The sequence below is a fragment of the Marinimicrobium sp. UBA4509 genome (assembly GCF_002388575.1).
In the GTDB taxonomy this organism is placed as follows: domain Bacteria; phylum Pseudomonadota; class Gammaproteobacteria; order Pseudomonadales; family Cellvibrionaceae; genus Marinimicrobium; species Marinimicrobium koreense.
Map to the genome: position 1 here is coordinate 46,892 of NZ_DGMV01000050.1, position 49,170 is coordinate 96,061.

The following is a 49,170-nucleotide window of genomic DNA, read 5'->3' on the forward strand; positions in this document are numbered from 1 at the left end:
ATGGCCCAGGAAAAGCAGATTGAGCTGCAGTTGCTCGAAACAGATGGCGAAGCCTGGATTATGGGCAACCCCACGCTGATCAACACCATGATTCGCTCATTACTGGCCAATGCCATACAGTACGGGCCTGAGAGCAGTGAAGTAACACTCACATTGAGCCCGACTCGCGGTGGGTACCAGCTTACAATCTGCGACCATGGCCCGGGCATACCGGAAGAGGATCGAAACAAGGCGCTCAACCGCTTCGTCCGCCTCGACCAGCGCCAGGGCTCCGGAGCCGGCCTCGGCCTGGCAATCGCCCAGAGAATCACCGAGCGCCACGGCGGCATATTGACACTGGAGGAGCGCTCCGACCGTCGAACGGGGTTATGTGCAGCAGTCTGGCTCCCATCGTCTCCAACATAGGGGCATCACTTCCTGGCTTTAGTCAATTGCTAACAGAGCACCGTTACCCAATGATTGAGACCCAGAGGGAGGTGTAGTCAACGATCCCTACATGGCTCTGTATCGAACTCCAGCTCAACCGTTGTATGTGCCAACTCATACTCGGAAAGGGCGTGAGAAATGGCATGTTTCAACTGTTTCTGGTCTTCAACGCTGTTCAGCTCCCCGGTTCTCAGATGCACGGACAACACATGACGCTCCCCATCTAACGACCAAAGATGCAAATGGTGCAGGTCCTCGACGCCCGGCAACGAACGCAGGGTTTGTTCTACGGACTGCTTCAGCTCAGGACTTGGGGACGCCTGCAGGAACAGTCTGACTGTCTGCCAGAAATTGCGACCCACATTGAACAGAATGAACAACGTAAAGCCGATAGAAAGCAATGGGTCAAGAATCGGCCAATCGACGAACATCAGAATGATCGCTACCACCAGAACGGCGACCCAGCCCAATACGTCTTCCATCAGGTGCCAGTTCAGGACGCGTTCATTCAGCGTCTTGCCCTTGCTGAGCTTGTAGGCGGCAAAACCATTGACGAGTACACCAAAGACCGCCATGCCCAGCATGCCCCCTGCCATCGGCATGGGCGGATCATCGAGTCGGGGAATCGCTTCACTGAGCACCCACACCGAGCCGACAATGAGTACCAACGCGTTTATGAAAGAGCCCAATAAGGAGAAACGACGATACCCGTAGGTGAAACTGGCCGTAGCCTGCTTACTGCTCAACCGGGCCAGCAACCAGGCAAATCCGATAGACAAGGAGTCGCCCAGATCGTGCACTGCATCGGCCATGATGGCAGTACTGTTAGTCAGTACACCACCGACAAACTCAATAATGGTAAAGCCAACGTTCAAGAAAAACGCCCAGCCGATGCGCACACCTTCGCCTCCATGACTGTGACCATGATCGTGCATCTTTACCCTCCCCGCCTCCAAAAATAAGAAATTGCCGGTCGCCCAGGCGACCGGCTCAGGCCTGGATCAAACCACCGAGTCGCCTTCTACTCCATCCTGTATGCGGACGGCACGACGCACGTCGGTCACAAAAATGCGACCATCGCCTCTAAGCCCGGTATGAGCCTCGGTTTTGAGCAGTTCCACCACGTCATCCACCAAGTGATCCTGGCACACAATTTCCAGTTTCACGTGTTCGGAAAATTCCGACGCACCCGCAATCGGGTGCGTTGCACTGCTGTGCGCCTTACTGCGTCCGAACCCTCGAACGTCCGACACGCTCATCCCGGTGATGCCGTCCAGGCGGTGTAGGGCCAACGTCACTGACTCCAGCCTACGTGTCTTTATATAAGCTTTAATCTCTTGCATGGTGTCACCTCAAGATGTTGCCTGGTCGTCGCCATTCACACGATCGGCGAACCAGGGATACAGCGCTGGCAGAATAACCAGCGTGAGAATGGTGGCGGTCACCAAGCCACCGATCACTACCGCCGCCAACGGTCGCTGTACTTCGCTGCCCGTGCCTGTAGCAAACAGCAGGGGCGCCAGGCCCAGTCCGGTGGTGACCGCCGTCATTATGACCGGGCGCAAGCGCGCCATCGCGCCCTGAACGCAGGCTTTCGCCATTGGCACACCATCGCGCACCAACTCATTCAGGTAGCTGACCAATACCAAGCCGTTCTCAAGCGCGATACCGAACAGGGCAATGAAGCCCACGGACGCCGGCACCGATAGGCTCAGCCCCGCCAGCCACAGCGATACAATACCGCCAACCAAGGCCAGAGGAATATTGAGCATGATCAACAGCGCATTGCGCAGAGAACCGAAGTTGGCGTACAGCATGAAAAATACCAGCGTCAGGGTGATCGGCACCACCACCATCAAGCGCTTGTTGGCCTGCTGCTGAAGTTCGAACTGGCCGCCCCACTTCAGGAAATAGCCCGGCGGAAGCTCCACCTGCTCGGCAATCATTCGATCCGCCTCGGCCACATAGGAGCCAATATCCCGGTCCCGGACGTTGGCCTGAATGGTGATAAAGCGCTGGTTGTTTTCCCGGGTAACCTGTCGTGGACCAACCACCTCTTCCACTCTGGCGAGCTCGCTGAGAGGAATCTGCTGGCCCTGTTCGTTGCGAACTTTCAGATCCCGAATCACTTCCGTTCGGTCTCTTGAGGACTCTTTCAGGCGCACATAGATATCAAACCGACGGATACCCTCGAACACCTGACCGGCGCTGTCCCCGCCAATGGCGATACTGATGGTTTCCTGTACATCCAATACATTCAGGTTATAGCGGGCAATGGCTTCCCGGTCCAGTTCGATGCGAACCTGGGGTGTGCCTCCCACCTGGTCCTTCTGCACGTCTTCCCCACCAGAGACCTGACGCATCACCTCGGCAATTTCCGTGGCTTTCTGATCCAGAACACTCAGATCATCCCCAAAGAGCTTGGCGGCCAGCTCGGCTTTTGTCCCGGTAAGTAACTCATCCACCGCTGCGGCAATGGGCTGGGTAAAATTGAACTTGGTGCCGGGGAAGTCTTCAAACTCGGCGCTCATTGCGGAGTATAGGCCATCGAGTGTTTCCGCCGTCTGCCACTGCTCCTTGGGTTTGAGTCCGACAAAGATCTCCGCGCTGTTTACCGGGTCGGCATGCGCACCGACTTCACCGCGGCCGATCCGGGTCACGACCTGAGTCACTTCCGGGAAACGCTCCAGCAACTGACGTTCAAACAGCGTCATGGACTGTTTGGCCTTATCCAGCGAGATGGAGGGCGCCATAGTGGCCCGAATCAGCAGATCCCCCTCGTTGAATCGAGGCACAAACTCGGAGCCAAGACGAGGCCCAACAGCTACACCGACGGCAAGTACCAGTCCCGCGATGGTCACCCCAATCCAGCGGCGTCGGATAACGCCCTGCAATAGCGGTCGGTAACCACGGGCGACAAAGCCAATCAAACCACTGGGCTCGTCTGAAGCCTGTTCTGACTTCGGGCGGCGCATGATCAAAGAGGCCACCACCGGAGCCACCACCAGAGCAAAAATCAGCGAGCCCACCATGGCCAGAGAGACCGTGTACGCCAGCGGCCGGAAGGTGGCCCCTTCCACCCCCTGCAAGCTGAACAGGGGCAGGAACACCACAATAATGATGCTGATGGCAAAGAGTATGGGCCGCGCTACCGCCTGACTGGCCCGCGCCACTATGTGCAGGCGCGACTCATCCGCGGAGGACTCGCGCAACAGTCGGTCGATGTTCTCGACCACCACTACGGCGCCGTCCACCATCATGCCGATGGCGATGGCCAGACCACCCAGGGACATCAGGTTTGCGGAGATACCAAACCATTTCATGGCAATCAACGCCAGGCACACCGAGAACGGAATGGACAGCGCCACTACCAGGCTAGGTCGCCAGCCCCCCATAAAGGCGAGCAACACGATCGCGACCAAAGCAATACCCTGAAGCAACGCATTGGTGACGGTGGAAACGGCGGCCTTGACCAGTTGCGCCTGGTCGTAATAGGGGCTGACTTCAACCCCTTCCGGCAAGTTAGCGTTGATGGTCGCCAACTCCTCTTTCACTGCACCGATCACATTGGAGGTGTTGGCACCAATCAGCTTTAACACCATCCCCACCACGGCTTCGCCTTCGCCATCCTTGGTGGTCAACCCGCGACGGATTTCACCACCAATGGCCAGTTCGCCCAGCTGATGCAGATAGACGGGTATACCATCAACGCTTTTGACCACGATGTTGCGAAGGTCATCAAGATCTTTTGCCAGACCGACAGAGCGAACAATGAATTGCTCGTCATTCTGGATAATAAACTGGGCACCGGCATTGGCATTGTTTGCTTCGATCCGGCGTTTGATCTGCGGCAAGGAAATGTCGTACTGCAACAGCGCCTGCGGATCGATACGCACCTGAAACTGCTTGACGTTACCGCCAATGGACAGCACTTCAGTCACGCCCTTGACCGTCTGCAGGGTGAACTTGACAATCCAGTCCTGAATTTCACGCATTTCGGTGCGGCTGTACTCACCACTGGTATCTTCCAGCACATAGAACAGAATCTGTCCCAGACCGGTGGTAATCGGCCCCATGACCGGTTCACCAAACCCGTTCGGAATGGCCTCTCTGGCCTGTTGCAGCCGTTCGCTGACCAGTTGTCGGGCGAAATAGATGTCCGTGCCGTCCTCGAAATAGATGTTCACCACCGACAGGCCAAAGTTCGACACTGACCGAACATGGTCCAGTTTGGGCAAGCCGTTCATGGCGCTTTCCAGGGGGTAGGTCACATACTTTTCCACCTCTTCCGGCGCGAGCCCTTCGGTCTCTACAAACACCTGTACCAACGAAGGTGAAATGTCCGGGTAGGCATCCACCGGCAGACTCCGATAGGCGGCATAGCCACCAATCACCGTGGCCAGGGCCATCACCACCACCAGCAGCCGGTTTTGCAACGCCGCTCGAATAATCGCTTGCATAAAAACCTCCGCGTGCTAGTGGTTGTGGCCCGATTCGAATTCACTCTTGAGCAAATCCGCTTTCAGCGTGAAACCGCCTTTTGCGACGTATTGTTCACCGGAAGCGAGACCGGACCGGATGACCACCTGGTCCCGATCTTTTGCACCCAGAGTGACGGGCCGGGGGTGCCAACGCTCACCCTCCCGTACAAAAACCACCTCGCGGCCCTGATATTCGATGACCGCCGTATGAGGCACCACCACCTCGGCCTGTGTCTCGGCCAGCGTCACCTCAGCCTCAATAAACATGCCGGGACGCCATTGGCCGGACGTGTTATCAAGATATACCCGGGCCAGGCCGGTGCGTAGCTGTTCGCTGACCATGGGATCGAGATAATCGATTCGGGCGTTGACCGGTTCGGGACCGAACGCCGTGCTAAGGCGCACCGGCTGACCTGTCTCCACACGCCCAATCTGCCGTGGGTAGAGCGCAATATCGACCCAGAGCGTGGAAAGGTCCGCCACAACGAACGCGGCGTCGGTGGGTTGAATCTGTTCGCCCAGTGTTGCGGAGCGATCAATGACCGTGCCGCGAATCAGGGACTTGAGCGGAAAGCGCTGCAGGGTCTGGGAGCTCTCGCCAACCGCGAGGGTATCGCCGGCCGAAACGGAATCACCAATCCGGGCACTGACATCAACAATCTGGGCCGGGTAACGAGGGCTAACCTGAGCCACCGCTTCTTTGTTCAGGCGAACTTCTCCTGGCAGAGACACGGTCTGACTTACTTTTCCGGGGCCTGCAACTTTCACTTCTCCACCCAACGCCCGGAGCGTTTCGGGATCAACCGAGGCTCCTTGCTCTTCGTGGCCTTCATGCCCGCCATGCTCCTCGTGGGCTCCTCCGCCCGCTTCATTATGGGCTTCTTCCCCTTCTCCATGGGCTTGGTGATCAGATTCCCGCTCACCGTGGTTTTCCTCCTCACCGTGGCCCTCGTGCTCGCCGTGCTTTTCTTCGTTATGGGTTTCTCCTTCCTGCGCTTGTTCGTGCTCGTGATCGTTGTGTTCGGTTTGCTGAGCCTGTGCATTGATGCTGACCCCGGACAAGGGCAGCGCGATACTGATCATAAAAATCCAGACGGATGCTAACGGCTTCATGATTCACCTGCTTGTTCTTTAGTAAAACGGGTTTCGGGTTCGTAGGGTTCACTGACCCCTTCTATTGAGTCGGGAGTCAGACTCCATTGCCCGGTCAACCCCGTGCCAGTCAGTTGTTCGAGAGTCACCAGCGTCTGGTGGAAGTTGATGGCCGCCTTGAGCGCATCGCGCTCTACCGCCAGGCGCTCTTGCCGGGCATCCACCAACTCCAGGTAGGTATAGAGCCCTTCCTGATAGCCACGGCGAATGCTCTCAAGGGCGGCGCGCGCGGAAGGCAATGCCTCCCCTCGCAGGCGAAGCGCCGTGTTACGGAACACTTCCAGCTCCTGGTACAACCGCTGGATTCGGGCCATCAATTGCACCCGAGTTGCTTTCTCTTCCAGTGCCAGTTGCTCGTACTCGGCCTGACGGGCCCGGACTTCGCCCTGGTTTCGATCGCTGACGCCGAGCGGCATGGACAGGCTCAGGGTAAAGGCGTGGTCGTCGGTTTCCCGCACCTGCCTGACGCCGACCCCAACTCGAAGGTCCTGCCGGCCACGGGCCCGGGCCAACTGCAATTCCGCTTCGCGCAGTCGCCGTTCGGTGATATAGCGGGACAGCTGTGGAGAATCTTCCAGGTGACGGCGTACTCGGCTGAATTCCGGCAACGCCACCAGGTCGTAAAGTGCGGCGCTAACCCGCTCGAAATCCGGTTCGGTCTCGCCCCACTGCGCGGCGAGCTCGACTCGGGCCGACGCCAACTGCTGCTGGGCCGACTCAAGGGCCAGCTCCGCCCGAGTGACCGCAATGGCCGAACGCTGAAGAGACGCATCGCTGGTGGTTCCTGCCTGGACACGCCGCTGGATGGTTTCCCGGCTTTCCCGCGCCAACGCCAAAGAGAGCTCGGCCAGTTGGATGTCTTCCTGGGCTTCCGCGACACTCAGATAGCGACGTACCGTTTCCGCCAGGACCTGCCAGCGAACCTGACGGTACTCACTATCAACCAGGTCAGTGCGATAGCGTGCAACGTCTTCCCGCTGGCCGCGTTTACCTCCCAGCTCGATCAGTTGACTCAGCACCAGCGAGGTTTCGGCCGAACCGGTACCGCTAAAACGGCCACTGCCGCCAATATTTTCCACCTCCACGGCCAGCTCCGGGTTGGGCCTCAAGCCCGCCTGAAGTTCACGGGCTTCTGCCGCTCGGCGACGATAAGGAAACTGCGCCAACTCGGGGTGTCGCTCCAGGGTATAAGCCAAGGCCTCATTCAAGGACAGAGGCTTTGGCGCCGCTCCCGCGGGCACAGCGGTCGAGGCCCACAGGAGCGCAATAAGCCCAAATAGCCCCCTCCGCCTTGACGGAAGGGTGAATAGAGAGAGAAACATGTGTTACCTGCCTGATGGTTCAGAAATAGACACGGGCCGACTCATGCCGGGCCAATCGTCGGGCCGACAAGTCATCGCTTGATCACTAAGGTGTCAAATCAGGCTATGGGAGGTGGCACATCGGGTGCCATAAAGAACTGCGGAGGTAGGGGCAAGTGCTCCGCCTGCCAGCGGTGGCCGATCGGTCGGAGGGAGCCAAAATCACCATTGGCGACAAAGAACAGATGAGCGTGGGCGTGACAGCTGTGGGCGTGAACGCAGCTTCCACCCGGAGGATGAGAATGCTCGGAGTGAGAGTGTTCTGAGTGATCGGCATCGACGGCGCTATCCGCATCCGCGATCTGCTCCAATGCCGTTGCATCTCCCATCACCAACTCATGCCAGTCCGCAGCGAACACCAGGTTCGCGACAGCCACCAACATCAGAAACAGGATCAGGGAGCTTCTCTTCATGGCATGGAGTCTACCTGCTAACGACCAAGGACGACAAGCACTCCACACGGTCAATAGCTCATTGCACGCCACTCAATGACGGGCAAAGTGCCGATCAGACATGGTTGAACAGCGCCTGCACGTTCTGTGCGCTCTGTTCGTACAGCCGAACCAGGGTTCGGTTGACGGTAGACAGGTCTTGTTTCATCGCCAGGCGGCGCTCCAGCCGCTCTATGACATCGACCACCTTTCCAAGACCGCCTTCTCGGGTCAACGCGGCGGCTTTCACATCACTGGAAATATCCAGCGCATCCAGAAACGTCGGCAGATCAACGCCCAGCATCACATCCGCCCCGGACAGCAGCCCGGCCAGGAACGCCCGACCGGAATCCAGCGGTTTACCCCGGTAGTATTCAGACAGCGCGGCGCAGGCCTGGGCACGCACCAGAATCAACCGCACCTTTTCCGGCGAGCCACCCTGCAGGGAAGAAATCAGCAATACCCAACGACGGATCGCCAGGATGCCCATGCGCATGACCACCTCTTTGAGCGAGCTGACTTCCTGGCGGGTTTTGTAAAGGGGGCTGTTGACGATCCGGATCAGACTCACCGACAGCATCGGATCTTCGGACAATACCTGGGTGATACGATCAATATCGGGTTCAAGTGCGTACAGAAGTCCGATCAGGCGGGCGACATTCAATGCGGCGGGGCTGAGTTTCTTTCCGTGAATGATTTTCGGGCGGGCAAAGAAGTAGCCCTGAAACAGATCGAAACCAGCGGCATAGAAACGTTGATGATCTTCGGGTGTTTCAATTCGCTCGGCCAGCCAGCGCACCGGGTAGTGGGATAACTGTTTGCGGTAGGTGAGGGCCTGATGAAAGGGGGTTTTCTCCACATCCACTTTGATGATGGAAGACATGCGCAACAGGGGTTCCCACTCGGGTTTGAACTCAAAATCGTCCAGCGCAAAACTGAAGCCGCGCTGGTGCCAACGCCGAACCGCTTCGATCACTTCCGCGTCCGGGTCGATCCTCTCTACCAGCTCCACCACGACCCGACCCGGGTCGATGGGCAGAAACGCACCGGAACACAAAAAGCTGCGGGACACGTTAATAAAAGCCGGGGCCTGATAGCGCTTGATCTGATCGCTGACGCCCGTACAGAAGTTGAACAACAGTTCGTTGGTCGCGTTGCGCTCACCGACATCAAAGGCGGTCTGGCCCTCGTCGTTTCGATACAGCAGCTCCACACCGGCCACTGCATTCTCTCGGTCGTATATGGGCTGTGCTGCCAGAAGAACATTCAGTTCACTGTCGGAATCGTCTGCCGGCAAGTCGGGGCCATTCGCCATTGGGAAACTCTAATGTAATTGTTGTCTTGACGATGTGAGTATACGTGCCAGACAGACCCCTGTCGCCCCGGTGTCGGTAAGTTTAACAGGGGCACCCTCGAGGTGCCCCGGACCACCCAACGCGACTAAATCGTCAAGGTGATCTTGCCAAAGTGTTGGCCCGACTGTTCATACTGAAAGGCGTCAGCGATATCTTCCAGAGCAAATGATCGGTCAATCACCGGCTTGAAGCTGAGCACTTCCAGTGCGCGCACCATCGCTTGCTGATCCGCACGACTGCCGACAATCAGCCCCTGAATTCGAGCCTGCTTTGCCATTAGGCGAGCGGTCGGAATATCGCCCGCCACGCCGGTCAACACCCCGATCAATGCGATGTGTCCGCCAATTGCCACCGCGTTGATCGATTGCGGCAAGGTGCCGGGGCCGCCCACTTCGATGATGTGGTCGGCGCCGTAACCATCGGTGAGCTTGCGCACCGTTTTGCCCCACTCGGGATCGTTCTGGTAGTTGATCACATGATCGGCACCGAGGGCTTTGAGCTTTTCCAGCTTGGCATCGGAGGACGACGTGGCAATCACCTGCGCCCCCATGGCCTTGGCCATCTGCACCGCAAAGATCGATACCCCACCGGTGCCCAGGGTGAGCACCGTCGCGCCCGCTTTCAGGCCACCATCGACGACCAGAGCCCGCCAGGCGGTGAGGCCGGCGGTGGTCAGGGTCGCCGCTTCTTCGTGGCTATAGCCTTTCGGGGACAGGGTGAAATAGTGTACCGGGCGCACGACCGACTCCCGGGCATAGCCATCAATGCCGTCACCGGGGGTAGTGGAGAAATCACCGATACGGGGTGGGCCCGACAACCATTGGGGGAAGAAGGTGGACACCACATGATCGCCCGGTTGGAACTCGGTGACCTCCGGCCCCACGGCATCCACCACCCCCGCGCCGTCGGACATGGGGATACGGTTGTCCTCGGTGGGGATGATGCCGGTGACCACGCTCAGGTCATGAAAGTTGAGGGAGCTGGCGTGCAGACGCACGCGGATTTCCCCCGGACCGGGTTCACCCGGCTCCGGGCGGTTTTGAAGCTCCAGAGATTCGAGGGTGGCGGGGTTGCGTACCGCAATGGTTTTCATGGGGCACTCCTTCGAGGTGAAACGAATGATCCCAGTGTAGCTTATGGGGAGGTGGGTGTGGTTGGGGGATGGTGCAGGCGTTGGGTGACGGCGGATGCGGCCTTTGGCCTTATCCGCCCTACGCCTGGCTCCGAGGTACCCGTAGGGCGGATAAGTGCGAAGCACGCATCCGCCGTTACCGTAAGTGAACCTACGCCGTAGCCACTTCGGCTTTCGCCGTTGCCGCCGCATCATCTTCCTCTTCCACCGAACTGCGAATCAGATGATCAAAGGCACTCAACGCCGCCGTCGCACCGGCACCCATGGAAATCACGATCTGCTTGTACGGCACGGTGGTGGCATCCCCCGCGGCAAACACGCCGGGCATGGAAGTCGCACCGCGGGCGTCGATCTCGATTTCACCAAAGCGGTTCAACGCCAGGTCGCTGCCCTTGAGCCATTCAGTATTGGGCACCAGGCCAATCTGGACAAACACCCCGGCCAACTCAATGGTCTGGCTCGCGCCGGTCAGGCGATCGGTGTAAGTGATGCCGTTGACCTTGTTGCCATCGCCGTTGATCTCGGTGGTCTGGGCGCTGGTAATGATGGTGACATTCGGCATGGATCGCGCCTTGCGTTGCAACACGTCATCCGCTTTGAGCGTGTCGGCATATTCGAACACGGTCACATGCTCGACAATGCCTGCGAGATCAATCGCCGCCTCGACACCAGAGTTACCGCCGCCAATCACCCCGACATGCTTGCCTTTAAAGAAGGGGCCATCACAGTGCGGGCAGTAAGCGACGCCCTTGTTGCGGTACTTGGCTTCGCCGGGCACGCCCAGCTCGCGCCAACGGGCACCGGTGGCCAGCACCACGGATTTGCTCGACAGAGTCGCGCCGCTTTCCAGTTCCAGGTCAATCATCTTGTGCCGGGCGATGCTCGCCGCACGCTGTTCGGTGATGATGTCCACGCCGTATTCCTTGACGTGCTGCTCCAACCCGGCGGACAGTTTCGGACCCTCGGTATAGGGCACCGAGATAAAGTTTTCAATGCCCATGGTATCCATCACTTGGCCACCAAAACGCTCGGCCAACAGGGCGGTGCGCACGCCCTTGCGCGCGGCGTATACGGCCGCGGCGGCACCGGCGGGGCCACCACCGACAATCAATACATCATAGGGATCTCGCTCACTCAGCGCGGCGGCCTTCCGGTCGGCCGCACCGGTGTCCAGCTTATTGACGATCTCTTCCAGGGTCATGCGGCCCTGACCAAAGTGTTCGCCGTTCAGATAAACGGCGGGCACCGCCATCACTTGGCGCTCTTCCACTTCCTGTTGAAACAGACCACCGTCGATCATCTCGTGGGTGATATTCGGATTCAGGGTCGCCATCAGGTTCAGGGCCTGAACCACATCCGGGCAGTTCTGGCAGGACAGGGAAATGTAGGTTTCAAAATGGAATTCGCCTTCCAACTGACGCACCTGCTCCAACACCTCCGGGTCGGCCTTGGACGGATGACCGCCCGCCTGAAGCAGCGCCAGTACCAGCGAACTGAATTCGTGCCCCATGGGAATACCCGCGAAGCTGACGCGGGGTTCTTCACCGGCGGGGGCAATCGCCATGGCCGGACGGCGCTTGCCGTTACCGGGTTTCTGTTCAATTTTGGCGGACAACTCGGCGATTTCACTCGCCAGACTCTCCAGCTCGGAAGACTTGGGGGTTTCATTACCGGACACACGAATCTCGATCGGATTGACGATCTTCTGCAAATAGGTGTCCAGTTGCTGTTTCAGCGTTGCATCCAACATCGGTGTGTCCTTAAAAATTCGGTCTAACGGATTCGTTAAAAAAGGGCCCATCCGAAGATGGGCCTAAGGCGTGATTAAGCAATGAACGGGTCGGGATTAAATCTTGCCGACCAGGTCCAGTGACGGAGCCAGTGTCTCCTCACCTTCTTTCCACTTGGCGGGGCAGACTTCGCCCGGGTGAGCGGCGATGTACTGGGCGGCTTTGATCTTGCGCAGCAGCTCGGACGCATCGCGGCCGATACCACCCGCCGTGATCTCCACGATCTGGATCTTGCCCTGAGGGTCGACCACAAAGGTACCGCGATCGGCGATGCCTTCCTCTTCAATCAGCACGTTGAAGTTGCGGCTGATCTGACCGGTCGGGTCCGCAATCATCGGAAACTGGAGCTTACCGATGGTTTCGGAGGAGTCGTGCCACGCCTTGTGGGTGAAGTGGGTATCGGTGGACACCGAGTAGATCTCGACACCCAGCTTCTGGAATTCAGCGTAGTTGTCCGCCAGGTCGCCCAGCTCGGTGGGGCATACAAAAGTGAAGTCGGCGGGGTAAAAGAAGAATACGGCCCACTTACCCTTCGCATCTTCGTCAGTGACTTTTACGAACTCACCGTTGTGGTAAGCATGGGCACTGAAGGGTTTCAGGTCGGATTCAATATAGCGAGACATGCAAAGTTCCTCGTTGAGTGGATTTAAGGGAAAACCTAATACGAGGCTTATGCTATTAAAAAATATCTTTTAATAGAAGTTCTATATATCAATGAGTGTGATAGCTATTGGCAATATGGGTTTAATAGTTAATAAATATGGCTTTGTGTCGCCCTGGTTACGGCGGATGCGCTGCGCTTATCCGCCCTACGCGACCTGCCGTGCTACCCGCATTCTGCGCGGCCATGTAACCTGCCGAAGTTGGCGTAGGGCGGATAAGGGCGAAGCCCGCATCCGCCGTAACCACACGTTGGGCAACCACGAACAAGCCTTCAACTCCGAAAAACATCCGACCACCCTACCCCCATCGGCTGACTCCCCTTCAAACCACGGAGCCGCTACACTGTGGCAATAGCCACAGTCACGGAGTCGTTCATGGTTCGCAGTCCCGTTCTGGTGATCAATTCAGGCAGTTCATCGCTCAAATTCTCGGTGTTTGATATGCACACGGGCCGCGAAGTCCTCGCCGGTCTGGCCGAGCGGTTGGGGACAGCGGAGGCGCTGATGAGCTGGCAAGGCGAGGGCGCCAAACAGCACCGGGCGATTCCGGACCAGGGCCATGACGGTGCCTTGCGCGAGGTGCATTCGCTGCTGGATGACGTCGGCACCCCGGCCGCCATCGGTCACCGGGTGGTGCACGGCGGCGAAGTGTTTTCCGGCTCGGTGGTCATTGATGAGGCGGTCATTGAGGGTATCGAGGGTTGCGCCAGCCTGGCGCCGCTGCACAACCCGGCCAACCTGCTGGGTATCCGGGCCATGCAGCGTCTCTACCCGGCGGTTCCCCAGGTGGCGGTGTTCGATACCGCCTTTCACCAGAGCCTTGCGCCCGAAGCCTATCTCTACGCCATCCCCATTCGCCTGTACCGGGAGCAGCGCGTGCGCCGCTACGGCTTTCACGGCACCAGCCATCAATACGTAGCGGGCGAAGCGGTTCACCGCCTGGAACTCGACCCGCAGGATCACGGCCTGATTACCGCCCACCTGGGCAATGGCTGCAGCGCCGCCGCCATCCACAATGGTCGGTCGGTAGACACCACCATGGGCATGACCCCGCTCGAAGGGCTGGTGATGGGCACCCGTAGCGGGGATGTGGACCCGGGCCTGCACGAATTTCTGGCCGAGAAGCTGGGGCTGACGCTGGCGGAGATCACCGCCATGCTCAACCGGGAAAGCGGGCTGCTGGGCCTGTCGGCCCTGTCCAACGATATGCGCACTCTCACAGAAGCGGCCCAGTCCGGCAACGGCGATGCCCAGCGGGCCATTGAGGTGTTCTGTTTCCGGTTGGCGCGGCAGATCGGTGCGCTCGCCGCGAGCCTGCCAAGATTGGATGCGCTGGTCTTTACCGGGGGTATTGGCGAGAACGCCGCCCCGGTGCGCGAGCAGGTACTGAAACGCCTGCCCCTGTTCGGCTTTGAATGTGATACTGCCCTTAACAGGCAGCACGGCGACGACCGGGGCCGCATCAACGCCCCAGGCACCACCACCGCGGTGGTCATTCCCACCCGCGAAGAGTGGATGATCGCCAACGATGCTTTTCAACTCACTCATCTGTCATCAGGCGTGGGGTAACCGCTGTGCAACACACCTTTTTCATTACCGCCACTGGCGTCGGTACCGGCCTGACCTCCGTCTCCCTGGGTCTGGTTCGGGCACTGGATCAGCTCGGCGTCAAAGTCGCGTTCTGCAAGCCCATTGCCCAGCGCTCCGGTAACGATCGCGGGCCCGAGCGCTCCACCCATATGGCCCAGGCCACACTGGGCCTCAAGCCAGCCGAGCCGCTGCGCCTGAGCGATGCCCAACAGAAGCTCGCCCAGGGCGATGCCGATGCGTTTATGGAAGACGTCATTCAGGTGTACCAGCAATCCGCGGGCGATGCCGAAGTGGTGATTGTGGAGGGGCTGGTGCCGCTGGCGGACAACAACTACATCGATCGACTGAACCAGGACATGGCCAAGGCGCTGGATGCCGATATCATCCTGGTGGCCGCCAAAAACGCCGACAGCACGGCACAGCTGAACGAGCGCATCAAAATGGCGGCCAGCCTGTTCGGCGGCTTCAACAATCCCCGGTTACTCGGCTGCGTCCTGAACAAGGTGGGTGCGCCGGACCTGGAGTACCAACAGGTGGTGGCCACCGAGGAGCCTACCAGCGAAGAGCCGGAGAACATCGGACTGGAGCGCATCATCGCCTCGCTTCCGGTGTTCTCCCAGCAGCACTTCCGCTGCCTGGGCGCGATTCGCTGGCAACCCCACCTGGTGGCACCCCGCACCCGGGATGTGTGTGATTACCTCAATGCCGAAATCATCAACGAAGGGCAACTGCTCGAGCGCCGGGTGCAGAACATCACCGTCTGCGCGCGCACCATGAAAAACATGCTGCAGACCCTCAAGGCCGGCACCCTGGTGGTGATTCCGGGGGACCGGGAAGACATTCTGGTGGCCAGCTGCATGGCCGCCCTGAACGGGGTGCCACTGGCGGGCATTCTGCTTACCGGCAGCCTGCATCCCGACCCGAACGTCATGGCGCTGTGTCAGGCCGCCCTGAAATCCGGCCTGCCAGTACTGCTGGTGGGCGGCAACACCTTCAAGGTGGCGCAACAACTGAACAGCATGAACACCGAAGTACCGCCGGACGATATCGAACGCATAAACAATGTGATGGACAGCACCGCCGCCGACCTGGATGCCCGCTGGCTGATTGAGCGGACCCATGTCCGGCTGGAAAAGCGACTGTCCCCTCCGGCCTTCCGCTATCAACTGGTGCAGCGTGCCCGCGCCAACCCCAAGCGCATTGTGCTCCCGGAGGGCGACGAGCCGCGCACGGTTCAGGCCGCCGCCCTCTGTCATCAGAAAGGCATCGCCCGCTGCGTACTGCTCGGCAAAACGGATGATGTGCACCGCGTGGCGGCCAGCTACAACGTGGTGCTGCCCGAGGATATCGAGATCATCGACCCCGAAACCGTGTACCGCCATTACGTGGCACCCATGGTGACCCTGCGCAAACACAAGGGGCTGACCGAGCCCATGGCCGAGGCCATGCTGGAAGATACCGTGGTGCTGGCCACCATGATGCTCGCCCAGGGCGATGTCGACGGCCTGGTCTCCGGTGCGGTGCACACCACGGCGAACACCATCCGCCCCGCGTTGCAGTTGATCAAAACCAAACCCGACGCGGCGCTGGTGTCCTCCATCTTTTTCATGCTGTTGCCGGATCAGCCGGTCATTTACGGCGACTGCGCCGTCAACCCGGACCCCAACGCCGAAGAGCTGGCCGATATCGCCATCCAGTCCGGTGATTCAGCCATCGCCTTCGGTATTGAGCCGCGCATCGCCATGATCAGTTATTCCACCGGCAAATCCGGCTCCGGCAGCGACGTGGAAAAAGTGCGCGAGGCCACCCGCCTCGCTCAGGAAAAACGCCCGGACCTGGTGATCGACGGCCCTCTGCAGTACGACGCCGCCAGCGTCCCCTCGGTGGCCAAAAGCAAAGCCCCGGACAGCCCGGTGGCGGGCAAGGCCAACGTGTTCATTTTTCCCGACCTCAACACCGGCAACACCACCTACAAGGCGGTACAACGCAGCGCCAACCTGGTGAGTATCGGCCCCATGCTCCAGGGCCTGCGCAAACCGGTGAACGACCTGTCCCGGGGCGCCTCGGTGGACGACATTGTGTACACCATCGCCCTGACCGCCATTCAGGCCAGCGCCTGATTCCGCCAGCCTGGCGTCCCGCCCCGGCAAATCCGCTTGGGCTGGGCGCCCGTATCCGGTAGACTGCGCTCCTTTTGCGCCCTCCCCTACCGCGCTTGCGGCGCCCACACCTCCCAGTTGGACCCCTTTGTGATCTCTACCGCCAATATTACGATGCAGTTCGGGGCCAAGCCCCTGTTCGAGAACGTCTCGGTCAAATTCAACAACGGCAACCGCTACGGCCTGATCGGCGCCAACGGCTGCGGCAAATCCACCTTCATGAAAATTCTGGGCCGCGACCTGGAGCCCTCCGGCGGCCAGGTGATGCTCGAGCCCAATGTGCGCATGGGCATGCTGCGCCAGGACCAGTTCGCCTTTGAGGAATACACGGTGCTGGATACCGTGATCATGGGCCACACCGAACTGTGGAAGGTAAAGGCCGAGCGCGATCGCATTTACAGCCTGCCGGAAATGAGCGAAGACGACGGCATGAAGGTGGCGGAACTGGAAGTACAGTTCGCCGAGCTGGACGGCTACACCGCCGAAGCCCGCGCCGGCGAGCTGCTGCTGGGCCTGGAGATTCCGGAAGAACAACACACCGGCCCCATGAGCGCCATTGCTCCCGGCTGGAAGCTGCGGGTGCTGCTCGCCCAGGCACTGTTCTCCGATCCCGACGTGTTGCTGCTGGATGAACCTACCAACAACCTGGACATCAACACCATCCGCTGGCTGGAAGGCATTCTGACCCAACGCAACAGCACCATCATCATCATTTCGCACGACCGGCATTTCCTGAACAGTGTCTGCACCCATATGGCGGACCTGGATTTCGGCGAGCTGCGCATTTATCCGGGCAACTACGACGACTACATGATCGCCTCCACTGCCGCCCGCGAACGGCTACACAACGAAAACGCCAAGAAGAAAACCCAGATCGCCGATCTGCAGTCCTTTGTCAGCCGGTTTTCTGCCAACGCCTCGAAAGCCAAGCAGGCCACCTCGCGGGCCAAACAGCTGGAGAAGATCAAGCTGGAAGACATTCCGCCCTCGAGCCGGGTCAGCCCGTTTATCCGCTTTTCCCAGGACAAGAAGCTGCACCGTCTGGCGGTGGTCATGGAAAAAGCCAACAAGGCGTTTGACAAGACACTGTTCGAAGATCTGAGCCTGAGCATTGAAGCGGGTGAAAAAGTCGCGATCATCGGCCCCAACGGCGCGGGTAAAACCACCTTGCTGCGCTGCCTGTACGGAGACGTATCCGCCGACTCGGGCACCATCAAGTGGGCCGAGCAGGCCGACGTCGGCTATGTGGCACAGGACCACTCCGATGATTTTGCCTACGAGGCAACACTGTTTGAATGGATGCAGCAGTGGACCACCGGTGATGAACAGGTGGTACGCGGCGCACTGGGGCGCATGCTGTTTTCCAACGACGACGTGAAAAAATCGGTAAAGGTGATTTCCGGTGGTGAACAGGGTCGGATGCTGTTCGGCAAACTGACCCTGCTCAACCCCAACGTCATGCTGATGGACGAACCCACCAACCACCTTGATATGGAATCCATCGAGGCCCTGAACCTGGCGTTGGAGAATTATCCCGGAACGCTGATTTTTGTCAGCCATGATCGGGAGTTTGTGTCTTCACTGGCTACCCGGATTATCGATATGAAGCCGGATGGACTGGTGGACTTCCACGGCTCCTATGAAGAGTATCTGCGCAGTCAGGGGTTATAGTTTGGCGGGCACCCATGCGGTGCCACCACATCCATCAAAAAGAGCACTCCAGAATATTATCCTCGCGCCTTATAGCGATACAGTATAAACAGGACGTAACTCGCCGTCTGAAGCATGATATAACGTTGCCCAAGACGGCAGTCTTCCGGTTGAATACAGACACACCCTACCTGAGGGCATCAGGCAATAAAAAACGGGTGAAAGTGCATTTTCATTCACTCTCAATAATGAATATACACCACAAAAGGATCTGGCCATGCTGATCAAGCTACCCTGCATCAAACTACTTTGCGTAAGCCTGTTTCTTCTAGCAAGCCACACCAGCTTTGCCGACACTGACAATATCACCCAAGCTTTGCAACATGAGGTTCGTACGGAAGAGAACAAAGCACGAGATTCAGCGCGCAAGCCCGAACAGGTACTGACGTTCTTTGAAGTTACGCCGCAAAGTACCGTCGTTGAAGTGTGGCCGGGCTCTGGCTGGTATACCGAGATCCTGGCGCCATTATTGGCAAAAGAAGGAAAACTTTACGCTGCCCACTTCTCTGACAAGTTCAGTCTTCTGGACGCCGAATATATGCAGAAAGCCCGGAGTGAATACCAGGAAAAACTTGAATCGCACCCGGTTTACGACAATGTGATACTCACCGAGTTTGCCCCACTGGCCGATATCGCTATTGCGCCGCCAGCGAGCGCTGATGTGGTGCTCTCTGTTCGCAACCAGCTTTATGTATTTGAAGGCGAGAAATCAATGAATCACGCCTTGGCCAACTTTTATCAGGCGCTCAAACCCGGCGGAGTATTGGGAGTTGTGGCGCCACGCCTACCGGATGACTTGCAGGATGCGGATTGGGGGAAATCAGGTTATGTCCCCGAACAACTATGGTTAACGTTGGCTGAAGAAGCCGGATTCAGCTTTGAAGGCAAAAACGACCTGCTGCTAAACCCGAAGGATACTGCCGATCATCCGCAAGGAATCTGGTCCTTACCTCCCTCCTTGATGGGAGATGCAAAAGACAAAGGAAAGTATCTGTCCATCGGCGAAGCCAACCGGATGGTGCTGAAGTTCAAAAAGCCAAGCAATTAAAAGGTCGGAGCTTGTAACCCCGCAGGGCACCCATAGGGTTCCGCCACCCGGCTTTATGCCTACGCCCCAAGCCGGGAAAACGGGCTGCGCACCGCATTGTCTTCTGAACCGCTGTCTCATCAATATCCTTGACGCGCAGGCGAATCGCTACGCGGCCTGTCGGCCGCCGGATGCTCGCAAGCTTGCACCGGTCTACGCGGCGCTATGCAAAAATTTGGAGTCTGAGATTATGGAAATAGTTATAACTGTAGTGGCTGTCCTGGCAGCCACAACTATTCTATATAAGGTGCTGCCTCACCGGAATCTTGGACAAAAAAAACCGATACTTGCACTTTTCCCAAAATACAAGAACGAAGTGCCAAAGCCTAAATCCGTTTATCGTGTGGAAGAGGTAATGTCGTCCTTGGGATTTGAGAAGAAAAAAGATCAAGGCGGCTCAATAAAGTATTCGAGAGGCTCTATAGCTGGCGACATATCTGTTAAGCTTATGAAGATAAACGTTACGTTTTCGCCAATAAGCAATGGTAATCTTCCTTACACTGTTGAAGCCGCCTGGGTTGTTGCTTTCGACACAGGAGATCATTGGGACTTTACAAAGCAACTGGGCGATAAGATCGAAAGTGCATAACGAAGCACAGCACCACACAGTCTCCGGCTGCCGAGCACTTGCAGGCTCCCACCGCTATGCGATGAAAATATGCCAAGTATTCGTAGGTCTTCTAGCGATTGTAGCTACAGGGTGTGCAGGAATCGAAGCTAATTCTCCTGTGTCGTTGCGTGGCGAAGAAAACTCCTACAAGTATGACCAAGTCGTTCTGGAGAAAGCGCTAAAGAAGGCTCAGACGTGGTCAAATATAATATACGGAAAAGATTGCGTTGTTTGTGCTGAACTCCTACCAGATCCTTCGAAGTCACGTTTTGAGCTCCATATTACTAGCCCTGGTGACTTACTGTTCAACACCTCTGCCACTATGGAGTTCAGAAAATCCGATGGAAAAGTCATTGATAAATCGATATATCATTCTTGCAAAGTACACTACAAATCAGAAAATGATGCATAAAAAACGTTTCCATTTGACGCCGCAATGCGGCGCAAATGAAGCCGGGCGCCAAGAGGAAAAGTATGGTAGAACTGGATCACGATGAATGGAAAGAGATTAGAGGCAGAGTAGACTCTCTAGCGAATGCGGTGTTCTTGATTGCAGGTGGTGCACTAACATTGTCGGTATCATCACTGCTTAGGTTTTCCCAGGAGATCGGACCTGAATTAAAGACTTGTATAAGTCTTTCATGGCAAATACTATTCGGCTCTATAGTTGGTTTCATACTATTGAAGGTAAGCCTGATTGCACAATCGTATATGCGGTGCACCCTTCGCCCAGAGCAGTACAATCGCATAAACGGAATTACCAACTCCTTCGGCTGGACGGTAGGGCTTTTAGCATTACTATTGTTTATTGTAGGAATGTACATGATGTTTGGCGTTGCTTTGGTCGTAATTTTCCCAACTTAACAATCCAAGACAGCGGGGCATATTGATATTGGCTGCCCAGGTAAGGAGGTCTGAAACATGGAAAATGCAGATCGGGTATAAGGTAATATCAGGCTGCTAGTCTTTATAGTTACTTTGCCCTTTTGGGCAATACTAGCCATTGAGGTGTACAGCATTTGGCTGGGCGACCCTTATACTTTCGATATCACGCACGCTCTGGCTGCAGCGGCAATATATGCGTTCTTTCGAATAGTAGTACAGGGTAAGAATCCAATCGGAACAGCTGATAATGCAAAGCAATAAAAATGCTTACCATTACACCACCGCAAGTGGTTCAGCTCCAACACTTCAAATGTGGCCTTCATGCAAGGCGTTATGCGACTATAGGAAACATTATGAAATACCGTCTAGTATTCACTTTGGTTTTAGCGTTCCTGCAGTCTTGTGCCACGGTCGATAGTCCGGCTGAGTCTTTCTCCTTTTCCCGTGAAATGAAGTATGGCTTCTACTCCTACAGTTTCAAACGCCTCGAGGCCTACAAACCTGAATCGGAATTAGCGCTGATTTTCCCGTCGATTCCTGGAGCAATCTTTGGAAACCCCACAGATGATATATTGTATGTTGCTGAAGTCAGAAATAGCCATACCTTTGAACTCGTCCTTCCCAGCGATATTGATGCGAAGTCGGCGACTATTAGGCAGTCGGGTTTAAATGTTGTTCCAGCCGATACAAAGCTATTGAGGCTAGGCACTTTTCACGCATTTTCGCCGTACCGCGATCACATAGGTGGCGGTGGATTTATTAGTACAATAGACAACGAACCGCTAATTCTCGTTTATTTTTCCAACCCGGCGAATATTCGAGGAGTGCTAACGTTAGGAAAACAAAAGTTCGACCACCAAATCACCATTTCCAATGCGGGTTGGAATTGGATAAAAGTAGTTGAGCTATCCGATAATAGCTACCGACTATCTGAGTTTGACGGTGATAAAGGGGATATCGAGTTTAGTGTGGTCGTCAATACTGCTGCCAGCATATAAGTATATGCTTAACAACGCGCAGAGCTGCACTGTCCCAGGCCGCGGTGGGACGCTCGTAAAATCGCTCCCGTGTGCGCAAAGTTATGTAGGTAAGGCGTTAGGAAAACGACAAAGTGTGGCCAATAACATGTGTTGATTACTGGTCTTCTTTTGGTGATTTATTCGTCATACTTTTTCTTATTTTTCCGTAAGCATATCAGAATTAAAGAAGAATCCGTCCGCGCTGCTTTCTCAGTCTAGTGGTTCAGCAATCGTCGCCCTGAACCATAGACAGCCGGTGGCATACCTGATCCCTGCGGAGACCTACGAAGCTATGACGAGTATGACTGAGGATTATGAGCTAGCTAAGCTTCTCGATGAGCGACCAAGAGATAAGAATCAAGCAGTATCAGTGTCTTTGGACGACCTATAAGCTCAAGTTTCTACCAGTTGCGCTAAAATAGTAGGAGAAGTTTGGAGCTCCAGTCAAAAGCCAGTTTAAGAAAAAGCTGGCGACCAGGCTGGAAAATCCAAGAGTGCCAGCGGATAAACTAAGCGGTTACGAGTCGGCTTATAAGATCAAGCTTCGTTCGGCTGGGTATCGGCTGGCTTACGAAGTGGTTGACGATGAATTGCTTGTGTACGTTCTGGCTGTAGGAAAACGGGATAAAGGTAAAGTTTATTCCGTGCTCAAAGTACGAAAGTAAGTTGTACCAATAAAACCGCCTAACAAGGTGTGGCTTTAATCCGCCGCGAGTTGCGGCAACCGCACTACCGCATCCCCCACCGTCATCCGGCCGCCTTGAATAATCCGGGCACAGAGTCCCCCATAGCCAAACATCGCTGCAGCGCCCCCTGCGCCCAGGGCTTCGTCCATTCGGGAACAGGGGTGACAGAGGGCGGTGGTTTCCAGTACGGCTTCGCCAATCTGTAGGCGCTGGTGGCGCAGCAGGTTCATGTTCATTCCGGAGATCACCAGGTTGCGCCGTAATAGCGCCGGGTCGATCTCGGAGTGGCCGGTATGACGAGCGATGGCCTCGATAAATTCGCGGCTTATCAGGGTCACCTGGCGAGAGGAGCCCGGGGTTTTGCTCATGCGGTGATCGCCTTCCAGGCCCAGCCCCTCTACCGCCCGGGCGCTGTCCACCACGTGGATGTCGCCTCGCCGCTTACTGCGCAGGCCGATCCATTCGAGCCGCCCCTCTGGCAGGCTTTGGCACAACTTGTCGAGTAAGCGGGTTTGGGCTGTCATATTGTCACCGGGATGCGTTACGGGTTCAGGCCACTAAAGAAGTTTTTGGCGTTGGTCGCCAGGGACTCCAGGTGGTAGCCGCCTTCCTGTATCACCAGGGTGGGCAGGTTCATGGCGTTGATGCCTTCGCCCATGTGCCGGAAGCCTTCGCTGCTGACCGAGACTTTGGCCTGCGGGTCTTCGTGGTACACATCGAAGCCCAGAGCGACGATCAGTACGTCCGGCTCGTACAGGCGGATGGCGTCGGCGGCGTCGGCCAGTTTTTCGAAGAAGGTGGACTCGGGGGAGCCGTGGGGCATCGGCATGTTGATGTTGTAGCCATAGCCGGGGCCCGCGCCCCGCTCGTCTTCATAGCCGCTCACCACCGGGTAGAAGTTGGTGGGGTCGCCATGGATGGAGATGTAGAGCACGTCGTCCCGATCGTAGAAGATTTCCTGAATACCCTGGCCGTGGTGCATGTCCGGGTCGAGAATGGCGACTTTGTCGTAATGGTCCAGCAGGGCTTCGGCGGCGATGGCGGCGTTGTTCAGATAACAGAAGCCACCGGCGGCGTCGCGCCGGGCGTGGTGGCCGGGCGGGCGGCACAGGGCGTAGGCCCGCTGCTGTCCGGTGAGAAGCTCATCGGCGGCGGATAGGGCGCTCTGGGCGGACCAGTAGGCGGCCTCCCAGGTGTGGGGGCCGATGGGGCAGCTACCGTCGGCCTGATAGCGGGCGCATTCCGCCAGAATACCGCGCATGGGGTTCGGTGAACGGACAAAGATGTTGGACATGACTTCCCCGCCCCAGTCCTCGGGCCAACGCCGGTGGGCTGACTCAAGAAAGCGCAGGTAGCCCAGGTCGTGCACCCGATTGATCACATCCATGCCGTGATCGGTGGCCTGTTCCGGCCGGACGCCCAGGGCCTCCAGGCCCTTGACCAGCTCCGGGGTGCGCTCCGGCAGCTCTTGAGGGGGGCGCATCTGGCCGCGGGTCAGGTAGGATTGCGGGGCGTGTTTATCCTGGGACGGATGAAAAAACGCTTTCATGGTCTCTCCTGTCTCCGGTGATCGTGGGTGTTATTGCCTCTGTTGAGACTAGCACATACCGGGCCGGGTTCACCCTGGCTTTGCCCACGGACCCAGGTGCGCTAGACTAACGGCATGAATCGCCACTCCTTCCGTCATTGGTTGTTTGCGCTACTGCTGTTTCTGGCAGGGCCGCTGGGTGCCTCGCATCCGCCGATGATGACCGATACGGCGCCCGAACCCTGCCATGACACCATGGAGATGGCTATGGCCGATGGTGGTGCCATCCACAGTCATTCAGAGCATGACTCTACGCACCTCGCAGCCACCCCGGATCACGACTGCGACAGCCAGTGCGCCTGTTGCCCGGCTCCTGCTCCGGTTTTGTGGCCCTGACGGTGCAAGCGGTCCCGCCAATCTCAACCCCGAATCACTTCCTCTCTTCAGCCACCGACGCTGCACCCACGCGCGCGCCGCTGGAACTGCTCCGCCCGCCCAAATTCTCCTGACCACAGGATAGGTGCGCCTGACGATCGCACCCCCTTGGCCCTCCGCGGCCGTTTTTCTGTTGTGGTATTACCTTGTGGACAGGTGTTATGAACAAACCTCTATTTTTCGTGGCGCTGCTGGGCGCCTTTGCGCCGGGTGTGGGCAGTCATTTGCTTTGGCCCGAGCCTTCGGACAACGCCGAACCATCCAAGACTAGCGACGAGAAGGAGCCCCTTTACTGGGTGGCTCCCATGGATGACAGCTATCGCCGGGATGGGCCCGGCAAGTCCCCCATGGGCATGGATCTGGTGCCGGTGTATGCGGAGGACCAGAAACGCGAGCCCGGCGATGTCCGGATTAACCCGGCGGTTGCCCAGAACCTCGGGCTGACGCTGGCGGAAGCGACCCACGCGCCGGTGGGCCAGACCATTGAAACGGTCGGACTGGTGGAGGTGAACCAGCAACAGGTGCAGCACTTTCACGTGCGCGCCTCAGGCTGGATTACCGAGCTGGCTGTGGCCACCGAGGGCGACCCGGTCAAAGCCGGTGAAAAACTGTTTGAGTTTTACTCGCCGGAAATCATCAACCTGCAACGGGAATACCTGCAAAGCCTGAGAGACCAGCTTCCGGGACGGGCGGAGGGCTCCCTGTCTCAGATGCGCGCCAAAGGGGTGAGCGAGCGGGAAATCGAGCGACTGAAACGCGAACGCAGCGTACGGGAGAAACTGCGCTACTACGCGAGCCGGGACGGCTATGTGGTGCAGCTCGGTGTGCGCGAGGGCAACTTTGTGGACCTGCCGCAGAACCTGATGTCCATTGGCAGTCTTGAAGACATCTGGGTCAATGTCGAGCTGTTTGAGGCCGATGCGGGTCGTATCACCACCGGCCAGCCGGTCACCCTGACCACCGCAAGCTATCCCGGTGAAACCTGGGAGGGCACCGTCTCCTACCTCTACCCCACGCTCAACAGCAACACCCGAACGCTGCGCACCCGCCTGGAATTTGCCAACGACGAGGGTCGGCTTAAACCGGGCATGTTTGTCCGCGCCCGGATCGAGCCCGAGGATGAACAGGCCGTGCTATCCATTCCCCGCAGCGCCCTGATTCGCACCGGCGCCGGAACCCGCGTAGTGCGGGAAGTGGAACCGGAGGTGTATCGCTCGGTACCGGTCAAGGTCGGACAGGTCGGCCGCGAGCGCGCCGAAATTCTGGAGGGCTTGCGCCACGGGGATCGCGTGGTTGAAGACGGCCTGTTCCTGATCGATTCCGAGTCCAGCCGCGCGGCGGATTTGGGCCGAATCGAAACCCGAACACCAGAAGAGGACGAGGCGGATCACGATGCCATGGATCATGACGCAATGGATCACGGAGACATGGATCATGAGGGAATGGACCACGGAGGAAGCGCACCATGATTGCCGCGATCATTCGCTGGTCCATTCACAATCGCCTGCTGGTGGTACTGGCCACCTTGATGCTGTTGGGCTGGGGGCTCTACTCGGTGCGCAACACACCGGTAGATGCCATCCCAGACCTGTCCGATGTGCAAGTGATTGTCAAAACCTCCTACCCCGGGCAGGCGCCCCAGGTGGTGCAGGACCAGGTGACCTACCCGCTCACCACCGCGCTTCTGTCCGTCCCCAAAACCCAGACCGTGCGGGGCTTTTCCTTCTACGGTGACTCTTACGTTTATGTGATTTTTGAGGAAGGTACGGACCTCTACTGGGCCCGCTCCCGGGTGTTGGAGTATCTGAATCAGGCCGCTCAGGATTTACCCGAAGGCGCTCGCCCCGAACTCGGCCCGGATGCCACCGGGGTGGGCTGGGTATTCAACTATGCGCTGGTCGACCGCACCGGCCAGCACAACCTGGCGGAACTCACGACGCTGCAGAACTGGTTTCTGAAGTACGAGTTGCAGGCGCTCGATGGTGTGTCCGAGATCGCCACCATTGGCGGCATGAACCGGCAATATCAGGTGGAGGTCGACCCGCAGAAGCTGCGCGCCTATAACCTACCACTGCAACAGGTGCACGCCGCCATCGTCAACGGCAATGCCGAAACCGGCGCGTCGGTCATCGAAATGGCCGAGGCGGAGTATATGGTGCGCGCCACCGGTTATGTGCAGAGCATAGAAGACCTGGCGCAGATTCCGCTGGGCACCAACGAGCGGGGAACCCCGCTGCAGTTGAAAGACGTCGCCACCATCCAACTCGGCCCGGAAATGCGTCGGGGCATTGCCGAGCTGAACGGCGAAGGCGAGGTGGTGGGTGGCATCGTGGTGATGCGCTCGGGCGAAAACGCGGCGGAGGTGATTGACCGGGTGAAGGCCCGGCTGGATGAACTGAAGCCCAGTCTGCCCGACGGCGTGGAGGTGGTCACCACCTACGACCGCTCGCAACTGATTCGCAATGCGGTGAGCAACCTGTACGAAAAGCTCGGTCAGGAACTACTGGTAGTGGTCCTGATCTGCGCCCTGTTTCTGTTTCACCTGCGCTCATCCCTGGTGGTGGTGTTCAGCCTGCCGCTTGGCATTCTCATCGCGATGATCGTAATGCAGATCCAGGGCATCAACGCCAACATCATGTCCCTCGGCGGCATTGCCATCGCCATTGGTGCCATGGTCGATGGCGCGGTGGTGATGATCGAAAATTTTCACAAGCACCTGGAGCGCCACAAAGGCGAGCTGAGCAACGAACAACGCTGGCAACTGGCGGCCCGCTCGGCATCGGAAGTGGGCCCGGCCCTGTTTTTCTCGTTGCTGATCATTACCCTGAGTTTTCTGCCGGTATTCGCCCTGGAGGCCCAGGAAGGGCGGATGTTCTCCCCGCTGGCCTTTACCAAAACCTACGCCATGGCGGCCGCCGCCGGGTTGGCCATTACCCTGGTGCCAGTGTTGCTCGGTTACTGTGTGCGCGGGCGCATCCTGCCCGAGCGGAAAAACCCGATCAACCGGGTTCTGATCGCAGGCTATCAACCGCTGCTGCGCGGCGTGTTGCGCTTTCCCAAAACGACACTGCTGATCGCCCTGGCGATCATGGTCATCGGACTCTGGCCCGCACAGAAACTCGGTACGGAATTTATGCCCACGCTGGATGAAGGCGACCTGATGTATATGCCCACCACCTACGCGGGCGTATCCATTGGCGAGGCGCGGCAAATTGTGCAGCAGACCGACAAGCTGATCAAAACCCTGCCGGAAGTGGAGACGGTGTTCGGCAAAATCGGTCGGGCCGATACCGCCACGGATCCGGCCCCGCTGACCATGATCGAGACGGTGATTCAGTTCAAACCCAGAGACCAGTGGCGACCCGGTGTCACCCCGGAATCCCTGCGCGCCGAGCTGGATCAATTGATCGACTTTCCGGGCCTGACCAACGCCTGGGTGATGCCGATCAAAACCCGGATCGATATGCTCGCCACCGGCATCAAAACTCCGGTGGGAGTAAAAATTGCGGGGCCGGACCTGTCGGTGATTGAACAGCTCGGGCGGGAGCTGGAAACCGTGATTGGTGAGGTACCCGGTGCGAGCTCCGTGTACGCGGAACGCGTGGCCGGGGGGCGCTATCTGACCGTGGATATCGACCGCGCCAGCGCCGCCCGTTACGGGCTGAATATCGCCGATGTGCAGTCGGTAATCCGCACTGCCGTGGGCGGTGCCAATATCACCGAAACCGTCGAAGGACTGGAGCGCTACCCGGTCAACCTGCGCTATCCCCAAGCCTATCGTGACTCGCCGGAGGCGCTGGCCAATTTACCCATTGTCACCCCCAATGGAACCCACATTCCTTTGAGCGAGGTCGCCCGTGTGACCATCGACGATGGACCGCCCGCTATCAAGAGCGAGAATGCCCGGCTGAACGGTTGGGTGTTTGTCGACATCACCGAGCGGGATCTGGGCTCCTTTGTGGCCGACGCGCAAGCGGCGGTGAACGAGCACATTGAGTTGCCCTCCGGCTACTCGCTGCGCTGGGCCGGTCAGTACGAATACATGGCGCGCGCTCAGGAAAAGCTGGCGCTGGTGATGCCGATTACCCTGGGCGTGATTGTGTTGCTCCTGTACCTGAACTTCCGCCGCTTCAGCGAAGTGGCGATGATCCTCATGACATTACCGTTCGGGTTGTTGGGCGGCGTCTGGTTGCTGCTGGCGTTGGGCTATGACCTGTCGGTCGCGGTGGCCATGGGTTTTATCGCCCTGGCGGGGGTGGCGGTGGAAATTGGCGTATTGATGCTGGTGTATCTTAACCTGGAGTATCAGGCCGCCGAGGTGCGCTGCACCGAGGCCGGTCGGGCCTTCACCCGCGCGGACCTACAGCAGGCGGTGATGGAAGGGGCCGGGCTGCGGCTGCGGCCGATTGTGATGACCGCCGCCACGCTGTTCGCGGGCCTGCTGCCCATCATGCTCGGCGGCGGCACCGGTTCGGAGGTGATGCAGCGCATCGCCGCGCCGATGGTGGGCGGCACCTTCACGACACTGATCCTGACCTTGTTGGTGCTACCGGTGATCTATTACCTGTGGCGCTCGGTGGGTAAGCCGGCGACTTGATCGCCGGCTTAGCTGCGCAGGATGCTCTGGATCGTCGTAAACAAAAACGCCGTGAAGAGCAGAAAGCTGTAAGCAGTGGCAGTGAGTAAAAATTTAAGAACCGATTTCCACCATCCCTGACGATAAAACGTTTTGTGGCTCAGTAGCAGGTAGAGAGGCACCGACCAGAACAGCAGGCTACTGAGCACACTCAATGCCTCGGGCACCACAGGCCAGGCCGCGATGGCATCCTCAAGCATGGCCAAGCCCACCACCACCACAGCCAATTGCAACCCGAAGCTGTGGGTGTGGAGGGCAAGTATCAGGTGCTCCATATAATAGTGATGTCGCCGCCAGTAAATCAATTTCAGAACCAGGGCAAACAGCGGTAATAGCAAGAACATTACCTGGGGAGCAAGGGAAAAAAACTGATTGATGCCGATCTGAGGGTTCTCGGCAATACGACCAAAATTATATTCGAGTCGGCGATTGATTTCGTCGCTGACCAAGGGCAGCTCAAAGTGCACATCCCGGCCCGGTATGGGTGGCGCAACCAGACCGCTCCTCGATTCTGACCCCTCACCCGAGGCTCTCTCGGTCGTCTCCTCCGGTGGATTCAAGTTGATCGAATCCACCGGTATCGCCTGAGCGAACACCAGAAAAGCCACAATGGAGGTAAAGATGTACAGGCGCAGCGGCGGAACATATGGGGCTCGGTGCCCCTGAACGTAACGCAGACTCAGAAACCCCGGGCGGACCCACAGTGGCCACAAGGTCCGCCAGAGACGATTGTCCCAGTTGGTGAACTCCCCCAGGAACTCGGTGATGAGTCCGAAGGCGCTGCGTACATAATTCTTGTTGTCCTGCCCACAGCGATGGCAATAATCGCCCTGAAGCGGCGTATCGCAATTGGCGCAGAGCGAAGGCTGAGTCATGTCATCCCTGTCGGCCATTGCGCTAAGCCACCACCCGGTCGCGCCCTTCAAGCTTGGCTTGATACAGTTTTCGATCCGCGCTCTCAATAAATTCCGCCAGCTCACACTCGTGATCGGGAATAATACTGGCGACGCCGACGCTGATGGAAACCAACTGACTGGCATCGGAAGCGGCGTGGGGAATCTGCAACTTCAAAATGGCCTGGCGGCATCGGTCGGCCACCGCATGAGCGGCCTTTCCATCCGTTTCCGGGAGCACCAGCATGAATTCCTCGCCACCGAACCGGGCCAGGAAATCCCTGGGGCGGGAAGCCACGGTATCCAGGGTCTGGGCAATCGACCTCAAGCAGTCATCGCCCTGCAGGTGTCCGTACCGATCGTTGTACTGTTTGAAATAATCGATGTCGATCAGCAATACCGACAGCGGCTGGCAGTTGCGCCGGGCATTCAACCACTCCACATCGAGAATGGAGTCGAGCATGCGCCGGTTGGCCACGCCGGTCAGGCCGTCCTGGTAGGACAGCGTCTCAAGTTCTTTCTGCAGTTTGATCAGTTCCTGCTCGGTTTTCTTGCGCTCACTGATATCGAACATGAAGCCGATCAGCGCTTCCACTTCACCTTGCTCATTGCGGGCGACATGGACCACGTCCCGAATCCAGACGTAGTCGCCGTCTTTGGTCAGTGCCCGGTAGTCTGCCTCATGGTCCACACCGGACTGGGACTGGCTCACACAGAAGTTCACCACCCAGTCCCGATCTTCCGGGTGCATCCGGGTCGCCCAGTCCTCTACGCTGACCCAGCTTTCCGGCGTCCAGCCCAGGAGCGCTTCAATCTGGGGGCCGATGTAGGCGAATTTCATGGTCGCCCAGTCGATTTTCCAGGGGATGGCCTTGGTGGATTCAAGCAGGGTTTTATAGACCGCGCTATCAGTTGCGTCGGAAATGGGGGAGCTCATGAATAGGTGGCCCGGTGCTGGTTGGTCAAAGCCGCTCCTCTGCCGGGAGCGATCACGCTGCCTCAATATACTCCGAACCGCCGGGGCGGCCAACACCCGCCCACCTGACTACACCTCGAAATGGGCCACTTTGCGCGACAACTGCTGAGCCAGCTCGGACAGCTCCCGACTGGACCCCGCTACCTGATCGGCGCCAGCGGAGGACGCCAGGGTCGCTTCGCTGATCCGGTTGATGTTCTGATTGACGCCCTCGGCCACCTGACTCTGCTCCTCGGCGGCGCTGGCAATCTGGTGGTTCATATCGGTGATGGATACCACCTCCTGACGAATGGTGGACAGGGCGCTCTCGGCCTCCCGGGTTTTTATCACGGTTTTCTGGGCCAATTGATGGCTGGTTTCCATCACCTCCACCGCGTCTCCGGCCCCGGTCTGCAGGGTGCCGATCATCTCCCGAATCTCCCGGGTCGAGGCCTGGGTGCGGGTCGCCAGCGAGCGGACCTCATCGGCAACCACCGCAAAACCCCGGCCGTGCTCGCCGGCGCGGGCCGCTTCGATGGCCGCATTCAGGGCCAGCAGATTGGTCTGCTCGGCGATACCGTTGATTACATCGATGATTTTTTCAATATCGCCACTCTGGGTCGATACCGTCTGCACTTTGCTCACCGCGTCCTCAAGGGTCTGCGCCAACTGTTCAATGGCGGAAGCGGTTTCCTGCACCGTCTGATTGCCGGTGTTCACTTCCCGGTCAGCGCTCTGGGTGGCGTTTGAGGCATTGGCCGCGCTTCGGGAGATCTCCACCACCGAGGCACTGAGCTGATTGATGGCGGCGGCCATCTGCTCGGTTTCCGAGGACTGCAGGCGCACCTGTTCGCTGTTGTCATCCGAAGTCCGGGTCAGCTCTTCCGACGAGCGGGCCAGGGTTTCCGCCGCCATGCGTACATCGGTGATCACACCGGCGAGCCGGCGCAGGGTTTTGTTGATATTGGCCATGACGCTGTTTGGGTAGCGAGAGCTCTCCGTCACGGTCAGTTGCCCGGATGCGAAAGCTTCGATCGCCTCTGACAAGGCTTCCGGCTCAGCCCCGAGAGTCGCTTTGATGTTTTTGATGATCACCACGGCCACCACCGCTCCCGCGATCAACGCCAACAAAAGAAACGCCACCATGACTTTGGCAAAATCGCTTGCTACCGCCTGCACATGATCCACGTCCCGCCGGATATCCGCTTCCTGATAGTCAATAAACGCATTCACCCGAGCCAGCCATTCGGTGTAGGCCACCGAGACATCGGATAACAGAAACTCGCGGGCCGCCTCGATGTTGCCGGCCTGGCGAAGGGCGATCAACTCAGAGGTCAGGCCCAGGGTTTCCTGCTCAATCGTCTGAATCCGGTCCAGCAGGCGCTGCTCTTGATCAGTCACGTTCTGGGTGTCGAAGAGCGCGTCCATCTGCCGGGCCGAGTCCTGATAAAACGCATCCAGGTCACGCACGTCCTGCAAGTGAGCCTGCAGGGCGCGGTCGTTCTCGACCAGCACGGCATCGCGAATGGCGATGGCCCGGTCGTGGACGCTGCCCCGGAAATTGATGGCATAGCGTTGCTTCTGGGAGGCCCCCTCGTTGACAGCGGACAGGGTCCGGTCCATGACGGTCACCCGCTGGATCCCCAGCACGGTCACCATGGTAAACAGTAGAAGAATCAATCCGAAACCCGCGCCAAGGCGCTGGGCGATGGTGAGCGATCTAGCCATGATAAGTACTCTGTATACGGGGACTCGCCCCTAGAATGTCCTTGGCTCTGCGGCCAAGTGTTAATTTTCCCGACAGAGTACGTGTCAGTGTGTCGCATAGATCAACATTGCGACCATTGGGCTGAGAATCGTTGGATTACGCGCGTTGCGCTAATCCAACCTACTCAAGTTGTGACGCTATGGATTCCATTGACTGCTGTAGTGCGTTAGCGAAGGCCTGGGGCTGCTCGAACTGGGGGAAGTGATGGGTGCCCGGCAGGATGGTCTCCTGAACGTAGGGCGCGCAGCGCTTTTGCGCCGCCTCGGAAATGTGCTCACCGTTCAGCGCCACAATGGGCCCTTTGATAGCGGCAAAAGCCGCGTCCGGGGACCAGCGCAACAGGTTGTGCCAGATGGGCAGCAGGCGCTCTGGATCGCCCGACGACATCCGGGCTTTGATCCACTCACGGATTTCAGGGTCCAGCTCCGACACCGTGGTGTTGTCCACCAGCCCGGCCATGGCCTCGCGAAAATCCGCCTTGAAAGGTTCTTCAATGGAGGCAATGGTCTCGGCATCCATATCCCCATAGGGCAGCCCGAAACTGTCCACCAAAACCACGCCCACCGGTCCGGACCAGCGCCGGGCCGCTTCCAGGGCCACGCAACCGCCCATGGAGTGGCCCACCAGTATCAGTCGGTGGGCGCCCTTCTGATCAGCCACCTCGGTTACGGCTTTGGCCAGGCCCTCGATCGTCCAGTCATCCCAGAGTCTATCCCGCGCCTCGCCGTGGCCGGGCAGATCCAGAGCCAGGCAGTGGAGGTCCTGGGGCATGGCAGCCAGTGTTTGCACCCAATCGGTGCGCTGGCAGCTCCAGCCGTGAATCAGAATGACCAGAGGTTCGCCCTGGCCCTGCTCGGTCACACAATCGTCATAGTGGTCGGACATGGTTGGCTTCTCGTTGGAATGAGTCGTGCTTGAATTAGTCATTGCAGATTGGCGTATTTCAACGCAGACTTATTTAAAATAAGCGAAAATCGCGCCAGAGTCGATGATTTGATCTCCGGCTGCCCGCCACATCCACTGGCGGCGGCCTTACGGAACCACGGTGCCATGCCAGACGATACACTGCGGAAACGCTTTGCTGAGCATAACGAACAACTCCTGGGAACCCTTTACGGCAGTGCGCTGAGCAACGGCCAGTGGGGGCCGTTTCTCAAGCGGATGATCGATTTGACCGGGTCCCGCTCGGCCCGCTTACTGTTGTTGAATCAGGGCGCGAATACCGTTCAGCGCAGCATCAAGGTCAACATCGACGATAGTGCGCACCAGCGCTACGTGGAACACTTCGTCAATTTGTGCCCCTGGCGCACCGAGCTGGGAGAGAAGCCAACCGGGCAGTTGTATTCCACCTACCTCGATTTCAGTTGCCGACAGCCGACGTTTTACCAGACCGAATTCTTCAACGACTGGGCCAGAGGCCTGGATATTCATCACGGCGTGTGCGGCACGGTCTACAGCACCGAGCAGCACAAGGTGCAACTGTTGATTCAGCGCACCGGCGGGCAGGGGTATTACTCCCGGGAAGAGACCAACCTGATCAACAGCGTACTGCCCCATATGCGCCAGGCACTGCGACTCAGTGCCCAGATGGCCGACCGGGAGGCGCGGTTGACGTCGGCCCTGAATGCCGCCCAGAGTCACCCGTTGCCATTTGTTCTGTTCAATGCGAATGGCCAGATCCGTTACCTCTCGCCTCAATTGGAGCAGGCCGCCCCGATGGGCCTGCGCTTCACCTCGGACGGCGTTGAATTCACCGACCCGAATCTGAATCCCCCCTTCAAAGCGGCTCTGCAGCGTCTGACGGGCCAAGCGGCCCACTGCCAAAGCCTGGAGTGGCGCTTTGAGGTGCCCCGCCCCCACTGCCCGCCCCTGTATTGCCTGTTGACGCCGGTGTTTCCGGGCGCCGAACCCAATCTGCCGTTCTGGCAGACCGATATCCACGCCGCGCTCTATATCCGGGACCCATTGGCTCAGATCGGCCGACGTCACCAGCAGTTGGTCACCGCCTACGGACTGACCGACACTGAGGCCAGGCTGGCCCTGGATATCGCTCTGGGTCTGGAACTGAAAGCGGTAGCCACCCGGGACCACCGCTCGATCCACACCCTGAGAAGCCAGTTGAAGTCCGTATTCAATAAAACCGGCTGTTCTCGACAGAGCCAATTGGCGGCCCTGGTCAACCAACTGCCGGCCCGATAGTCCCTCAACGGCACTGGTGCCACTTTTGCTCAACCCTGTGATATATTCATTCCCGATCCGGCATTTGGCCCCACACCCAGTGTCGGGTTTGCCAAGCAACGGCAATCGCACACAGAGCCATAACAACAGAGGCCAGTAACAGGCCCGGGACTTTCGGTGTATGAAAGACGACAAGCCCACCTCGTTCGATATTGCCTATCGGGCCGGGGTTTCCCAATCCACAGTGTCACGTGCCCTGCGCGACAGCCCGTTGGTCAACGAGGCCACCCGTAAGCGAGTCCAGGCAATTGCCCGGGAGCTGAACTACAAAGTCGACAAAAACGCCCGCAACCTGCGCTCCAAGCAGACCCGGACCATCGCCCTGCTGCTGTGTGAAGATCAGGGTATTGGCGACTCCATGATCAACCCCTTCTTTCTGTCCATGCTGGGCAGCATTACCCGCGCCTGTGCCAACCGCCAGTACGACCTGCTGGTGTCCTTTCAGCAGATGAGCGATGACTGGCACGCGGATTTTGAGGACGCCCACCGGGCCGACGGAATCATTTTCCTGGGGTATGGCGACTATGTGACCTACGTGGAAAAGCTGATCCACCTGAACGAGGCGGGCGCTCACTACATTACCTGGGGTCCGGTGTTGCCGGGCCAGCCGGGCGTGTCCATTGGCTGCGACAACTACAACGGTGCCTACAAGGCCACAAAACATCTGTTACAGCTCGGCCGGAAACGGATCGCGTTTATTGGGGACGCCAGCGAGCACTCCCCCGAGTTCCGGCGCCGCTATGAGGGGCACGCCCGGGCACTGAAGGAATTCGGGATTGAGCTGGATCCGGCCCTTCAGGTCGCGGCGGAAACCTCGGAAACCGACGGCAAGGCGGGCATTGAAACCCTGCGAGCGCGGGGCGTGGAATTCGATGCGGTATTTGGTGCGAGCGACCTGATCGCCATCGGGGCGATTCAGGGAATTGAGGCCGCCGGTCTGATCGTACCGGATGATATTGCGGTGGTGGGCTTTGATGACATTCCCACCGCCTCCTACACCCATCCGCCCTTGACCACGGTGCAACAGAACACCCGACTGGCGGGTGAGCTGCTGGTAGACAACCTGCTGAAGATGATCGACGGTGAGAAACCGGAATCTTTCCTGCTGCCCACCGACCTGATGGTGCGTGGCTCTTGTGGGCACAAGGCATAGCGTTCTAGCTTATGCGGTAATCTAACCTTCTCTAATAACGAATGACAACGGCACGTACGAATTGACTACCACTTAGCACATGAACCAAACCTAAATGTTTTCAATAACTAAACGGACCAAGTGGGCGTCGGGGTCAATATCACGGGTTCTAATCTACATCCCTGTTTAGACCCATCTCTTTATTCTGCCCGGTGTCGGTTGGCAAAGTAACGCGCTCGCCACTGGCAGCGCTTTGGCGCGCCGCATCTAGGATCTGCATTACAATCATGTTGTTTTCCAGTGAAGATAACGCATAGGGTTCGGGTTCGATGGTTTGCTCAATCACCGCCTTAAAATAACTGAAGGGATCATCATACGGATACGGCCGCTCTTCCAGTTTTTTGCGGGTTTCATCAAAGTCATCGTAGCCGCGGGCGAGGCGTTTACGATACTGATGGCGATTATCGGCATAGAGCACGCCAGTGGTGCCATACACCTCCATATCTTTGCGACCGATTGGCCAGTTCCACGACCCTTGTACAACAGCTTGGGCGTGAGGGTAGGTTAAAATGAGAGTCGCCTCATCGTCTACCTCAGGGTTATTTTCCGGCTGTAACTGCTGGGTCACTGCTGTGACGGTCTTGGGCACTTGACCGTCGGTCAGCCAGGTCAGTAAATTCGCTCCATAACAGGCAAAATCCATAATGGCACCGCCGCCATTTTGTACCGGGTCTAACAGCCAGTCTAAAAACTCCTGGTTGATCCCCAGTTTACTCGGACCTTTGTGACCGTCTTGAACCAGCACCTTGCGCATCTCGCCAATGTCGCCCGACTGTAGCGCCGCTTTGACTGCATGGTTAGTGGGATACCAGGTCGTTTCATAGTTTGTCAGTAGATGGATTTTGTGCTGTTTCGCCAGATCATACATTTTTTGGGCATGGGTCATATTGACCGCCAACGGTTTTTCAACCATGACATGAATGCCGCGCGGGGCAGCCACTTCCACCACTTCAAGATGCTCAAAAATACTGCCAAAGGCTGTAATGGCTTCTGGCTGGGTAGCGTCTATCATCGCTTCCAGTGTGGGGTAGACCTTATCCATACTGTAATCATGCTGGCTGGCATATCGCCGGGCCAGGGATTTATCCGGCTCGACAATGCCCACAATCTCAAAATCGCCGCGCTCTTCACTATTAAAAACCCAGTGCACGTGGGTATGGGTTAACCCCGCCACTCCAATCTTTAATTTATTATCCGCCATAGCCGGTCCGGAACTCGCGAGCAATAGCCAAAAAAACATCAGCCACTTCATTATTTTCTCCTGTTATCCGCTAAATTGATAATCAAATATTCGCATTCTATAAGGCAGAACAAATCCCGAACGTTGCTACAATCACATTTTCTTAAGTTGAACCAACCTAGCCGCCAAGCCGTCATTATTAACAGGACCATCGTAGATAAGAACCCGTACGCCATCGCCCGGTACCCCCAGGGTAATCTGACCGTCCACATCAAATCGCTCACCGGTATCGGCATCGCGCCACTCGCCCTGACTCAACCAGCGATCAACACTGATACTGGTTGCCTCGTCACCTTTGTTCAAGAGCACCAGTGCGGTTTGCGCCTGATGATCGTCCTGATATACCCGCAGAAACGACGCCGTATCGCCCGAGAAATCCAGATTGGCCTGCAGACCTTTTTGCAGGGCAACTGACTCCTGCCGAATATGGGCAATCCGACTCAGGTTGTCGGTAATGGCATGGCTGCGAGCCTGTTCAATCCGTTCCTGGCCGAAGTAATTCCGATTGCCTTCGTGCTCTTTGGTGCCGGGCATAAACCCGATTTCCGAACCATAGTAAATGGATGGAATACCACGGGAGGTGAACAGCCAGTTGTTGGCATTAATGTACGCCTTGGTATCGCCATCCATCCGACGAATGTCGTGATTCTCGTAAAAAGAGACCAGCTCGTAGGGATTATGATAAGGGCTGTTTTCCAGGTGCAGGTAACTCAGAATTTCCGAGTAATCACTCTCCGGATTTTCAAACACCGAGGTCAGGGTTTCCTGTGCGGGAAAGTCCAGGAGGCTCAAACCGCCATTTTCCGGCTGAGTGTGCTCCCCGAGAAACTCCGCGTCGAACACAAAGCTCTCACCAAACATGAAGAAATCCGGATGCTCTGCGCGAATGCGATCAGTAAACTCTTTCCAGAATTCATGGGGCTTGTGCCGCAAGGTATCAATGCGAAAGGCCGCCGCGCCCTGATCAATCCACTGAAGGTAAGCGTCCACTACATACTCCATCACCGCGGGATTATCGGCATCAAACTTACCCAGCTGCGCCAGGTCTTTTTCCCGCTCGTAGAAAGCATGCAGGGGGTTGTTCGGATTCAACTGCTCCGGCTCCAGGTTTTCGTGATCGGCAATCAGCTCGCCATTGCGCCCATAAACCTCACCGTACATCGGCTGGTCTTCCTCCATCGAATAGGCGGGTGAGCTGTGATTGGCCACAATATCCAGAACGATTTTCAGGTCGTGCTCTTCACGCAACCTCCGGGTCAGGTCCGAAAAGGTCAATCCTTCGGACTCCCAGTGTTCATCAACTTTGAAAAAATTGGTGCCCCAATAACCGTGGAAACCGGTTTTGCCGCCGTCTCCCGGCTGAGCAAAGCCGACCGGATCACCGCCATTAAAAGCCTGGTTGGGATTATCCACGATCGGAGAAATCCACAGCGCCGTGACCCCCAGTGATTTCAGGTACTCGGCATTATTCAGGATGCCTTTGAAATCCCCACCCAGGTAACCAACGTTGGCCTCTTTTCCATCAGGACCCGGCATGGGAACATCAAAGCTGGGAAACTCGCCGCCCTGATCTTCGTGGTTGTTGGAGGGGTCGCCATCCACAAAACGATCGGTCAGCAGGAAATAAATCGCCTCTTCGGCAAAGGCTTCCTGAGTGCCGTAGTAATGGGGTCGATCAGTGGTGGAGGTGCTCGTAGAGCCAGGAGTCGACGTGGAGGCACAGGCCGCCAGAGCCAGGGTGCTGGCGAGAATACTCAACCGGGTCGTCAGTGCGTGCTTCATGCGTCGACTCCTTCGTCAGTCACAATAAGGGTAGCGGCAGCGGCCACCAGGAAAGATACGCCGCCCGCCACGAGCACCCAAATAGCCTCACCGGCGAACAGATTATTCAGAATCAAACCCAACAGACTGCCGGCAATGATCTGTGGAATCACAATAAAGAAATTGAAGATCCCCATGTACACGCCCATTTTGTGGGAGGGCAGCGAGCAGGACAGGATCGCGTAAGGCATCGACAGAATGGACGCCCAGGCAAAGCCGACCCCCACCATGGACACCAGTAACCAGACGGGATCGCGAATGATCACAAACGAAATCAGTCCCGCCGCGCCCAGGCACAGGTTTACAATGTGTGCGCCCTTGCGCCCCAGCTTACGGGCCAGCAGGGGAATCACTATCGCCGCCAACGCGGCAAAACCGTTGTAGGCGCCAAACAGTACGCCCACCCAGTCAGCACCGTCGTTATAGAGTTTTGACGATGTATCCAGGGTCTGATAGTGATGGCTGGTAACCGCGCTGGTGGCGTAAATCCACATGGAAAACAGCGCAAACCAGGAGAAGAACTGAACCACGGCCAGTTGCGCCATGGTTTTGGGCATATGGAACAGGTCATGCGCCACCTGATAGATGCCATTGCCGGTTTTGCCCTGGCGGAGCATATAGCCCGCTACCAGCTGCAATATACCTACACCTCCCAGAAGTCCAGCCAGCACATAGACTTCCTTCTCAAGACTGAGACCATACACCAGAGCGGCCACCAGAATACCCGCCACCGCAAACACCGTACCCCAACCGCTGTAGGAAGACGCGGAGCGGGTTTCCACATCCGCTGATGCCGCCCGCTTCTGTTGTACCTTGAATTGTTCAAAAGCGGCGAGCTCTTCCGGGCTGTATTCGCGGGTTTTGAGTACCGTCCAGAGGACCGCCAGCAATAGAATTGCACCGCCAATCCAGAATGAATAGATCACTGAATCTGGCACTACGCCTGGTGCGGCGGTATTGCTGACATTCAGCCAGTTGGTCATGATCCAGGGCAAAAACGAGGCGACCACTGCGCCAATACCGATGAAAAAGCTCTGCATGGCAAAGCCTTTGGTCCGCTGTTTGTCCGGGAGCATATCACCCACAAAGGCGCGGAATGGCTCCATGGAAACATTGATGGACGCATCCAATATCCAGAGCATACCGGCGGCCACCCACAAAGTGGGTGAATGGGGCATATACAACAAGGCAAGACTGGCGAAAATGGCGCCGAACAGAAAGTAAGGACGACGGCGTCCCAATCGGTTCCAGGTTTTATCGCTCATATAGCCGATGATTGGCTGAATCAGAAGACCGGTCACCGGCGCCGCCAGCCAGAGAAACGCCAGGTCATCAATGGGCGCTCCAAGGGTCTGGAAAATACGGCTGACATTGGCATTCTGCAGGGCAAAACCGAACTGGATGCCCAAAAATCCGAAACTCATGTTCCAGATCTGCCAAAAACTGAGTTGAGGTTTTTGTTTCATGTTAACCACTTGTTATCTGTTATCGGGTGCTTTCAGCTTAGCATCTTCACACCCTTTAAATGAGAGCCTGACGCGCCAGCCGCTCAAATTAAGCAAGCCGGCGCGCCGCGGCAATAGCCTGCATACGTATTCATTCAAATATGGCTCTTTTTTGATCGATTTCCCGCCCTCGATATCAATGCATACGTATGTAGTCTGTTGCCGCCGATTCCAGCGCTAACGTATATTGGTTTCAGTTCAAATAAGGCCGGGTAACAACCAAATCCGCGCTAAAACAACGAAGACAATAACGCTTCAAGGCTCTTTGCGATGAATTCCTCTATGGCTCTTTTTGACCGGCGACCAGACCGGATTCAGTCAGTAATTTCTGCGGAGGTACACCATGCAAACTAATCCCTGGTGGCGCGGTGCCGTCATTTACCAGGTATACCCCCGCAGCCTCATGGACAGCAATTCCGACGGTATTGGCGATATTCCAGGGATCATTTCGAAGCTGGACTACATCGCCAGTCTCGGAGTTGACGCCATTTGGGTATCCCCGTTCTTCAAGTCGCCCATGAAAGACTTCGGGTATGACATCAGCGATTACCGGGACATTGACCCCATCTTCGGCACTCTGGACGACTTCGACCGATTGATCGAGCAAGCACACGCCAAAGGCATCAAGATCATTATCGATCAGGTCCTGAGCCACACGTCAGACCAGCACGCGTGGTTCGAGGAAAGCCGCCAGTGTCGTAACAACCCCAAGGCGGACTGGTACGTCTGGGCCGACCCCAAAGAGGACGGCACACCGCCGAACAACTGGCTGTCCATTTTTGGAGGTTGCGCCTGGGAGTGGGAGCCGCGGCGCGAGCAGTATTACCTGCACAACTTCCTCAAAAGCCAACCGGACCTGAACTTCCATAACCCGGAAGTCCGCGCCGAAATTCTGGACGAAGTGGAATTCTGGCTGAAACGGGGAGTAGACGGCCTACGTCTGGATGCGATTACTTTCTGCTTTCACGACCAGAAGCTGCGGGACAACCCGGCCAAACCCAAGGAAGAGCGCAAAGGCCGTGGCTTTACCGAAGACAATCCCTACGCCTTTCAGTACCACTGGTACAACAACGATCGCCCGGAGAATGTGCAGTTTCTCGAATCCCTGCGCAAAGTCATGGACCGTTACCCAGGCTCGGTCACACTGGGAGAAATCTCATCAGAGGACTCCCTGGCCACCATGGCCGAGTACACCAAAGGCAACGATCGGTTGCACACCACCTACAGTTTTGAGTTGTTGGTGGAGAACTTCAGCACCCGCTATATCCGTGAAACCGTGGAGACACTGGAGGCGAGCCTCGCTGAGGGTTGGCCTTGCTGGTCCATTGGTAACCACGATGTACGTCGGGTGATGACGCGCTGGGGCGGAGCCGATAAATCCGATGCCCTGGCCAAGCTGTTCAATGCCATGATGCTATCCCTGCGCGGAAGCGTGTGCAGCTATCAGGGTGAAGAGCTTGGCCTGACCGAGGCGGCGCTACAAAAGCACGAACTCCAGGACCCCTACGGGATCACCTTCTGGCCGCGCTTCAAAGGCCGGGACGGCTGTCGAACTCCCATGCCCTGGCAGAAGGATGTCCACACTGCCGGATTTTCTGAAGCAGAGACCACTTGGCTGCCCATTCCCCAAGAGCACCGAATCAAAGCGGTCGACGTTCAGGATAAAAACCCGGACTCCGTTCTGAATGCCTATCGTATTTTCGTTCACTGGCGCACCGATCAGCCAGCGTTGCGCCTGGGAGATATCGAATTCCAGGACACACCAGAGGGACAGATGCTGTTTACCCGTCGTCATGATGACCAGGCACTTCTGGTCGCCATGAACTTTTCAAACAAAGAAGTCGCGCTGGATGTGGAACATTTGAACGCAGGCCCGGCACTCGAAGGACACGGATTCAGCGGCGCAAGAATCGAAGGTCGACAGCTGATTTTGCCTGCCTATGGCGCCGGCTACTTCAGCCTGGATGGCTGATTGCTCCCACAGATTCACTCTGCATACGTATTCAATGGGTTGGCAACGGGAAACAGGCGTTGAATACGTATGCAATGAATTGCCCACCCATACACGATGGGATAGCCTGAATTTCAGCAGGAATTTGGCGAAACGTCGCTGAATCTGAAATCGCCTGGACTGATTTGCATCAGTGACTGGCGGCGACATTTTAACAACTGCTCAATGCTCAACCATAATAACCTATGAAAGGGGATCGTTAGATGATGAACACCAAGAAGCTTATTCTGCCTTCCATGATCGGCTGCCTTGCCGCCGGAATGACCATTGCTCCCGCATACGCCCAGGACCAAGAAGCTGGCATGCTCGAGGAAGTGGTGGTTACCGGTATCCGCCGCAGCCTTATGAACGCTATCGCCATTAAAGAAAACTCTTCCTCTATCGTGGAAGTGGTTTCCGCTGAAGACATCGGTAAACTGCCCGATACCAGCATCGCCGAATCACTGGCTCGCCTGCCCGGTCTGGCCGGTGAGCGGGTCAACGGTCGCACCAGCGGCATTTCCGTCCGCGGTTTCAACGAAGACTACGTCGCCACCACCATGAACGGCCGCGAATTGCTGGGCATTGGCGACAACCGTGGGGTCGAGTATGACCTCTACCCCTCTGAAATCATTTCCGACGCAGTCGTCTACAAGACCATGCAAGCCGATCTTGTGAATCAGGGCCTCGGTGGTGTGGTCGATCTGCGTACCCTGCGTCCGCTGGAAAATGATCGCATTATCAGCATTAACGGCAATTACGAAGTCAATGGCATGGAGTCCGCTAACCCGGACTACGATGACACCGGTCATCGCCTGGCATTCACTTATTCCGATACCTTTGCCAATGACACCATGGGCTTCGCCGTAACACTGGCTTCCATGGAATCGCCCAGTCAGGAGGAGCAGGCCGGCATCTGGGGTTACCCTGAGATCGACGAGGGCTTCATCTTCGGTGGTCACAAATCCTTTGTTCGCTCAGCCACCATGGAACGCGACACCATCTCCAGCGTATTTCAGTGGGAACCCACCGAAGACCTGAGCATCACCGTTGACGCCCTGTATATCGACTTCCTTGAGTCCAAAGTCTTCCGCGGTTTTGAAGATGGCGGGCCAGTCTGGGGCGGCGCGAACTACACTGTAGGCGACGTTGAAAACGGACTGGTCATGAATGGCGAATTTGATGGCTTCCACACCGTAATCCGTAACGATGGTGAAACCAAAGAAGGCGACCTGTCCACGTTCGGTTTCAACGCCAAGTATCGGCTCAATGAGACCTGGTCAGCTGAACTGGACGTTGCTACCAGCGAATCCGCCAAGGACCTGATCAATATGGAAAGCTTTTCCGGTACCGGTCGTGCTGGCACCACTCAGCAGGGCGATCCGGGTGCTCGATCATGGCAGCAAGTATCTCCCGAAGGTGTGAGGTTCGGTGATCACTCGAGCATTGCATTGCCCGACTATACTGACCCTGCTGCTATCCGCTTAGCGGGCCCACAAGCCTGGGGTGGCGCTATTGCCCAACGCGTTGGAGGGAAAAACAACGCGCAGGACGGCTTCGTTAACTATCCGAGCTTTGACGAAGAGCTGGACACTCTGCGTCTCTCTGCAATCGCTGAACTCAACGGCGATTTTTTCCAGAGTGTCGAGTTGGGTTTGAACTATTCCGACCGAACTAAAGGCAAGGTTAACTACGGTGCCTTCCTAGTGGCCCCCGGTTTTGATGCGGACCTGCCCCTCGAGGACCAGACCGCCCTGCCCTTGAACGACCCGGCCTTGGCTTCCTACTACGTTGGTACCTCCAGCTTAGACTACCTTGGTACTGGCACCAGTGTAGTTGCGTATGACGGCGTAGGGATGTATAGAGATGGCATTTACACCGAGATCGACGCTACCGAGTTTGAAACTGACCGCTTAGGCGACACGTATGTTGTGAACGAAGAAGTTCTCACCGCCTATACCAAAGCGGACTTCGAAACCGGCATTCTCTCCGGTAACGTGGGTGTGCAGATAATCGACACCAATCAACGTTCAGATGGCTTTGTCAGCGTATCTCGTGAAGACGAAGACACCGGCCTGGTCAGCGTTGTCGCGACTCCAGTCAGTGGCGGCGCTGATTACATCAAGGTCCTTCCAAGCCTGAACATGAACTTCCAGATGACGGAGAGCCAGGTTGTTCGTTTCGCAGCGGCGAAGACCCTTTCCCGGGCCCGTATGGATGAAATGCGCCCAAACAACACTGTCAACTTCCGATTTGACGACGCCCGTCGCGAAAGCGCCGATCCGGAATTCAGCGCCTGGAGTGGCTCCGGCGGTAACCCGAACCTGCGTCCACTCGAAGCCGTACAAACCGACCTGTCGTACGAGTACTACTTCACCAACGACGGCTATGTGGCAGCCTCATGGTTCTACAAGGATTTGCTCAACTGGCACATCAGCCAGGACGTGATCACAAACTTCGAGCCTTACTTCATCGAAGGCTATCATGATGCAGGTACGGACAACTTCCAGTCCTACCAGGGTCCGACCAGTTCCATTGCCGAACTGGGCAAGGGTAAAGTGGAAGGTATCGAGCTTCACGGTAGCTTGCCGTTCTATACCTTCAGCGAAACGCTGGACGGTTTTGGTTTGGTCGCTGCGGCAACCTTCCTCGACGGCGCTATCGAGTATGATGGCGAACAGCAGGAAATCCCCGGCTTGTCCGAAGAGTCTTACCAGCTGACGGTCTACTACGAGAAGAACGGCTTTGAGTTCCGTGTCAGTGGCCGCAAGCGCGATGCGTTCCTTACAGAAACCCGCGGCCTCAGCTTGGCGCTGACTCCGACAACGGACCAGGGCTCTGAGCTGTGGGATGCGCAGATCGGTTATGACTTCGGCGCGGGTGGTTTCGACTCGCTTGACGGCCTGAGCGTTACCCTGCAGGCCCAGAACCTGACCGACGAAGAAACCGTCGGAGCTGCAGAAGACGATCCCCGTCGGATCACGTCTTACCAGACCTTCGGTGCTAACTATCTGCTCGGTGTGAACTACCAGTTCTAAACAGGGCATGAAGGAAAGCCCCTGCTATAGTGAAGAGCTGTAGCAGGGGCTTTTTTTTGGCTGGAGATAAAGACGTGAATCATTCCATAAAAAATGTGTTGGTTGTCGGCGGCGGCTCCTCCGGATGGATGGCGGCAGCCGTATTGTCCCGATTTTTCAGCAAGCAGATCCGTATTCAACTGGTGGAATCCAGCGAGATAGGCACCATCGGTGTCGGTGAAGCAACCATCCCCCCCATCAAGAACTTCAATGATGTACTTGGCATCAAGGAAGCCGACTTTCTGAAACAGACACGGGGTACCATCAAACTCGGTATTCAGTTTGAGAATTGGAATCGCCCCGGCGACTGTTATATGCACGCCTTCGGTGAAATCGGGCGCAACCTCGGCATTGCCGGTTTCCATCACTATTGGCTGAAAGCCCGACAGGCCGGTGTGGCCGAAGACTTCTGGCGTTACTCGCTCAACGAGCAGGCCGCTCGGCATAACCGCTTTGCTCCCATGGAAACCATTCCCGGCACTCAGTTTCCGGGGCTTACCCACGCGTATCACCTTGATGCCGGCCTGTACGCACAGATGTTGCGCGCCTACAGCGAAAAGCTCGGCGTCAAGCGCATTGACGGCAAAATTCAGACGGTCGACAAGGATTCCGAGTCCGGCGATATCGCCGCCGTTGAGCTCGAATCCGGTGAACGCCTAGCAGCGGATCTGTTTATCGACTGCTCGGGTTTTCGCGCACTGCTCATCGGTGAAGCGCTGGACGTCGACTTCGAGGACTGGAGCCACTGGTTGCCCTGTGATCGCGCTCTTGCGGTTCCCAGCGAGGCAGCAGAAACCATCACGCCGTATACCCGGGCCATCGCCCACGAGGGCGGCTGGCAATGGCGAATCCCGCTTCAGCATCGCACGGGTAACGGCCTGGTCTACAGCCACCGCCACCTGAGTGACGACGAGGCGACGCATACCCTGTTGTCCAACCTGGACACCCCCGCCCTGGCGGACCCTCGTCCGATCCGTTTCAAAACCGGACGCCGGGTCCAGCAGTGGTGCCAGAACGTTGTGTCCCTGGGCCTGTCCAGCGGCTTTCTCGAGCCCCTGGAGTCCACCAGCCTGCATCTGGTTCAACAGGGGCTGACCCGCCTGATCAAGCTGTTTCCTCGCAACGGCATACAACCGAGCGATATTGAAGAGTACAACCGGCAGTCACAGTTCGAGTTCGAAAAAATCCGTGACTTCATCATTCTGCACTATCACCTGAACCGTAAAACCGACAGCCCGTTCTGGCGCATGTGCCGTGAAGCACCCAAGCCGGAATCACTGCTTCGGCGCATTGACCTGTTTGTCGGCTCAGGGCGGGTTTTTTGCGAGCAGGAAGAACTGTTTCGCGAAACTGCCTGGGAACAGGTCATGATCGGCCAGGGCATTACGCCACAGGACTATCACCCGCTGGTGGACAACATTGAAGATCATCAACTGCGCGAGTTTATGAATTTCTGGCAACGGATTGTCGACAAAACCGTCGCCCAGATGCCCTCTCACAACGACTTTATTGCCTCGATCAAGTAGTGGATACCTCATCATGATACGCCTGACATTATTCCTCACCCTGCTCCTTGGAATACCCGCCGCGCTTGCCGATCCCATTGACCGCATCGATCCGCCGTTCTGGTGGGCGGGCATGCGCAATCCCAACGTACAGCTGATGATTCACGGCGACCGGATTGCCCAGTGGTCTGTAAGCCTGGAGCATCCTCAGGTTGCGGTGACCGATGTGCACCGTGTCGAGAGTGAAAATTATCTGTTTGTCGATCTTGACGTTCGCAGCACCTTTCAGGGCGGGACTGTCACCCTGCAGTTTGCCCATGAAAACGGCGACAATTTCCAGCATGACTATGCGTTCCACACCCGCCGGAAAAACTCCGCCGACCGCAACGGCTTCAACACCACCGATGCCATTTATCTGATCACCCCGGATCGTTTTGCCAACGGCGACTCGAGCAATGACACACTTCCCGAGCTCAAAGAAGCCGCGAACCGGGACAGCAGCGTCGGCCGTCACGGCGGCGACCTGGCCGGGCTGATCCAGCACCTGGATTACATCGCGGACATGGGCTTTACCGCCATCTGGCCAACCCCCATGCTGGAAAATGATCAACCCGAGTATTCCTACCACGGTTACTCCATTACCGACTTCTATCGGGTAGATCCGCGCTTTGGTGACAATGAGGACTATCGACAGCTCAGCCTGCAAGGCAAAGCCAAAGGCGTCGGCCTGATTCAGGATATGATTCTCAACCACATCGGATCCGGCCACTGGTGGATGGACGATCTGCCCACCGACGACTGGTTGAACTTTCAGGACGAATTCGTCCCCACCACCCATTACCGGACCAGCGTTCAGGATCCTTACGCGGCGGACATCGATAAACAGGAGTTTGCCGACGGTTGGTTTGTGAAATCCATGCCGGACCTGAACCAACGCAACTCGCTGGTGGCCAATTACCTGATTCAGAACAGCATCTGGTGGATTGAGTACGCGGATCTTTATGGCATCCGTACCGATACCTATTCCTACTCCGACAAGGATTTCCTGACCGAGTGGACCCGCCGCATTATGGCGGAATACCCCAACTTCAATATTGTCGGTGAGGAGTGGAGCACCAACCCCAATGTGGTGTCCTATTGGCAGCGCGGCAAAGACAATAAAGACGGTTATGTGTCCTATCTTCCCAGCGTAATGGATTTCCCCATGTACGACGCCCTGCGCGCCGCACTGACGGAAGACGAAGCGTGGAATCGCGGGTTGATTCGCGTCTACGAAACCCTGGCGGATGACAACCTCTACGCGGACCCGATGAGTCTGGTCATTTTTGCCGAGAACCACGATACCAGCCGACTGTACAGCCTGATTGATAAGGACGTCGAGCGGTTCAATATCGCCATGACCTTGCTGGCCACCATGCGCGGGACCCCTCAATTCTTTTACGGCTCGGAAGTGCTTGCCACCAGCCCGAAGACCCGTGACGACGGCGCCGTGCGCAGTGACTTTCCCGGCGGTTGGGCCGGAGATACGCGCAATGGGTTCACCGGCGAAGGTCTGACGGATACCCAACGCTCTGCACAGGAATACCTTCGTCAGTTACTCAACTGGCGGCAGGAACAGGAAGCCATTCACCACGGTGACCTTCTGCACTATGCCCCTCACGATGGCGTTTATGTGTTTGCCCGCTACACCGAGAAGCAGCGCATTCTGGTGGCAATCAATCACACCGGGGAAACCCGCCAGCTCTCCAACGAGCGTTACGCACAGGCCATTGATGGTCACCTTTCAGGTACCGACGCCCTGAGCGGCGAAACCCTGTCCCTGGATAACGATCTGACACTCGAGCCAATGAG

The 49,170-nt window shown here is 57.3% G+C and carries 36 protein-coding genes and 1 pseudogene; 18 read left to right on the plus strand and 19 right to left on the minus strand.

What is annotated here, in order from left to right:
• On the plus strand, positions 1–405 hold a 405-nt coding region (locus B3520_RS08205; RefSeq protein ID WP_286875846.1), incomplete at its 5' end, for a sensor histidine kinase.
• A 77-nt stretch (positions 406–482) separates the two neighbouring features.
• Here B3520_RS08205 and B3520_RS08210 read toward each other — a convergent pair.
• The 10 genes from B3520_RS08210 to ahpC all read right to left on the minus strand — a co-directional run bounded on the left by B3520_RS08210 (position 483) and on the right by ahpC (position 12,751).
• Positions 483–1,361: a cation diffusion facilitator family transporter gene (locus B3520_RS08210; protein WP_286807650.1), complete on the minus strand. Its 879-nt coding sequence runs from the start codon at positions 1,359–1,361 to the stop codon at positions 483–485.
• Between the two features lie 66 nt (positions 1,362–1,427).
• Complete coding sequence (locus B3520_RS08215; RefSeq protein WP_024461489.1) at positions 1,428–1,769, minus strand: P-II family nitrogen regulator; 342 nt, start codon at positions 1,767–1,769, stop codon at positions 1,428–1,430.
• Positions 1,770–1,778: 9 nt separating this feature from the next.
• Positions 1,779–4,886, minus strand: a complete 3,108-nt coding sequence (locus tag B3520_RS08220; RefSeq protein WP_286875848.1) for an efflux RND transporter permease subunit — start codon at positions 4,884–4,886, stop codon at positions 1,779–1,781.
• Positions 4,887–4,901: 15 nt separating this feature from the next.
• A complete protein-coding gene (locus B3520_RS08225; protein WP_286875849.1) occupies positions 4,902–6,020 on the minus strand; it encodes an efflux RND transporter periplasmic adaptor subunit in 1,119 nt (372 codons plus the stop codon).
• Positions 6,017–7,255: a TolC family protein gene (locus B3520_RS08230; RefSeq protein ID WP_286807748.1), complete on the minus strand. Its 1,239-nt coding sequence runs from the start codon at positions 7,253–7,255 to the stop codon at positions 6,017–6,019. Before B3520_RS08230 ends, B3520_RS08225 begins: the two co-directional genes overlap by 4 nt.
• Before the next feature lie 224 nt (positions 7,256–7,479).
• Positions 7,480–7,833 (minus strand): hypothetical protein, encoded by a 354-nt coding sequence (locus B3520_RS08235; protein WP_123638516.1) that lies wholly within the window; start codon positions 7,831–7,833, stop codon positions 7,480–7,482.
• A 94-nt stretch (positions 7,834–7,927) separates the two neighbouring features.
• Positions 7,928–9,166, minus strand: a complete 1,239-nt coding sequence (locus B3520_RS08240) for an EAL and HDOD domain-containing protein (protein WP_286807747.1) — start codon at positions 9,164–9,166, stop codon at positions 7,928–7,930.
• Positions 9,167–9,291: 125 nt separating this feature from the next.
• On the minus strand, positions 9,292–10,299 hold the full coding sequence (locus B3520_RS08245) for a zinc-dependent alcohol dehydrogenase family protein (RefSeq protein WP_286807746.1): 1,008 nt from the start codon (positions 10,297–10,299) through the stop codon (positions 9,292–9,294).
• Between the two features lie 190 nt (positions 10,300–10,489).
• A complete protein-coding gene (gene ahpF / locus B3520_RS08250; RefSeq protein WP_286807745.1) occupies positions 10,490–12,088 on the minus strand; it encodes an alkyl hydroperoxide reductase subunit F in 1,599 nt (532 codons plus the stop codon).
• 96 nt (positions 12,089–12,184) lie between these two features.
• Complete coding sequence (gene ahpC, locus B3520_RS08255; protein WP_123638521.1) at positions 12,185–12,751, minus strand: alkyl hydroperoxide reductase subunit C; 567 nt, start codon at positions 12,749–12,751, stop codon at positions 12,185–12,187.
• 414 nt (positions 12,752–13,165) lie between these two features.
• Between ahpC and B3520_RS08260 the strand changes: the two genes are divergently transcribed.
• The 9 genes and pseudogenes from B3520_RS08260 to B3520_RS08300 form a co-directional block, all read left to right on the plus strand.
• Positions 13,166–14,359 carry an acetate/propionate family kinase gene (locus B3520_RS08260; protein WP_286807744.1) on the plus strand — a complete coding sequence of 398 codons (1,194 nt, stop codon included), beginning with the start codon at positions 13,166–13,168 and terminating at the stop codon, positions 14,357–14,359.
• 5 nt (positions 14,360–14,364) lie between these two features.
• Complete coding sequence (gene pta, locus B3520_RS08265) at positions 14,365–16,500, plus strand: phosphate acetyltransferase (RefSeq protein WP_286807743.1); 2,136 nt, start codon at positions 14,365–14,367, stop codon at positions 16,498–16,500.
• A 129-nt stretch (positions 16,501–16,629) separates the two neighbouring features.
• Entirely contained in the window at positions 16,630–18,210 is a 1,581-nt protein-coding gene (locus tag B3520_RS08270; protein ID WP_123638525.1) for an ABC-F family ATPase, read from the plus strand.
• A gap of 256 nt (positions 18,211–18,466) precedes the next feature.
• Positions 18,467–19,297, plus strand: coding sequence for a class I SAM-dependent methyltransferase (locus tag B3520_RS08275; RefSeq protein ID WP_286807742.1), 831 nt, complete (start codon positions 18,467–18,469; stop codon positions 19,295–19,297).
• A gap of 229 nt (positions 19,298–19,526) precedes the next feature.
• The gene (locus B3520_RS08280) at positions 19,527–19,925 is read left to right on the plus strand and encodes a hypothetical protein (RefSeq protein ID WP_286807741.1); all 399 of its coding nucleotides are present in this window, start codon (positions 19,527–19,529) and stop codon (positions 19,923–19,925) included.
• 495 nt (positions 19,926–20,420) lie between these two features.
• On the plus strand, positions 20,421–20,810 hold the full coding sequence (locus tag B3520_RS08285; RefSeq protein ID WP_286807739.1) for a hypothetical protein: 390 nt from the start codon (positions 20,421–20,423) through the stop codon (positions 20,808–20,810).
• Between the two features lie 374 nt (positions 20,811–21,184).
• Positions 21,185–21,829: a hypothetical protein gene (locus B3520_RS08290; protein WP_286807738.1), complete on the plus strand. Its 645-nt coding sequence runs from the start codon at positions 21,185–21,187 to the stop codon at positions 21,827–21,829.
• Positions 21,830–21,989: 160 nt separating this feature from the next.
• Positions 21,990–22,241, plus strand: coding sequence for a type II toxin-antitoxin system Phd/YefM family antitoxin (locus tag B3520_RS08295; protein ID WP_286807751.1), 252 nt, complete (start codon positions 21,990–21,992; stop codon positions 22,239–22,241).
• A gap of 52 nt (positions 22,242–22,293) precedes the next feature.
• Positions 22,294–22,515 (plus strand): annotated as a pseudogene (locus tag B3520_RS08300) (type II toxin-antitoxin system RelE family toxin); the annotation flags it as partial.
• 35 nt (positions 22,516–22,550) lie between these two features.
• On the opposite strand, the gene B3520_RS08305 reads toward B3520_RS08300, so the two are convergent.
• Positions 22,551–23,060 carry an MOSC domain-containing protein gene (locus B3520_RS08305; protein ID WP_024461514.1) on the minus strand — a complete coding sequence of 170 codons (510 nt, stop codon included), beginning with the start codon at positions 23,058–23,060 and terminating at the stop codon, positions 22,551–22,553.
• Positions 23,061–23,077: 17 nt separating this feature from the next.
• Entirely contained in the window at positions 23,078–24,085 is a 1,008-nt protein-coding gene (locus B3520_RS08310) for a histone deacetylase family protein (RefSeq protein WP_024461515.1), read from the minus strand.
• Between the two features lie 575 nt (positions 24,086–24,660).
• On the opposite strand from B3520_RS08310, the gene B3520_RS08315 reads away from it, so the two are divergent.
• Positions 24,661–25,968, plus strand: coding sequence for an efflux RND transporter periplasmic adaptor subunit (locus B3520_RS08315; RefSeq protein ID WP_286807737.1), 1,308 nt, complete (start codon positions 24,661–24,663; stop codon positions 25,966–25,968).
• On the plus strand, positions 25,965–29,096 hold the full coding sequence (locus tag B3520_RS08320) for an efflux RND transporter permease subunit (protein ID WP_286807735.1): 3,132 nt from the start codon (positions 25,965–25,967) through the stop codon (positions 29,094–29,096). The genes B3520_RS08315 and B3520_RS08320 overlap by 4 nt, the downstream gene beginning before the upstream one ends.
• Before the next feature lie 8 nt (positions 29,097–29,104).
• On the opposite strand, the gene B3520_RS08325 is transcribed toward B3520_RS08320, so the two are convergent.
• From B3520_RS08325 to B3520_RS08340, 4 genes are all read right to left on the minus strand, one after another.
• Positions 29,105–30,010 carry a DUF3667 domain-containing protein gene (locus B3520_RS08325; RefSeq protein ID WP_286875855.1) on the minus strand — a complete coding sequence of 302 codons (906 nt, stop codon included), beginning with the start codon at positions 30,008–30,010 and terminating at the stop codon, positions 29,105–29,107.
• Between the two features lie 22 nt (positions 30,011–30,032).
• Positions 30,033–30,965, minus strand: a complete 933-nt coding sequence (locus B3520_RS08330) for a sensor domain-containing diguanylate cyclase (protein ID WP_024461520.1) — start codon at positions 30,963–30,965, stop codon at positions 30,033–30,035.
• 108 nt (positions 30,966–31,073) lie between these two features.
• Positions 31,074–32,711, minus strand: a complete 1,638-nt coding sequence (locus B3520_RS08335; RefSeq protein WP_286807732.1) for a methyl-accepting chemotaxis protein — start codon at positions 32,709–32,711, stop codon at positions 31,074–31,076.
• Positions 32,712–32,871: 160 nt separating this feature from the next.
• A complete protein-coding gene (locus tag B3520_RS08340) occupies positions 32,872–33,636 on the minus strand; it encodes an alpha/beta fold hydrolase (protein WP_286807730.1) in 765 nt (254 codons plus the stop codon).
• 165 nt (positions 33,637–33,801) lie between these two features.
• On the opposite strand from B3520_RS08340, the gene B3520_RS08345 reads away from it, so the two are divergent.
• Complete coding sequence (locus B3520_RS08345) at positions 33,802–34,950, plus strand: helix-turn-helix transcriptional regulator (protein ID WP_286807729.1); 1,149 nt, start codon at positions 33,802–33,804, stop codon at positions 34,948–34,950.
• A gap of 160 nt (positions 34,951–35,110) precedes the next feature.
• Entirely contained in the window at positions 35,111–36,142 is a 1,032-nt protein-coding gene (locus tag B3520_RS08350) for a LacI family DNA-binding transcriptional regulator (protein ID WP_286807728.1), read from the plus strand.
• A 148-nt stretch (positions 36,143–36,290) separates the two neighbouring features.
• On the opposite strand, the gene B3520_RS08355 is transcribed toward B3520_RS08350, so the two are convergent.
• The 3 genes from B3520_RS08355 to B3520_RS08365 form a co-directional block, all read right to left on the minus strand.
• The gene (locus B3520_RS08355) at positions 36,291–37,433 is read right to left on the minus strand and encodes a Gfo/Idh/MocA family protein (RefSeq protein WP_286807727.1); all 1,143 of its coding nucleotides are present in this window, start codon (positions 37,431–37,433) and stop codon (positions 36,291–36,293) included.
• Between the two features lie 81 nt (positions 37,434–37,514).
• A complete protein-coding gene (locus B3520_RS08360; protein ID WP_286807726.1) occupies positions 37,515–39,203 on the minus strand; it encodes an alpha-amylase family glycosyl hydrolase in 1,689 nt (562 codons plus the stop codon).
• Positions 39,200–40,708 carry an MFS transporter gene (locus tag B3520_RS08365; protein ID WP_286807725.1) on the minus strand — a complete coding sequence of 503 codons (1,509 nt, stop codon included), beginning with the start codon at positions 40,706–40,708 and terminating at the stop codon, positions 39,200–39,202. The genes B3520_RS08360 and B3520_RS08365 overlap by 4 nt, the downstream gene beginning before the upstream one ends.
• 382 nt (positions 40,709–41,090) lie before the next feature.
• Here B3520_RS08365 and B3520_RS08370 point away from each other — a divergent pair, with 382 nt between their 5' ends.
• The 4 genes from B3520_RS08370 to B3520_RS08385 form a co-directional block, all read left to right on the plus strand.
• Positions 41,091–42,719 carry an alpha-glucosidase family protein gene (locus B3520_RS08370; RefSeq protein WP_286807724.1) on the plus strand — a complete coding sequence of 543 codons (1,629 nt, stop codon included), beginning with the start codon at positions 41,091–41,093 and terminating at the stop codon, positions 42,717–42,719.
• Between the two features lie 242 nt (positions 42,720–42,961).
• Entirely contained in the window at positions 42,962–45,775 is a 2,814-nt protein-coding gene (locus B3520_RS08375; RefSeq protein WP_286807723.1) for a TonB-dependent receptor, read from the plus strand.
• A 74-nt stretch (positions 45,776–45,849) separates the two neighbouring features.
• Entirely contained in the window at positions 45,850–47,340 is a 1,491-nt protein-coding gene (locus B3520_RS08380; RefSeq protein ID WP_286807722.1) for a tryptophan halogenase family protein, read from the plus strand.
• A 13-nt stretch (positions 47,341–47,353) separates the two neighbouring features.
• Positions 47,354–49,170 (plus strand): glycoside hydrolase family 13 protein (locus B3520_RS08385; protein ID WP_286875856.1); only part of this gene is annotated, 1,817 nt, incomplete at its 3' end.

What these genes read in the sequence shown, in the direction of transcription:
- B3520_RS08210 (WP_286807650.1), bottom strand. Translation starts at nt 1,361, where the DNA reads ATGCACGATCATGGTCACAGTCATGGAGGCGAAGGTGTGCGCATCGGC.
- B3520_RS08215 (WP_024461489.1), bottom strand. Translation starts at nt 1,769, where the DNA reads ATGCAAGAGATTAAAGCTTATATAAAGACACGTAGGCTGGAGTCAGTG.
- B3520_RS08220 (WP_286875848.1), bottom strand. Translation starts at nt 4,886, where the DNA reads ATGCAAGCGATTATTCGAGCGGCGTTGCAAAACCGGCTGCTGGTGGTG.
- B3520_RS08225 (WP_286875849.1), bottom strand. Translation starts at nt 6,020, where the DNA reads ATGAAGCCGTTAGCATCCGTCTGGATTTTTATGATCAGTATCGCGCTG.
- B3520_RS08235 (WP_123638516.1), bottom strand. Translation starts at nt 7,833, where the DNA reads ATGAAGAGAAGCTCCCTGATCCTGTTTCTGATGTTGGTGGCTGTCGCG.
- B3520_RS08240 (WP_286807747.1), bottom strand. Translation starts at nt 9,166, where the DNA reads ATGGCGAATGGCCCCGACTTGCCGGCAGACGATTCCGACAGTGAACTG.
- B3520_RS08245 (WP_286807746.1), bottom strand. Translation starts at nt 10,299, where the DNA reads ATGAAAACCATTGCGGTACGCAACCCCGCCACCCTCGAATCTCTGGAG.
- ahpF (WP_286807745.1), bottom strand. Translation starts at nt 12,088, where the DNA reads ATGTTGGATGCAACGCTGAAACAGCAACTGGACACCTATTTGCAGAAG.
- ahpC (WP_123638521.1), bottom strand. Translation starts at nt 12,751, where the DNA reads ATGTCTCGCTATATTGAATCCGACCTGAAACCCTTCAGTGCCCATGCT.
- B3520_RS08260 (WP_286807744.1), top strand. Translation starts at nt 13,166, where the DNA reads ATGGTTCGCAGTCCCGTTCTGGTGATCAATTCAGGCAGTTCATCGCTC.
- B3520_RS08275 (WP_286807742.1), top strand. Translation starts at nt 18,467, where the DNA reads ATGCTGATCAAGCTACCCTGCATCAAACTACTTTGCGTAAGCCTGTTT.
- B3520_RS08280 (WP_286807741.1), top strand. Translation starts at nt 19,527, where the DNA reads ATGGAAATAGTTATAACTGTAGTGGCTGTCCTGGCAGCCACAACTATT.
- B3520_RS08285 (WP_286807739.1), top strand. Translation starts at nt 20,421, where the DNA reads ATGGTAGAACTGGATCACGATGAATGGAAAGAGATTAGAGGCAGAGTA.
- B3520_RS08290 (WP_286807738.1), top strand. Translation starts at nt 21,185, where the DNA reads ATGAAATACCGTCTAGTATTCACTTTGGTTTTAGCGTTCCTGCAGTCT.
- B3520_RS08305 (WP_024461514.1), bottom strand. Translation starts at nt 23,060, where the DNA reads ATGACAGCCCAAACCCGCTTACTCGACAAGTTGTGCCAAAGCCTGCCA.
- B3520_RS08310 (WP_024461515.1), bottom strand. Translation starts at nt 24,085, where the DNA reads ATGAAAGCGTTTTTTCATCCGTCCCAGGATAAACACGCCCCGCAATCC.
- B3520_RS08315 (WP_286807737.1), top strand. Translation starts at nt 24,661, where the DNA reads ATGAACAAACCTCTATTTTTCGTGGCGCTGCTGGGCGCCTTTGCGCCG.
- B3520_RS08320 (WP_286807735.1), top strand. Translation starts at nt 25,965, where the DNA reads ATGATTGCCGCGATCATTCGCTGGTCCATTCACAATCGCCTGCTGGTG.
- B3520_RS08325 (WP_286875855.1), bottom strand. Translation starts at nt 30,010, where the DNA reads ATGACTCAGCCTTCGCTCTGCGCCAATTGCGATACGCCGCTTCAGGGC.
- B3520_RS08330 (WP_024461520.1), bottom strand. Translation starts at nt 30,965, where the DNA reads ATGAGCTCCCCCATTTCCGACGCAACTGATAGCGCGGTCTATAAAACC.
- B3520_RS08335 (WP_286807732.1), bottom strand. Translation starts at nt 32,711, where the DNA reads ATGGCTAGATCGCTCACCATCGCCCAGCGCCTTGGCGCGGGTTTCGGA.
- B3520_RS08340 (WP_286807730.1), bottom strand. Translation starts at nt 33,636, where the DNA reads ATGTCCGACCACTATGACGATTGTGTGACCGAGCAGGGCCAGGGCGAA.
- B3520_RS08345 (WP_286807729.1), top strand. Translation starts at nt 33,802, where the DNA reads ATGCCAGACGATACACTGCGGAAACGCTTTGCTGAGCATAACGAACAA.
- B3520_RS08350 (WP_286807728.1), top strand. Translation starts at nt 35,111, where the DNA reads ATGAAAGACGACAAGCCCACCTCGTTCGATATTGCCTATCGGGCCGGG.
- B3520_RS08355 (WP_286807727.1), bottom strand. Translation starts at nt 37,433, where the DNA reads ATGAAGTGGCTGATGTTTTTTTGGCTATTGCTCGCGAGTTCCGGACCG.
- B3520_RS08360 (WP_286807726.1), bottom strand. Translation starts at nt 39,203, where the DNA reads ATGAAGCACGCACTGACGACCCGGTTGAGTATTCTCGCCAGCACCCTG.
- B3520_RS08365 (WP_286807725.1), bottom strand. Translation starts at nt 40,708, where the DNA reads ATGAAACAAAAACCTCAACTCAGTTTTTGGCAGATCTGGAACATGAGT.
- B3520_RS08370 (WP_286807724.1), top strand. Translation starts at nt 41,091, where the DNA reads ATGCAAACTAATCCCTGGTGGCGCGGTGCCGTCATTTACCAGGTATAC.
- B3520_RS08375 (WP_286807723.1), top strand. Translation starts at nt 42,962, where the DNA reads ATGATGAACACCAAGAAGCTTATTCTGCCTTCCATGATCGGCTGCCTT.